At 62.9% G+C, this 56,450-nt stretch carries 55 protein-coding genes and 3 pseudogenes (2 of these 58 cut by a window edge); 33 read left to right on the plus strand and 25 right to left on the minus strand.

All coding sequences use genetic code 11. The features are described from left to right. A protein-coding gene (locus IPK59_10980; protein ID MBK8159251.1) for a MarR family transcriptional regulator crosses the window boundary here: on the plus strand, positions 1–247 show its 3' portion. Its footprint begins 206 nt before the window's first position; the window shows 247 of its 453 coding nt (coding positions 207–453); its start codon lies beyond the left edge, outside the window; the stop codon is at positions 245–247. On the opposite strand, the gene IPK59_10985 is transcribed toward IPK59_10980, so the two are convergent. Beyond that, positions 248–973, minus strand: coding sequence for a response regulator transcription factor (locus tag IPK59_10985; GenBank protein ID MBK8159252.1), 726 nt, complete (start codon positions 971–973; stop codon positions 248–250). Positions 974–1,303: 330 nt separating this feature from the next. Between IPK59_10985 and IPK59_10990 the strand changes: the two genes are divergently transcribed. The 8 genes from IPK59_10990 to IPK59_11025 all read left to right on the plus strand — a co-directional run bounded on the left by IPK59_10990 (position 1,304) and on the right by IPK59_11025 (position 7,833). Beyond that, a complete protein-coding gene (locus IPK59_10990; protein MBK8159253.1) occupies positions 1,304–3,079 on the plus strand; it encodes a SpoIIE family protein phosphatase in 1,776 nt (591 codons plus the stop codon). A gap of 3 nt (positions 3,080–3,082) precedes the next feature. Then, the gene (locus IPK59_10995) at positions 3,083–3,418 is read left to right on the plus strand and encodes an STAS domain-containing protein (protein ID MBK8159254.1); all 336 of its coding nucleotides are present in this window, start codon (positions 3,083–3,085) and stop codon (positions 3,416–3,418) included. A 27-nt stretch (positions 3,419–3,445) separates the two neighbouring features. Further along, positions 3,446–4,243, plus strand: a complete 798-nt coding sequence (locus IPK59_11000; protein MBK8159255.1) for an ABC transporter permease — start codon at positions 3,446–3,448, stop codon at positions 4,241–4,243. A 3-nt stretch (positions 4,244–4,246) separates the two neighbouring features. Next, positions 4,247–5,107 (plus strand): ATP-binding cassette domain-containing protein, encoded by an 861-nt coding sequence (locus tag IPK59_11005; protein MBK8159256.1) that lies wholly within the window; start codon positions 4,247–4,249, stop codon positions 5,105–5,107. Between the two features lie 24 nt (positions 5,108–5,131). Beyond that, the gene (locus tag IPK59_11010; GenBank protein MBK8159257.1) at positions 5,132–6,154 is read left to right on the plus strand and encodes an MCE family protein; all 1,023 of its coding nucleotides are present in this window, start codon (positions 5,132–5,134) and stop codon (positions 6,152–6,154) included. Further along, the gene (locus IPK59_11015) at positions 6,151–6,771 is read left to right on the plus strand and encodes a membrane integrity-associated transporter subunit PqiC (protein MBK8159258.1); all 621 of its coding nucleotides are present in this window, start codon (positions 6,151–6,153) and stop codon (positions 6,769–6,771) included. The genes IPK59_11010 and IPK59_11015 overlap by 4 nt, the downstream gene beginning before the upstream one ends. A gap of 135 nt (positions 6,772–6,906) precedes the next feature. Continuing rightward, positions 6,907–7,386 carry a peptidylprolyl isomerase gene (locus tag IPK59_11020; protein ID MBK8159259.1) on the plus strand — a complete coding sequence of 160 codons (480 nt, stop codon included), beginning with the start codon at positions 6,907–6,909 and terminating at the stop codon, positions 7,384–7,386. A 213-nt stretch (positions 7,387–7,599) separates the two neighbouring features. Beyond that, positions 7,600–7,833: a hypothetical protein gene (locus IPK59_11025; protein MBK8159260.1), complete on the plus strand. Its 234-nt coding sequence runs from the start codon at positions 7,600–7,602 to the stop codon at positions 7,831–7,833. Positions 7,834–7,841: 8 nt separating this feature from the next. Here IPK59_11025 and IPK59_11030 read toward each other — a convergent pair whose 3' ends face one another. Together IPK59_11030 and IPK59_11035 are read right to left on the minus strand one after the other, a co-directional pair. Continuing rightward, positions 7,842–8,720 carry an EamA family transporter gene (locus IPK59_11030; GenBank protein ID MBK8159261.1) on the minus strand — a complete coding sequence of 293 codons (879 nt, stop codon included), beginning with the start codon at positions 8,718–8,720 and terminating at the stop codon, positions 7,842–7,844. A 79-nt stretch (positions 8,721–8,799) separates the two neighbouring features. Further along, a complete protein-coding gene (locus IPK59_11035) occupies positions 8,800–9,372 on the minus strand; it encodes a CreA family protein (GenBank protein MBK8159262.1) in 573 nt (190 codons plus the stop codon). Here IPK59_11035 and IPK59_11040 point away from each other — a divergent pair. Continuing rightward, entirely contained in the window at positions 9,365–9,766 is a 402-nt protein-coding gene (locus IPK59_11040; protein ID MBK8159263.1) for a DUF2177 family protein, read from the plus strand. The two genes, IPK59_11035 and IPK59_11040, sit on opposite strands and share 8 nt — an antisense overlap. Here the strand turns inward: IPK59_11040 and IPK59_11045 are convergent. From IPK59_11045 to IPK59_11060, 4 genes and pseudogenes are all read right to left on the minus strand, one after another. After that, entirely contained in the window at positions 9,759–10,175 is a 417-nt protein-coding gene (locus tag IPK59_11045; GenBank protein MBK8159264.1) for an ACT domain-containing protein, read from the minus strand. The two genes, IPK59_11040 and IPK59_11045, sit on opposite strands and share 8 nt — an antisense overlap. A gap of 12 nt (positions 10,176–10,187) precedes the next feature. Then, on the minus strand, positions 10,188–11,279 hold the full coding sequence (gene ftsY, locus IPK59_11050; GenBank protein ID MBK8159265.1) for a signal recognition particle-docking protein FtsY: 1,092 nt from the start codon (positions 11,277–11,279) through the stop codon (positions 10,188–10,190). Continuing rightward, positions 11,236–12,459 (minus strand): annotated as a pseudogene (mtaB, locus tag IPK59_11055) (tRNA (N(6)-L-threonylcarbamoyladenosine(37)-C(2))-methylthiotransferase MtaB). Before mtaB ends, ftsY begins: the two are co-directional and overlap by 44 nt. Continuing rightward, positions 12,452–13,297: a diaminopimelate epimerase gene (locus tag IPK59_11060; protein MBK8159266.1), complete on the minus strand. Its 846-nt coding sequence runs from the start codon at positions 13,295–13,297 to the stop codon at positions 12,452–12,454. The pseudogene mtaB and the gene IPK59_11060 overlap by 8 nt, the downstream one beginning before the upstream one ends. A gap of 230 nt (positions 13,298–13,527) precedes the next feature. On the opposite strand from IPK59_11060, the gene rpsT reads away from it, so the two are divergent. The 7 genes and pseudogenes from rpsT (at position 13,528) to IPK59_11095 (ending at position 22,230) form a co-directional block, all read left to right on the plus strand. Beyond that, positions 13,528–13,791, plus strand: coding sequence for a 30S ribosomal protein S20 (gene rpsT, locus IPK59_11065; GenBank protein ID MBK8159267.1), 264 nt, complete (start codon positions 13,528–13,530; stop codon positions 13,789–13,791). A 693-nt stretch (positions 13,792–14,484) separates the two neighbouring features. Beyond that, positions 14,485–14,913: a rhodanese-like domain-containing protein gene (locus tag IPK59_11070; protein ID MBK8159268.1), complete on the plus strand. Its 429-nt coding sequence runs from the start codon at positions 14,485–14,487 to the stop codon at positions 14,911–14,913. Positions 14,914–14,969: 56 nt separating this feature from the next. Next, positions 14,970–16,419, plus strand: a pseudogene (dnaA, locus tag IPK59_11075) (chromosomal replication initiator protein DnaA). Between the two features lie 263 nt (positions 16,420–16,682). Then, positions 16,683–17,801, plus strand: a complete 1,119-nt coding sequence (locus IPK59_11080) for a DNA polymerase III subunit beta (GenBank protein MBK8159269.1) — start codon at positions 16,683–16,685, stop codon at positions 17,799–17,801. Between the two features lie 4 nt (positions 17,802–17,805). Then, the gene (gene recF, locus IPK59_11085; protein ID MBK8159270.1) at positions 17,806–19,104 is read left to right on the plus strand and encodes a DNA replication/repair protein RecF; all 1,299 of its coding nucleotides are present in this window, start codon (positions 17,806–17,808) and stop codon (positions 19,102–19,104) included. 50 nt (positions 19,105–19,154) lie between these two features. After that, entirely contained in the window at positions 19,155–21,596 is a 2,442-nt protein-coding gene (gene gyrB / locus IPK59_11090; protein MBK8159271.1) for a DNA topoisomerase (ATP-hydrolyzing) subunit B, read from the plus strand. Between the two features lie 19 nt (positions 21,597–21,615). Further along, entirely contained in the window at positions 21,616–22,230 is a 615-nt protein-coding gene (locus tag IPK59_11095; protein ID MBK8159272.1) for a hypothetical protein, read from the plus strand. Between the two features lie 66 nt (positions 22,231–22,296). Here IPK59_11095 and IPK59_11100 read toward each other — a convergent pair whose 3' ends face one another. The 3 genes from IPK59_11100 to IPK59_11110 all read right to left on the minus strand — a co-directional run bounded on the left by IPK59_11100 (position 22,297) and on the right by IPK59_11110 (position 24,363). After that, positions 22,297–22,830 carry a GNAT family N-acetyltransferase gene (locus IPK59_11100; protein ID MBK8159273.1) on the minus strand — a complete coding sequence of 178 codons (534 nt, stop codon included), beginning with the start codon at positions 22,828–22,830 and terminating at the stop codon, positions 22,297–22,299. 73 nt (positions 22,831–22,903) lie between these two features. After that, positions 22,904–23,542, minus strand: coding sequence for an Asp/Glu racemase (locus IPK59_11105; protein ID MBK8159274.1), 639 nt, complete (start codon positions 23,540–23,542; stop codon positions 22,904–22,906). Continuing rightward, positions 23,539–24,363, minus strand: coding sequence for a GGDEF domain-containing protein (locus tag IPK59_11110; protein MBK8159275.1), 825 nt, complete (start codon positions 24,361–24,363; stop codon positions 23,539–23,541). Before IPK59_11110 ends, IPK59_11105 begins: the two co-directional genes overlap by 4 nt. Positions 24,364–24,636: 273 nt before the next feature. Here IPK59_11110 and purE point away from each other — a divergent pair, with 273 nt between their 5' ends. Further along, positions 24,637–25,170 (plus strand): 5-(carboxyamino)imidazole ribonucleotide mutase, encoded by a 534-nt coding sequence (gene purE / locus IPK59_11115; protein ID MBK8159276.1) that lies wholly within the window; start codon positions 24,637–24,639, stop codon positions 25,168–25,170. Between the two features lie 5 nt (positions 25,171–25,175). Next, positions 25,176–26,264, plus strand: coding sequence for a 5-(carboxyamino)imidazole ribonucleotide synthase (locus IPK59_11120; protein MBK8159277.1), 1,089 nt, complete (start codon positions 25,176–25,178; stop codon positions 26,262–26,264). Between the two features lie 67 nt (positions 26,265–26,331). On the opposite strand, the gene IPK59_11125 is transcribed toward IPK59_11120, so the two are convergent. The 14 genes from IPK59_11125 to IPK59_11190 all read right to left on the minus strand — a co-directional run bounded on the left by IPK59_11125 (position 26,332) and on the right by IPK59_11190 (position 43,366). After that, the gene (locus tag IPK59_11125) at positions 26,332–27,336 is read right to left on the minus strand and encodes an ABC transporter substrate-binding protein (GenBank protein ID MBK8159278.1); all 1,005 of its coding nucleotides are present in this window, start codon (positions 27,334–27,336) and stop codon (positions 26,332–26,334) included. 33 nt (positions 27,337–27,369) lie between these two features. Next, positions 27,370–28,164, minus strand: a complete 795-nt coding sequence (locus tag IPK59_11130) for an ABC transporter permease (GenBank protein MBK8159279.1) — start codon at positions 28,162–28,164, stop codon at positions 27,370–27,372. A 185-nt stretch (positions 28,165–28,349) separates the two neighbouring features. Next, the gene (locus IPK59_11135; protein MBK8159280.1) at positions 28,350–29,249 is read right to left on the minus strand and encodes an ABC transporter permease; all 900 of its coding nucleotides are present in this window, start codon (positions 29,247–29,249) and stop codon (positions 28,350–28,352) included. Beyond that, the gene (locus tag IPK59_11140) at positions 29,246–30,040 is read right to left on the minus strand and encodes an ABC transporter ATP-binding protein (protein ID MBK8159281.1); all 795 of its coding nucleotides are present in this window, start codon (positions 30,038–30,040) and stop codon (positions 29,246–29,248) included. Before IPK59_11140 ends, IPK59_11135 begins: the two co-directional genes overlap by 4 nt. Positions 30,041–30,206: 166 nt before the next feature. Next, positions 30,207–31,445, minus strand: coding sequence for a Zn-dependent hydrolase (locus IPK59_11145; protein ID MBK8159282.1), 1,239 nt, complete (start codon positions 31,443–31,445; stop codon positions 30,207–30,209). A 280-nt stretch (positions 31,446–31,725) separates the two neighbouring features. Continuing rightward, positions 31,726–32,607, minus strand: coding sequence for a GIY-YIG nuclease family protein (locus IPK59_11150; GenBank protein ID MBK8159283.1), 882 nt, complete (start codon positions 32,605–32,607; stop codon positions 31,726–31,728). A 52-nt stretch (positions 32,608–32,659) separates the two neighbouring features. Further along, a complete protein-coding gene (locus IPK59_11155) occupies positions 32,660–33,934 on the minus strand; it encodes an amidohydrolase family protein (protein MBK8159284.1) in 1,275 nt (424 codons plus the stop codon). A 6-nt stretch (positions 33,935–33,940) separates the two neighbouring features. After that, on the minus strand, positions 33,941–34,879 hold the full coding sequence (locus tag IPK59_11160) for an ABC transporter permease (GenBank protein MBK8159285.1): 939 nt from the start codon (positions 34,877–34,879) through the stop codon (positions 33,941–33,943). Between the two features lie 3 nt (positions 34,880–34,882). After that, the gene (locus IPK59_11165; protein MBK8159286.1) at positions 34,883–35,932 is read right to left on the minus strand and encodes an ABC transporter permease; all 1,050 of its coding nucleotides are present in this window, start codon (positions 35,930–35,932) and stop codon (positions 34,883–34,885) included. Continuing rightward, positions 35,922–37,481, minus strand: a complete 1,560-nt coding sequence (locus tag IPK59_11170) for an ABC transporter ATP-binding protein (GenBank protein MBK8159287.1) — start codon at positions 37,479–37,481, stop codon at positions 35,922–35,924. Before IPK59_11170 ends, IPK59_11165 begins: the two co-directional genes overlap by 11 nt. Next, positions 37,481–38,491 (minus strand): BMP family protein, encoded by a 1,011-nt coding sequence (locus IPK59_11175; protein ID MBK8159288.1) that lies wholly within the window; start codon positions 38,489–38,491, stop codon positions 37,481–37,483. The genes IPK59_11170 and IPK59_11175 overlap by 1 nt, the downstream gene beginning before the upstream one ends. A gap of 216 nt (positions 38,492–38,707) precedes the next feature. Further along, complete coding sequence (locus IPK59_11180) at positions 38,708–40,459, minus strand: MASE1 domain-containing protein (GenBank protein MBK8159289.1); 1,752 nt, start codon at positions 40,457–40,459, stop codon at positions 38,708–38,710. Positions 40,460–40,715: 256 nt separating this feature from the next. Beyond that, positions 40,716–41,993, minus strand: coding sequence for an NAD-dependent dihydropyrimidine dehydrogenase subunit PreA (preA, locus tag IPK59_11185; protein ID MBK8159290.1), 1,278 nt, complete (start codon positions 41,991–41,993; stop codon positions 40,716–40,718). 11 nt (positions 41,994–42,004) lie between these two features. Continuing rightward, on the minus strand, positions 42,005–43,366 hold the full coding sequence (locus IPK59_11190) for an NAD(P)-dependent oxidoreductase (GenBank protein MBK8159291.1): 1,362 nt from the start codon (positions 43,364–43,366) through the stop codon (positions 42,005–42,007). A gap of 350 nt (positions 43,367–43,716) precedes the next feature. On the opposite strand from IPK59_11190, the gene IPK59_11195 reads away from it, so the two are divergent. The 10 genes and pseudogenes from IPK59_11195 to IPK59_11240 all read left to right on the plus strand — a co-directional run bounded on the left by IPK59_11195 (position 43,717) and on the right by IPK59_11240 (position 50,469). Further along, complete coding sequence (locus IPK59_11195; protein ID MBK8159292.1) at positions 43,717–44,223, plus strand: hypothetical protein; 507 nt, start codon at positions 43,717–43,719, stop codon at positions 44,221–44,223. Between the two features lie 54 nt (positions 44,224–44,277). After that, positions 44,278–44,763 carry a hypothetical protein gene (locus tag IPK59_11200; GenBank protein ID MBK8159293.1) on the plus strand — a complete coding sequence of 162 codons (486 nt, stop codon included), beginning with the start codon at positions 44,278–44,280 and terminating at the stop codon, positions 44,761–44,763. A gap of 12 nt (positions 44,764–44,775) precedes the next feature. Further along, positions 44,776–45,462, plus strand: a complete 687-nt coding sequence (locus tag IPK59_11205) for a hypothetical protein (protein ID MBK8159294.1) — start codon at positions 44,776–44,778, stop codon at positions 45,460–45,462. Positions 45,463–45,859: 397 nt separating this feature from the next. After that, entirely contained in the window at positions 45,860–46,042 is a 183-nt protein-coding gene (locus tag IPK59_11210; GenBank protein ID MBK8159295.1) for a DUF1127 domain-containing protein, read from the plus strand. 228 nt (positions 46,043–46,270) lie between these two features. Beyond that, positions 46,271–47,419 carry an AGE family epimerase/isomerase gene (locus IPK59_11215; GenBank protein MBK8159296.1) on the plus strand — a complete coding sequence of 383 codons (1,149 nt, stop codon included), beginning with the start codon at positions 46,271–46,273 and terminating at the stop codon, positions 47,417–47,419. Between the two features lie 302 nt (positions 47,420–47,721). Then, a pseudogene (locus IPK59_11220) lies at positions 47,722–48,401 on the plus strand (TetR family transcriptional regulator C-terminal domain-containing protein). Between the two features lie 4 nt (positions 48,402–48,405). Continuing rightward, a complete protein-coding gene (locus IPK59_11225; GenBank protein ID MBK8159297.1) occupies positions 48,406–48,969 on the plus strand; it encodes an NAD(P)H oxidoreductase in 564 nt (187 codons plus the stop codon). Positions 48,970–48,972: 3 nt separating this feature from the next. Further along, positions 48,973–49,347 (plus strand): hypothetical protein, encoded by a 375-nt coding sequence (locus tag IPK59_11230; protein ID MBK8159298.1) that lies wholly within the window; start codon positions 48,973–48,975, stop codon positions 49,345–49,347. A gap of 80 nt (positions 49,348–49,427) precedes the next feature. After that, on the plus strand, positions 49,428–49,859 hold the full coding sequence (locus IPK59_11235; protein ID MBK8159299.1) for a hypothetical protein: 432 nt from the start codon (positions 49,428–49,430) through the stop codon (positions 49,857–49,859). A 109-nt stretch (positions 49,860–49,968) separates the two neighbouring features. Then, on the plus strand, positions 49,969–50,469 hold the full coding sequence (locus tag IPK59_11240; GenBank protein ID MBK8159300.1) for an SRPBCC family protein: 501 nt from the start codon (positions 49,969–49,971) through the stop codon (positions 50,467–50,469). Between the two features lie 174 nt (positions 50,470–50,643). Here IPK59_11240 and hydA read toward each other — a convergent pair whose 3' ends face one another. Next, positions 50,644–52,104: a dihydropyrimidinase gene (gene hydA, locus IPK59_11245; GenBank protein MBK8159301.1), complete on the minus strand. Its 1,461-nt coding sequence runs from the start codon at positions 52,102–52,104 to the stop codon at positions 50,644–50,646. Positions 52,105–52,637: 533 nt separating this feature from the next. Here hydA and IPK59_11250 point away from each other — a divergent pair. The 4 genes from IPK59_11250 to IPK59_11265 all read left to right on the plus strand — a co-directional run. Next, a complete protein-coding gene (locus IPK59_11250; GenBank protein MBK8159302.1) occupies positions 52,638–53,501 on the plus strand; it encodes a trypsin-like peptidase domain-containing protein in 864 nt (287 codons plus the stop codon). A gap of 224 nt (positions 53,502–53,725) precedes the next feature. Continuing rightward, positions 53,726–54,706, plus strand: coding sequence for a hypothetical protein (locus IPK59_11255; protein ID MBK8159303.1), 981 nt, complete (start codon positions 53,726–53,728; stop codon positions 54,704–54,706). 280 nt (positions 54,707–54,986) lie between these two features. Next, positions 54,987–55,883, plus strand: a complete 897-nt coding sequence (locus IPK59_11260; protein ID MBK8159304.1) for a DMT family transporter — start codon at positions 54,987–54,989, stop codon at positions 55,881–55,883. A gap of 145 nt (positions 55,884–56,028) precedes the next feature. Beyond that, positions 56,029–56,450, plus strand: partial view of an ABC transporter permease gene (locus IPK59_11265; GenBank protein ID MBK8159305.1) — the 5' portion only. 415 nt of this gene lie beyond the right edge of the window; 422 of the gene's 837 nt are visible here — the first part of the coding sequence; its start codon is at positions 56,029–56,031; its stop codon lies off the right edge, out of view.

Below are 56,450 nucleotides of genomic sequence, written 5' to 3' on the forward strand. Positions count from 1 at the left end.
TTCCGGAACCCTGACCCCGCTCCTGAAGCGGCTCGATGCCGCCGGCCTCGTCACCCGCATCCGCGATAGCGGCGACGAGCGGCAGGTGCGCGTGCTGCTGACCGAGACGGGCCGCCGCTTGAAAACCAGGGCCGAGGGGATTCCCAAACGTCTCGCCGAGGCGATCGGCGAACCGATCGCCGAGATCATCGCCCTGCGCGATCAGTTGACGGAAATCCGCGACCGCGTCGGAGCTACCGTCGACTGATCATTCCTCCGCCGTGGCCGGCAGCGGCTTTGTGACGGGCTCCAGCGACAGGCGCTGTGCCAGGATCACCGCCTGGGTGCGCGAAGTGACACCCAGCTTGCGCAGAATTTCGGTGACATGCGCTTTCACGGTGGGCTCGCTGATCTGCATTTCATAGGCAATCAGCTTGTTGGCCATGCCCTCGGCCAGCAAGGACAACACGCGATGCTGTTGCGGCGTCAGCTGCGCCGCGCGCTGTGCCAGATCCCGATCGCGCGAATTGAGGGCCCCGTCCCGCGCCTCGTCCGGCAGGTAGAGGGCTCCGCTCAGGATCGCGCGGACCGCGTCGAGGAATTTGTCGGCCGCCGCCAGCTTGGGGATAAACCCCGCCGCCCCCATTTCGATCGCCTGCCGCATGGCCGCCGAATTGGTGCTGGCCGAAACGATGGCGATCGGCAGGGCCGGGTGTGCGGCGCGAAGAGCTGCGAGGCCGGCCAGACCCAGCATGCCCGGCATGTCGAGGTCAAGGACCAGAAGGTCGGTTTCGGGTGCTGACTCGATCGCCGCCTGGGTTTCCGTCAGTGTGCCGGCAAAGGAGATGCGGGCGCCATCGAAGCCACCCTTGAGCGCCGCCGCCAGGGCGTCGCGCACCATCGGGTGGTCATCCGCCACGACAAAGGCCAAGACACCGGCCTGCTGCACCCCTGTTTGCTGGCTTCCTTCCTGGCCGTGGCCCTTGACCGCCATGCCGCCTCCCCCCCCCATGATAACTTTCTTGCCTGGCGCCTTTGGTGGCGCCTTCTTTTGATGATCATACACGGCCCGGGCCGGACCGGGAAAGCGTTTGCCCCGCCCCGGCCCCGCCTGCTGGCTGGGGTCTATCCAGCGGCCCAGCAAGTGTGATCCAGCTCTCTTGACCGCATGTAACCCGGTCCCGGGCCGGCGGCACAGTTGCTGCGGCGGAGATCGACGCGCTAGAGTGCCGGCACGCAAGATCAACGGCACGCGAAGTTCCAGCCTGTCCGGCAATGCAAAGGTACGTGCGATGACCCAGCAGGCGCTCGAGGCTCCATCTGAATGACCATGACCCCATCCGATTCCGGCGCGCTCAACTTCGCCGCCACGCTGGCTCGCTCGTTTGCCGCCTCGCTCAATGTCGACGCCACCGTGGGCCAGGCGCTCGCCAGCATCATCCAGCTCCTGGAAACTGAAGCCGGCTCGCTGTTCCTGCTCGACGACGCCGGCTCCATGCTGGTGTGCCGGGCCAGCGTCGGGCCGGTCAAGATCGATGGCCTCGCCGTCCCCATGGGCCAGGGCATCGTCGGCCGCGCGGTCGCCGAAGATCGCCTGCTGGTGGTCGAGAACGCCTATGAGGACAAGAACTTCTTCAAGGCGGCAGATGCCAAGAGCGGCTTTATCACGCGCTCCATCCTGTGCGCGCCGATGCGTGTCGGCGACAAGCTGATCGGCGCTGTCCAGGTTCTCAACAAGCGCTCCGGCCATCCGTTCGACGGCATCGACGGCAAGGACGCCAACATGCTGCAGGTGATGGCCAATGCCGCGGCACTGGCCATTTCCAATGCGCGCCTTGCCGACCAGTTGCTGGAACAGGAACGCATCAAACGCGAGCTTGAGCTGGCGTCCGAAATCCAGCGCAGCCTGCTCCCCAATGAGGATGACGATCTGCCGATTTGCGGCATCAATCGCCCGATCCGCGAGGTGTCCGGCGATTTTTATGATTACTTCGAACTGCCCGATGGCACGATTGCCTTTGCGCTGGGCGATGTCTCCGGCAAGGGCATGAATGCCGCCTTGCTGATGGCCAAGACCGCCAGCCTCTTCCGCTGCCTCGGCAAGACCATCCGCGATCCAGCGAGGCTGCTGTCGATCCTCAACCGCGAGATCTGCGAAACCACCAGCCGCGGCATGTTCGTCACCATGGTGGCCGGACTCTATGAGCCGGCGACCGGATTGCTGCGCTTTGCCAATGCCGGCCATTTGCCGCCGCTCATCAAGTTTCCAGATCATCTCTATGAGACCGTGGCACCGGACGCGCCACCTCTCGGCATCCTCCGGGACATGCATTTCGTCGATCACGAGATCGATCTCAAGGGTGGCTTGTTCGTGGCCTTCTCCGACGGCCTCACCGAGTTCCGCTATGGCGACGAGGAACTGGGCGTCGACGGCCTCAACCAGCTGCTGGAATATGCCCATGATGGGCCGCTGCGGCAGCGACTTGAGATGGTGTTGGCAGAACTCGACCAGGGTGGCTGGCAGGCCAAGGACGACCTCACGCTGCTGGCCATCGACGACCGCGCCGCCGGCAAGGCCTGGCAGCGGGAACGGGTCCCGGCGGTGGCAGCCCCGGCCGAGGCGGATTTCCTGTTCGGCCTCTCTTTCCCGGCCGATCCCAGCCGCCTCAAGATGATGCGCCCGGCCCTGGAGGCCGCCGCCAAGGCCTGCCAGTTCGGCGAGGACGAGATCCAGGATCTGGTCCTGGCGGCCGGCGAAGCCATCGAAAACATCATGATCCACGCCTATGGCGGCCAGGTGAAAGGCGAAATCACACTGGCGGTGCACCGCCTGCCGGACGGAATCATGCTCCGACTGCGGGATTTTGCTCCCCGCGTGGATGCCGGTAAGATAGAACCAAGGCCGCTCGACGAGGTCAGACCCGGTGGATTGGGGACGCATTTCATCCGGGCCATCATGGACGATGCCAGCTTCATCCCCTTGCCGGATGGCGAAGGGAACCTGCTGGAGCTTGTCAAACGGCGCAAAAACGCGACGGAATCCGCCGAAGCCACGGCTGTTGCCACGGCTGGCGGGGCAGATAGCAAGGGTGGGAATTAGGGGATGTCGGTGGCCAGCATCAAGGAAGAACAGGGCAAGATCGTGATCGCCCTTGAGGGGGATATCGACCTCGAGAATGCCGGCGAGGTCAGGAAGGCCCTGCTCGCCAACCTCAAGCAGAAAAAGGATCTGCTGATCGACCTGTCCGCGGTCAGCTATATCGATTCATCCGGCATCGCCAGCCTGGTCGAAGGCCTGCAGGTCGCGCGCAAGCAGAAGAACGAATTGTCGCTGGTCTCGGTCAGTGCCCGTGCGCTGCGTGTCCTGGAACTGGCCCGCCTCGACAAGGTCTTTGCCATCCATGCCGATGTCGCCGCAGCGCTTGCGGCGCGGCCTTGAGAGCGGCATGAGGCGGGACCGATCCTGATGGCCAATCCAGCAAAGATCTTCGAGACAATTGGAAGGCGCACCATCGCTGGCCTGGATGAGATGGGTTATGCCGCCGCTATTTTCTTCGAAGCGATCTACTGGACCCTGACCGGCTGGCGCTACCGGCAACCGGTGCGCGTTACCGCCACCTTCGCGGCCATGATGCAATTCGGTGTCGCGGCCTTGCCGATCGCGACGCTGCTCGCTGCCACCATCGGCTTGATGCTGGCCATCCAGAGCCTGTACAGCCTGGGCCTGTTCGGCGCCGAGCACTACGCCTATATCGGCATCGCGCTCTCCGTGGTGCGCGAGTTCAGCCCGATGATCATGGGCATCCTCATTGCCGGCCGCTCCGGCTCCGCCATCGCCGCCAAGCTTGCCACCATGAGCATCAACCAGGAGGTGGATGCCCTGCAGGTGATGGGCATCAACCCGGTCCGCTTCCTGGTGTCGCCGGTCCTCATCGCCCTCGTGCTGATGATGCCGTGCCTGGCCATGTGGGCCAATCTGGTGTCGATCCTGGCCGCCGGCCTCTATGTTTCGGCCGAGCTCAACCAGTCCTTCGGCGCCTATCTCAATGACACGATCGAGGTGCTGAAGACCGGCGACGTCTGGCACGGCCTCGGCAAGGCGACGCTGTTCGGCATCATCATAGCACTTGTGGGCGTGGTGAACGGGTCGATGGTCCAAGGCGGCGCCGAGGGTGTCGGCAAGGTCACCACCCGATCGGTCGTCATTTCGATCACGCTCATTGTCGTCGCCGACATGATCTTCGCCTACATGACGACGCAGTAAGCCATGACAACGCAAGCGACATTGTCCGCCGAAGCGGTCAACCAGGCGAACCGCCCCAGCGCTGAAGACATCGCGGCACGCCGCAAGGTGATCGAGGTCGATCATCTCGACTGGTCGTTCGGCGCGCGCCAGGTGCTGTTCGACATCAACCTCGATGTCCGCCAAGGCGAGATCATGGTGATCATGGGCGGGTCCGGCTCCGGCAAGACCACCCTGCTGCGGCACCTCGTCGGCCTGATGCCGCCGCTCCCCGGCAAGATCAAGCTGCTGGGCAAGGACATGGGCGCCTTGTCGCGCATGCAGCTGCTCGACCTCAAGCGGCGCATCGGCGTCGCCTTCCAGTTCGGCGCCCTCTTCTCCTCGATGAGCGTTTCCGAGAACGTGAAGCTGCCCTTGCGCGAGCTGACCGATCTTGAGGAACGCACCATGGACATCATGGCCAACATGAAGCTGGAGGTGTGCAACCTCTCGGGCTTCGGCCATCTGATGCCGTCCGATCTTTCGGGCGGCATGATGAAGCGCGCCTCGATCGCGCGCGCCATCGTCATGGATCCCAAGCTCATCTTCCTCGACGAACCCTCCTCGGGCCTCGATCCGGTCGTGTCTTCCGCGCTCGACGATCTCATCCTGAAATTGCGCGACGCCATGGACATCTCCGTGGTCGTGGTCAGCCACGATGTCGAAAGCGCCTACAAGATCGCCGACCGGATCACCATTCTCGACAAGGGCCAGATCCTCATTTCAGACCGCGTCGACGCGGTCCGCAACTCGACCAATGAACGGGTGCAGAACCTGCTGCATCGCCGGTCCGAGCAGGCCGAAATCGACCCCACCGAATATCTGCGCCGCCTAGCTGGCGATTGAACCATCCCGGGAGACTGAAGACCGATGCGTAATCACTTTCTCAATTATACGGCGGTGGGCATTTTCGTCGCCGCCATGATCGCGGCCCTGGTGGTGTCACTCTCCATGCTGGCCGGCCGCACCGGACCCACCGACACCTATTTCGTCGTGCTTGATGACGTGACCGACGTCAAATACGGCACCGTCGTTCGTTTTGCCGGGTTTCCGATCGGCCAGGTGGAAAAGATCACGCCGGAGAACAGCGAAGGCAAGTATCGCTTCCGCCTGCAGATCGCCGTTCAGGAAGGCTGGAAGTTCCCGCAGGATTCAATCGCCCGGATCGCTGCCTCGAGCTTCCTCGCCGGCAAGACGCTGGAAGTGAATGGCGGCCTCGCCAGCGCCACCATCGCACCTGGCGGCGAGATCGCCGGCGGCACCGCCGCCGACATGTTCTCGCTGATGGCCCAGGTCGCCGGCGAGATCGGCGACCTCTCCAAATCCTCGCTGAAGCCGCTGGTCGCCAAGATCGGCGACATCATCGACCGCATCGGCAACACGACCGAGGTGAACCTCAAGGAACTGATGGGTTCGCTCAACGAAATCGCCCACGAGGTGAACGCCAAGACGCCGGTCATCGTCGGCAATGTCGAGACCTTCTCGAGCCAGCTCAATGTCGAAATGGCCAAGGTCGACCAGCTGCTGTCGGAGAAGAATCTCGGTGCGATCGAGAATTCGCTGGGCAATATCGAGCGCGCCACCGCCAATGCCGAGGTGGCGAGCCAGGATCTGCGCAGCCTGGGCGGTCAGATCACCAAGGTGGCCGACCAGATCAGCGCGCTCGTGGCCGACAACCGCAAGAGCGTCGACAAATCGATCGCCGATCTGGAATATACGCTGCGCGCCGTGGCGCAGAACATCGACTCCATCACCCACAATCTGGACGGAACGACCCGCAACATGAACGAGTTCAGCCGCCTCATCCGCCAGAATCCCGGCCTGCTGCTGTCCGGCAGCAATCCGGAAACCGACAAGGGCCTCAACTCCAACAGCGGGGATGGCGAGCAATGACGATGACATCCTCCCTGCGCCGCGCCCTCCTGGTCGGCCTGAGTTCGGCCCTGCTCCTCGGCCTTGCCGGCTGTTTCGGGTCCGCCCCGCCCGTGCCGAAGGAGCAGTATTTCCGCCTGATCAGCAGCAGCGATCCGGCACCGGTCGGCAATCCGCTGTCGGGCACCGTCGAAGTGCCGCCGTTCAAGGCCGAAGGTGTCATGGGCGAACGCCCGCTCCTGTTCACCCAGGATAACGGCATGAAGCTCGAACAGCGCAACTATGCCTATTGGACCGACCCGCCGCCCGCCATGCTGCGCGACCAGTTGATCGCCTTTCTCGGCGCGGCGAAGCTCGCCGACCAGGTCGTACCCAGCGAGCTCCGGGTCAAGGCCCAATACCGTGTCGAAGGCCGCATCAAGCGGCTGGAACAATTGGCCGGCACCCGGAATGGCGGCGCCATCACCCTTGAACTCGCCCTTATCGACAAGGAAACCGACGATATCGTCGCTTCCGGCATCTATGAGGTGACCAAGGATGCGAGCGGCCCCAACATTGACGATGCCGTTCATGCCCTCAACGCCGGCCTCGACGAGATCTTCGCCCAGTTCGCGGCCGACCTCGCCAAGCGCGGCTGAACCGGGCCGCGCGGCCGGGGCGTTGCCGGGGAATAGCTTGAATTCAGGCACCGATCACCATAGATAGGCGCCCATCGCTCAACATTCGGCCCGCGCCCAGAACAGGTACGGGGTCCAAACGAAAGGAATTCCTTCATGTCCCGCGGCGCCCTCAAGGTTCACGACCTGACGCCTGAGAAGATCAAGAGCCTCAAGCATTGCACCATCTCGACCACCAAGGGCGACATGAAGCTGGAAATGTTCCCGGAAGAGGCCCCCAATTCGGTCGCCAATTTCTATGTCCTGGCCGAGGACAAGTTCTATGACGGGCTCAACTTCCACCGCGTCATCCCCGGTTTCGTCGCCCAGGGCGGCTGCCCGGAAGGGACGGGCACCGGTGGGCCTGGCTGGCGCATCGCCTGCGAGACCAAGGGCAACCCGCACAAGCATGTCGAAGGCGCCCTCTCGATGGCGCATGCCGGGCGCGACACCGGCGGCTCACAATTTTTTCTGGTTCTGGAGAAGCAACCGCACCTTGATGGTGGTCACACGGTCTTCGGCCAGATCGTCGAAGGGCTCGATGTCCTACAATCCCTAGAGATGGGCGACGAGATCAACCACATCCGGTTTGAATAACGGCAAAATCCTAAAATCCCATAGTTCTAAATTAGCTCAATAACTTAGCTGCGCCCCTGAAACCTCTTGTTAAGACATGAGGCCTAAACTGCCATGGTCAGGTGTCTGACAGGTGATCGACATGGGGTCGGTCGCCGGCATGGTTTTAGGGGCGCGACTATGGGGCGGGTTTTACTGAATTGGTTGCCGTGGCACCGGGACGACAAGGTTCTGGTGGATGAGCAAAGCGAGACCCTGGACGTGGGCTCTGTTCTCATTGAAATTTCCGACAAGCTGCCGCAGCACATGTATGCCCATTGGCGCATTGAAAAGCGCTTCAAGGGTCCTGGCGATCAGCCGCATGTCGCCTTGCGCAATGTGAGCGATCCTTATGCCCACAAGCTGCTGTCGGTCTCGTCGCTGATTTCGGCGCGCCGCTTCCAGTTGATGGACGCCGCCGCGCATTGATCGCAGGCTCAATGCAGCAGGACGGCGCCTAGGGCCACCAGGCTCACCGACGCATAGCGCCGTTTGCGGAACCGTTCCTTCAGCAGGAAGGCGCTCATGAGGGCAGCGAAGATCACGCTGGTCTCGCGCAGGGCGCTGACATGGGCGAAGGCCCCCGACTTCATCGCGAAGATGGCGATGGCATAGGCGCCGGCGGAAAGCGCACCGCCGGCAAGGCCGACCTTCCAGGCCTTGGCCCAATAGGCGATTGCGGTGCCGACGCCGCGCCGCCACAGGCAGAACAACACCAGCAACGGCGCATCCAGCGCGAACAGCCAGGCGATATAGCCGAATTGCTGTGCCTCATCCGAGCCGGCATGGCGAATGCCGAGACCGTCGCACAGCGTATAGCTCATGATGCAGATGCCGGTCATCAGGCCGAAGGCGACCGGTTCCCACTTATGCTTGCCGGCAAGCGGCTTCTCGACCGAGAGGCTCAAGATGCCGATGGAGATGGCGGCCACACCGGCCATCTGCCAGCCGGCGAGGATCTCATGGGGCGGCAGGATCCAGGCCGACACCGCCACCAGCAGCGGCGCCGAGCCGCGGGCGATGGGATAGACCTGACTGAGTTCCCCATGGCGATAGGCCAGTACCAGGAACAGGTAATAGCCAAGATGGGTGAGGAGCGAGCCCAGCAGATAGATCCAGCTCTCCGGCGCCGGGATCTCTGTCATCAACAGGAACGGCAAGGCAATGACGCCGGCAAGGCCCATGGTGAGGCCCATATTGAGCAGAGTGTCGTGGCCGATCTTGACCAGAACGTTCCAGCTGGCGTGCATGACGGCGGCCAGCAGGACCAGCAGCGTCATCGAAAGCGAAAGTGTCATCATGATGGGGCGGACCATGACATATGGATGACATCCTGCCCAATCGCTTGTTTCGATGGGGGTATAGGTGAAATCGCATAGGTCGCGGCCGCCGCCCTCAGTCGAGCGGCACCACGGAAATGGAGTTGTAGGGCGAACCGTCGATCAGCTTGGTCGACCAGACCAGATAGACCAGCACGTTCTTCTGCGTATCCATGAAGCGGCTGATGCGCAGCTCCTTGAACAGGATCGAGGCATCCTCGGAAAAGACCACCTCGCCCTTCTTGTCCGTGGGGATCTTCCCGGTCACCCGGGTGGGGCCGACCGCGCGGCAGGCGATGGAAAAGCGGCTGGGATCCTCGGCAAAGCCCATGGCGCCGCTCCAGCCGCCGGTTTCGGCGCGGCTGAGATAGCAGGACACGTTCTCGACCTTGGGATCGTCATAGCGTTCGATGACGACCTTGTCGTTGGGACTCATCATGCGGAAAGTTGTGGACACCTCGCCGATCGCCTCCTGCGCCGGGGCCAGGGGTGCCCTAGCGGCAGCGTGGCGCCATGCGGAATATTTCCCAGAACATATTGAACCCGATTCATGATCATCTCGTATCCCGTCGTGGTGGCAGTTAACCGGAACCTTCGGCCACGGCCTGGGTTCCCTCGCAGCATAGCAAGAGAGAGCAAACGTGCGCAGATATCTCGTGACCTATCTTGCCGTCCTGGTCCTGTTCATTCTCATCGACGGAATCTGGCTGGGCCTGGTCGCCGTCGATTTCTACCGCGAGGGCCTTGGCGAACTGATGGCGCCGACACCGAACTGGGCCGCCGCCGTCGCGTTCTACCTGATTTATCCGGCCGGGCTGGTGTTCATTGCGATTGCCGGCACGGATCGGCCGGCCATGGCAGGCGTGGCGCTGCGCGCCGCCGTGCTCGGATTTATCGCCTACATGACCTATGATCTCACCAACCTTGCCACCTTGAGGGATTGGCCGCTGGGCCTGTCGCTGCTCGATATGGTCTGGGGCGCCCTGCTCTCCGCCGTGTCGGCGTCGCTCGGCTGGCGCATCACCAGCGCCGCGTTCAAGTAGCGGCCGCGCGCTGCTGCAGCGCCTGCAGCAAGCCAAGCGCCTGCGCGGCAAGATCGCGCGGGACAAAGACATGGTCGTGATGGAAAGCCGCCACCATGTTGCAGGGGATATTGTGCTCCGCCAAGGCTGCGGCGACGGCTGCGGTGAGGCCGACGCCGTCCAGCGCCGAATAGACTGAGAGGGTGATCTGCCGCATCGGCGATGCGCAGTCGAACCCAAGCGCCTCGGCATCAAGGAGGGGCAGGATCAGCGATGTGCCCTCCGATTCCTTGAACCAGCCAATGGCCTGGGACTGCGCACGGGCGGCCAAACCGGCATCTTCCGTGCTGCAGAAGACATAATCGCCGTCGATCAGGCTCGGCGACATGCCGGCCAGCATCTCCTTGGCGTCACGGATTGGAATTGCCATTGAGGGTTCTCCTCAGGTCACGTCCATCAGGGAGCGGGCGAATTCCTGGGCGGCGAAGGGTTTGAGATCGTCCTGGCCCTCTCCCACGCCGATCGCCACCACCGGCAGGCCAAAACGTTCGGCGAGCGCCACCAGCACGCCGCCCTTGGCCGACCCATCCAGCTTGGTGATGACGAGGCCGGTCACCTGGCAGATCTGCTTGAAGATATCGACCTGGCTGTGCGCGTTCTGGCCCACGGTCGCATCGAGCACCAGCAGGCAATCATGCGGCGCCGACGGATCGACCTTCTTCACCACGCGCACGATCTTGGCGAGTTCTTCCATGAGGCCCGCCTTGTTCTGCAGGCGGCCCGCCGTGTCGATGAGGAGGAGGTCGATTCCTTCAGCCTTGGCTTCCTGCACCGCGTCGAAAGCGAGCCCGGCGGGATCAGCCCCTTCGCCGCGCGCGATCACCGGCACGCCGGCACGCTCGCCCCAGATCTTCAGCTGTTCGACGGCGGCGGCGCGGAACGTGTCGCCCGCAGCCAGCATGACGCGTCTGCCCTGGCCCTGATAGAGGCGCGCGAGCTTGCCGATGGTCGTCGTCTTGCCGGACCCGTTGACGCCGACCACAAGAACGACATGCGGACGGTGGTCTGCGATGACAAGCGGCTTGGCCACCGGCTCCAGGATCGCCGCGATCTCATCGGCAAAGAGTGCCCGCACTTCCTCAGAGGTCACTTCCTTGTCGAAGCGATCCTTGGCCAAGGTCGCCGTCAATCTCGCCGCTGTCGCCGGGCCCAGATCGGCAGCGATCAAGGCCTCTTCCAACTCGTCAAGCAGGGCCCGGTCGAGCTTCCGCTTGGTGAAGATCCCGGTGATGCTGTCGGTGAGCTTGGCGGAGGAGCGGCTGAGGCCGGATTTCAGGCGCTGGAACCAGCCCTGCTTCTCGCGTGTCGTACTGTCGGTCATGGGCGATCGGGACTGCAAATCTGGATCATGCGGCGATGGCGGTGAGATGCTCGTCCGTCGCCCCATTGATGCGGGTATCGATGATGCTGCCCGGCACGGCGCTGAAGCCCAGCGAGACGGGTGCGAAATGATCGCTGTGGCCGAAGGCGGCATTGCCGTCCGACTTCTCGACCAGCACGCGGGCGGCGGCGCCGAACTGGCGCGCGAAATAGGCACGCTGGGCGACAAGGCCGCGCGCGCGCAGGGCCTGGGCCCGCGCCTTGCGCACCGGCCCCGGCACCTGGGGCATCTTCGCAGCCGGCGTACCGCTGCGTGCCGAATAAGGGAAGACATGAAGGAAGGTGAGATTGCAATCCTCGATGAGGCGCAGCGAATTCTCGAACATCGCATCGGTCTCGGTCGGGAAGCCGGCGATGAGGTCGGCGCCGAACACCAGATCCGGCCGCGCTGCCAGCATCTCGGTCGTGAAGCGGATCGCATCATCGCGGCTGTGGCGACGCTTCATGCGCTTCAGGATCATGTCGTCGCCGGCCTGCAGCGACAGATGCAGGTGCGGCATCAGCCGTTCTTCGGAAATGATCAGCCGGCGCAGCTCGTCATCCACCTCGACCACATCGATCGAAGAGAGACGCAGGCGTGGCAATTCCGGCACCAGCGTCAGGATGCGCCGCGTGAGGGCACCGAGGCCCGTCTTGCCCGGCAGATCGCCGCCATAGGAGGTGATGTCGACGCCGGTCAGCACCACTTCGCGGACACCGTTCGCGACCAATTGGCGGATCTGCTCGACAATGGCGCCGGTCGGCACCGAGCGGCTGTTGCCGCGGCCGAACGGGATGATGCAGAAGGTGCAGCGATGATCGCAGCCCTGCTGGATCTCGACGAAGGCCCGGGCACGCGCGGCGAAACCGGAGATGAGATGCGGCGCCGTTTCCGTCACCGTCATGATATCGGCGACCGCGACATGGGGTTCGCGCGACAAGCTGAGCGCGGTGAAGCTCTCGGCCTTCAGCTTTTCCTCATTGCCGAGGACGGCGTCTACTTCATCCATCGCCGCGAATTTTTCCGGCGCGATCTGCGCGGCACAGCCCGTGACGATGATGCGCGCCGCCGGATTGAGGCGGCGCGCCTTGCGGATGGCCTGGCGCGCCTGGCGCTCGGCTTCCGAGGTAACGGCGCAGGTATTGATGATGATGGCATCGCTGAGACCCGCAGCCGACGCATGATTGCGAATGACTTCGCTCTCGAAAGCATTCAAGCGGCAGCCGAACGTCACCAATTGCGGCTGACCTGGCGTCGCTGCCTCAATGACGGGAACGAGCGTTTCCTCAGCCATGGCTATTCACGAGACTGTCGAGGTCGATCGTTCCCTCATAGGACAAGGTCCAGGGGCCGGTCATGCGCACATGGCCGTTCTCCAGCCATTCGATGGTAAGTGTCCCGCCATCGACGATGACCTCGCCCTTGCGGCCCGTAAGGCCACGGCGTGCCGCCGCCACGAGGGCCGCACAGGCACCCGAGCCGCAGGCCAGCGTAATCCCGGCACCGCGCTCCCACACCCGCATGCGCATGCTGGTGGGCGAGAGGATCTGGACGAATTCGATGTTGGCGCGGTTCGGGAAGAAGGGATGGTTCTCCAACTGCAGGCCGATCACCGGCAGATCGATCGCCGCCACGTCGGGCACGAAGAAGACGGCGTGGCTGGAGCCGACATTGACGCCAACCGGATCCGACACCGGACCGAGCGCCACCGGCATGTGGAGCGTATCGCAGGCGGACGCCACCGGAATATCGGCCCAGTCGAGATTGGCCGGGCCCATATCGACGGCGATCTGGCCGTTGTCGAGGCGCTCCGCCGGCAGCAGGCCGGCGACCGTCTCGATCACCGCGTGGCCATTCGCCTTCTCGTCCATGATGCGCGCGGCGATACAGCGCGTGGCGTTGCCGCAGGCGCGTGCTTCCGATCCGTCGGCGTTGTGGAGGCGCATGAACACATCGGCCCCGGGCGTCAGCGGATTCTCCAGCGTCACCATCTGGTCGAAGCCGACGCCAAAATGCCGGTCGCCCAGGCGCTGCCGCTGCTGCACGGAGAGCGTCAGATCCTGCCGACGCGCATCCAGCACGACAAAATCATTGCCGAGGCCATGCATCTTGAGGAACGGGACAGCGGTCATCCGGGCGGTATCCTGGCTTAAACTCGTGTGGTTATGCCGGTGGCCTTGCCCCAAGTCCAATGATTTCAGTAGGATCGGCCCCTGCGCCGGGTGCAGGGCACACACCATAGTCCAGGGCCGGCTTTAAGATGCCGAAATGCCGCTCCACGGCACCGGTTGACGGGTGGGGCCACCCTCTGTATAACCCGCCGCCAATAGAATTTCTTACGTTTCAAAGCAGGTATTGCCCCATGGCTCATCACAAATCAGCGGAAAAGCGCATCCGTCAGACCGTCGTCAGCACGGCGCGCAACCGCACCAATAACAGCCGTTTGAAGACCGCCGTGAAGAAGGCCGAGATGGCCATCGCCAGCGGCAACAAGGCCGAAGCCGAAGCGGCGCTGAAGGCAGCGCAGCCGGAATTGGCCCGTGGCGTCGTCAAGGGCGTGGTGCACAAGAACACCGCCGCCCGCAAGATGTCCCGCCTGACCAAGCGTCTGCGCGCCCTCGCCTGACCAAGGCGGGGCCGATCTCAGGTCCCATCTGAAACCCGGCCCGTAAGGGTCTGGCAGCTATCGCGGTAAACCGCGGCACCTCCCTGAGGGCCGCGGTTCACGTTTGTGGCTCCATGCCCCCTACGCCACCATCCGTTGTAGTCCTTTGACCAGACCGGGCTGTTGAATCTGTGATGTTTCGGCCACAGCGAGGGTGCCAAGAGTCGATTCCAACCCGTTCTCGATTCGGACTTGTTGCATGCCCAATTGTGCGCGCGTAGAGTCCCTTTCGGCCGCGAGACAGGGCGTTGGCCGGGGCTCGAAAAGAGCTCGATCACGGGAAAATTTGCTATAAAAAACAAAGATCTATGATGCGTGACGACACGTTTCATCAGTTCTCTTGCCGAGGCTGCGGCGGTATCTCCGTCAAGCTCGCCAGTGAACGCCGGAAAGCTACCAGATTCACACGATCTGGACCCTTCTCAGCGTCTGTTTTCCCCCTTCAGCACCTGTGGCAACCAAGTCACGGTTACATTGCGCGCGTTCATGGAATAATCGCGCATTGGTTGCAGCCTTACTCACCCGATCCCAACAGGTTCGGCGGCCGGGCTTAAGTTAACTATTAAGACCGCCGCCGATCCGGGTGCCACGCCGCCTTTAGGCGCGTGACTCCTATGCGGCAGCGGAAATGACGATTGTTGGGGGAAGCACGGCATGAGCAATACTGGAACCTATGCGGGCGACGTGATGCCGCAAGCCGCCTGGGACGCCCTCGTCAGCCACCCGCAGGCGCGCCTGATCGACGTCCGCACCCAGCCGGAATGGAGCTTTGTCGGCATCCCCGACCTTTCCACCATCGGCAAGAAGGTGGTCCTCGCCTCCTGGCAGAACTATCCCACCATGGCGGTCGATGCCGATTTCGTGGGCAAGGTGAAGGCCCAGCTGGGCGAGGTTAAGGGACCGCTTTACTTCCTGTGCCGGTCGGGCGCGCGCTCGCGCGCGGCGGCCATTGCCATGACCGAGGCGGCCCTTGGTCCCTGCTTCAACATCAGCGGCGGGTTCGAGGGCGACAAGGATGCCGGCAGCCATCGTGGCCGCGCCAATGGCTGGAAGGTCGCCGACCTTCCCTGGGTGCAGGACTGATGAGCAGCATCATGAGCCGGAATGACGAGATGAATCTGGGGTTTGGGGGCAAGGGCATGCTCGAAGCTGGCAGCGATTCGCTTCTCAATGCGCAATGGGCCCGTGTGCGTGGTCGCCTGCGTGCCGAATTCGGCGAAGCGACGTTCCGATCCTGGCTGAAGCCGCTGACCCTTGCCGGCCGCCGTGGCCAGGATCTGCGCGTGGCCGTGCCGTCGCGCTTCATGCGCGACTGGGTGGCGACGCATTACGCCGACCGGATCATGGCGCTGTGGTGCAGCGAATGTCCGGAGATCCGCTCGGTCGAGGTGATCGTCGACAGCCGTGACACAAGTGCTGCCGACGATGCGACGGCGGATGATTTCGCAGCCCTTGATGCGCCGGCCCATGCGACCGCCGATGCCCCCGCTGCGAATGACAGCCATCAGATCATGTCGCCGGGCATGTCTGCGGTGAGCCAGGCCGAGGCCGATGGTCTTGCCGAAGTGAGTGCGACACTCGATCCCCGCCTGACCTTCGACAATTTCGTGGTCGGCAAGTCGAACGAGCTTGCCCATGCTGCCGCGCTGCGCGTCGCTGAATCCGATGTCGTGCCGTTCAATCCGCTGTTTCTTTATGGCGGCGTCGGCCTCGGCAAGACGCATCTCATGCATGCGATCGCGCATCACATCAAAAAGAAGCAGCCCCAGAAGCGGGTGATCTATCTCTCCGCCGAGAAGTTCATGTACCAGTTCATCCGCGCTTTGCGGAACAAGAACACCATGGCCTTCAAGGAACTGTTCCGCTCGGTCGACGTGCTGATGGTCGATGACGTGCAGTTCATCATCGGCAAGGAATCGACCCAGGAAGAGTTCTTCCACACCTTCAACGCGCTGTTCGATCAGAACAAGCAGGTGGTGCTCTCCGCCGACAAATCGCCCTCCGACCTCCAGGGGCCTTGAGGAGCGCATGCGCACGCGCTTCGGCTGGGGCTTGGTCGCCGACATCCATCCGACCACCTACGAACTCCGCCTCGGCATCCTGCAGGCCAAGGCCGAGCAGGCGCCCATCCAGATCCCCTCCAAGGTGCTGGAATTCCTCGCCCACCGCATCTCGTCGAATGTGCGCGAGCTGGAAGGTGCGCTCACCCGCATCATCGCCCATGCGACGCTGGTCGGCCGCCCCGTCTCGGTCGAATCCGCCCAGGAACTCCTCAAGGATCTGCTGCGGGCCAACGACCGCTCGGTCACCATCGAGGAAATCCAGCGGCGCGTCGCCGAGCATTACAACATCAAGCTGGCCGATATGAGCTCGCCCCGGCGCGCCCGCCAGGTTTCGCGCCCGCGCCAGATCGCCATGTATCTCGCCAAGCAACTGACCACCAAATCGCTGCCCGATATCGGCCGCTCCTTTGGTGGGCGCGACCATACGACCGTGATGCACGCCGTGAAAAAGGTCGAGGAACTGGCGGCCGGCGATATCTCGTTTTCCGAAGATATCGACTTGCTCAAGCGCATGCTGGAAGGCTGATTTTCACCAAGCTTTCTGGGGGTTTGCCGGGCCCCCGATAGGGTCCTTCCGGGCCATAAAACCCTGTTGCCCGGGGCCTAACCTGCTATAATCCCCCACTTGCTGGAAAACATCGGCCGATTCGGCCTATGCCGCCTTGCGCGGGGGACCTTCAGGCAAGGTTGGAAACGATCGGACCGACGGCGTCGGAACCCGCATGCGAGGCCTCATCGGCCCGGTGTGGCGGGTCCCGCCAGCGGCCAGAAACAGGGTTGAGTTAGGCCATGAAACTGACCATCGAGCGGACCCTCCTGCTGAAGGCGCTGGGCCACGTGCAGAGCGTTGTCGAACGGCGCAACACCATTCCCATCCTCTCCAACGTGCTGGCCGAGGCCAAGGACGGCCAGCTGGCGTTGACCGCCACCGACATGGACCTCGCGGTCGTGGAAAAGGTGCCGGCGGATATCGCCGCCCCGGGTGCGGCCACGGTGCCCGCCCACACGCTCTACGACATCGTCCGCAAGCTGCCCGATGGCGCACAGGTCCAGATCGAATTGGCCGCCGACGGCCAGCAGGTCACGGTAAAGGCCGGGCGATCGCGCTTTGCCTTGGCGACCCTGCCCAAGGAGGATTTCCCGGCCATCCATGCCGGCGACCTGCCGCACAAATTCCCGCTCTCCGCCGCGGACCTCAAAGGCCTCATCGATCGCACCAAATTCGCGATCTCGACGGAAGAGACGCGCTATTACCTCAATGGCATCTACGTCCACGCCTATGCCGCCGGCAAGCAGACCAGTCTGCGCGCGGTGGCGACCGACGGCCATCGCCTGGCCCGGGTCGAAATGCCGTTGCCAGAGGGCGCCGAGAGCATTCCCGGCGTGATCGTGCCCCGGAAGATGGTCAACGAAGTCCGCAAGCTCATCGAGGATTTCGAGGGGTCGGTCGACGTCTCGCTCTCCGACAGCCGCATCCGCTTCGCCTTTGCCGACGTGGTGCTGACCTCGAAGCTGATCGACGGGTCGTTCCCGGACTATCAGCGTGTCATTCCTACCGCCAATGACAAGGTGCTGGAAGTCGACCGCAAGGAGTTCCGCGACGCGGTCGACCGCGTCTCGACCATCTCCAGCGAGAAATCGCGCGCCGTGAAGCTCAGCCTGAAGCCGGGCACGCTCACTCTCTCGGCCACCAGCGCCGAGAATGGCAGCGCCTCGGAAGAGATCGAGGTGAAGTATGACGGCCAGCCGATGGAAATCGGCTTCAACTCGAAATATCTGCTCGATGTCGCCGACGAGATCGAGGGCCAGGGCCTGGAATTGAAACTGGCCGATTCCGTGGCCCCCACTTTGCTGCGCGACATGGCGGATGCCCAGGCACTCTATGTGCTGATGCCGATGCGCGTGTGAGGCAATGTCGGTCGCCGAGCGCGGAACCGACATCACCCAGATCACGCCACACCCGGTAGCGCAGGTGGCGAACGGATTTTTGTACCTCTCGCTGACGTCGTTCCGCAATTACCGCGAGATCGGGATCGAAACCGGGCTCGAACGCGGGCTTGGCGCCGTCGTGCTGACGGGCCGCAACGGTGCCGGCAAGACCAATCTCCTGGAAGCGCTCTCCTATCTCTCGCCCGGTTCCGGCCTGCGCCAGGCGACCATCGCCGAGATCGAGTTCCGCAATGCCGGCAATCACGCAAGCGTGCACAGCAGCGAGACGCAGGACGGCTTCGCGCGCCAGGGCGGCATCGCCTGGGCGGTCCATGCCCGCTATCTGGGCCGTGGCGGCGAGCATGCGCTGGGCACCGGCCGCGATCCCCTGGCCTTGGCCCAGAATGGCCGCGAACGCCGCATCTCGCGCATCAACGGCGCCAATGTCCGCTCACAGGCGAGCTTTGCCGAGATTCTCACCGTGTTGTGGCTCACCCCGCAGATGGACCGGCTGTTTTCGGAAGCAACCTCCTCGCGCCGCCGTTTCCTCGACCGGCTGGTTTATGGCCTTGATCCGACCCATGCCGCCCGGGTGGCTGCTTACGAACAGGCCATGCGCGAACGCGCGCGCCTCCTGCGCGGCGAAGGCCCCTCGGCCCCCGGCGGCGACATGAACGCCTGGCTCGCTGGCCTGGAAAGCGAGATGGCGGCACAAGGCGTTGCCATTGCGGCAGCCAGGCTCGATGCAACCGCCAGCCTCAACTCCGCCATGGCGGAGGCCGTGGGACCGTTCCCGCAGGCTGATCTCGCTGTGGCCGGCTCTGTCGAAGCCTCGCTGGATTCCATGCCGGCGCTGGAAGCCGAGGACCTGTTGAGAGCGCGCCTCGCCGCCGCCCGCGGCACCGACGCCGAAAGCGGCGTGACACAATGGGGCACCCACCGATCCGACCTTGTCGTGACCCTCTCGGGTCGCCATCTCGGGGGAGCCCCTTTACGCGCCGGCGATTGCTCGACCGGCGAGCAGAAGGCCCTGCTGGTGGCGATCATCCTCGCCGAAGCACGGCTCTCGACCAAACGGCGCGGCGAAGCCCCGGTGCTGCTGCTTGACGAAGTGGCGGCCCATCTCGACCGCCAGCGCCGCGATGCCCTCTTTGCCGAGTTGCAGGCGCTCCAGGCGCAATGCTGGCTGACCGGCACGGAACGCGAGACGTTCCAATCCCTGGATGGCTGGGCCCATTTCATGACCGCAGGCGATGGCCGCCTGCTGCCGGATATGAACTAGGCCAAGCCATCTCAACCTGATTTGACCTTTGCAGTAACGAGACCCAGACCATGAGCGACGAGAACAAAGAGAATGGAACCACCGGTGGAAACCACGGCGCCGACGATTACGGCGCCGATTCCATCCGCGTGCTGAAAGGGCTCGACGCCGTCCGCAAGCGCCCCGGCATGTATATCGGTGACACCGATGACGGCTCTGGCCTCCATCACATGGTCTATGAAGTCGTCGATAACGCCATCGACGAAAGCCTCGCCGGCTGGTGCGACCGCATTGATGTGAGCCTCAATGGCGACGGCTCGGTGACGGTGCGCGACAATGGCCGCGGCATTCCGGTCGACATCCACAAGGAAGAAGGCGTCTCGGCGGCCGAGGTCATCATGACCCAGCTCCATGCCGGCGGTAAGTTCGACCAGAACAGCTACAAGGTCTCGGGTGGCCTGCACGGTGTCGGTGTCTCGGTGGTGAACGCGCTCTCTGAACGCCTTGACCTCCGCATCTGGCGCGACGGCAAGGAGCATTTCCTGCGCTTCCGTCATGGCGATCCGGAAGCACCGCTGGTCGTGACCGGTCCCGCCGGCGACAATCGCGGCACCGAGGTTACCTTTCTCGCCTCGAAGGAAACCTTCACCAAGACCGAATACGACTACGCGACGCTGGAGCATCGCCTGCGCGAGCTCGCTTTCTTGAATTCCGGCGTGCGCCTCATCCTCACCGACAACCGCACGGTCGAGCCGAAATCGGTGGAGCTCCATTACGAAGGCGGCCTCGAGGCCTTCATCCGCTATCTCGACCGCGCCAAGAATCCGCTCCATGGCTCGGCCATCACCATGATGCAGGAAAAGGACGGCATGACCGTCGAGGCGGCCCTGGAATGGACCGACAGCTATCACGAGACGATGCTGTGCTTTACCAACAACATCCCGCAGCGGGATGGCGGTACCCACCTCCAGGGCTTCCGCGCAGCGCTCACGCGCCAGATCAACAAATACGCGGAAGAAAGCGGCATCGCCAAGCGCGAGAAGGTAACGCTCACCGGCGACGACGCCCGCGAAGGCCTCACCTGCGTGCTCTCCGTGAAGGTACCGGACCCGAAATTCTCTTCACAGACGAAAGACAAGCTGGTTTCGTCCGAAGTGCGCCCCGTGGTCGAGAACATCGTCAACGAGCGCCTCGCCCAATGGTTCGAGGAACATCCGGCCGATGCCAAGCGCATCGTCGGCAAGGCGGTCGAAGCCGCCGCCGCCCGCGAAGCCGCCCGTAAGGCCCGCGATCTCACGCGGCGCAAGGGTGCGCTCGATATCTCGTCCCTGCCCGGCAAGCTTGCCGATTGCCAGGAACGCGACCCGGCCTTGTCAGAACTCTTCATCGTCGAGGGTGATTCCGCAGGCGGGTCGGCGAAGCAAGGCCGTCACCGCAAGAACCAGGCGATCCTTCCCTTGCGCGGCAAGATCCTCAATGTCGAGCGTGCGCGCTTTGACAAGATGCTCTCCTCGGACCAGATCGGTACGTTGATCGCAGCCCTCGGCACCAGCATCGGGCCCGAGGAATTCGATATTGCCAAGGCGCGCTATCACAAGATCATCATCATGACCGACGCCGATGTCGACGGCTCGCACATCCGCACGCTGCTGCTCACCTTCTTCTATCGGCAGATGCCGGAGTTGATCGAGAAGGGCTATCTCTACATCGCGCAGCCGCCGCTCTACCGCGCCGCCAAGGGCAAGTCCGAGCATTACCTGAAGGATGATCTCGCGCGCGAGGATTATCTCATCTCGCTCGGCCTCGACACGGCGGTTCTGACGCTCGGCAATGGCGAGCAGATCGCCGGCCCGGATCTCCGCCGCGTGGTTGATCTTGCGGCACAGGCCAAGCATCTGATGGAACCTCTCATCCGCAAGGTGGGTTCCGCCGCCGTGGTGAGCCAGACCGCCATCCGTGGTGGCCTCAATCCGCAGGCCGCGACCAACCCGGAACTGGCTGCCGCGATCGCCGCCGAGCTCGACAAGATCTCACCCCCCGCCGAACGCGGCTGGTCCGGCCTGTCCGACCAGCAGGGCGGCCTTGCCTTCAAGCGGCGCCTGCGCGGTGTCACCTCGGGCCATGTGATCGATGCGAGCCTCATCCGCTCGGCCGAGGCCCATCGCCTCGACCAGATGAAGGAGGGCCTGCTTGAGAGCTTCGGCACGGCAGCAAGCCTCGTCGCCAAGGACCGCACGGCCGTCATCAACGGCCCCATCGACCTCATCGACGTGGTGACCGAGATCGGCAGCAAGGGCATCGACATCCAGCGCTACAAGGGCCTCGGCGAAATGAATCCCGAGCAGCTCTGGTCGACGACCCTCGATCCCGCCGTGCGCTCGCTCCTCCAGGTCAAGGTCAACCACGTCGACGAAGCCGAAGAAATCTTCTCGACCCTGATGGGCGACCTGGTCGAACCAAGGCGCGATTTCATCCAGCAGAATGCGCTCAACGTCGCGAATCTGGATGTGTGAGATGGCAATCTGAGGATGTATGGCACCGGTCGCCGAAACAGAGCCTAGGCGGCGCTTCGAGATTCTGCCGGGCTTTCCGCCAACCGGGCCGCTGCCGCTTGCCGTCGGGAACGGCGAAAGCTGGGGCGGGCACAGTGAAGGTTTTGTCATCCGCTTCTATCCAAGATCCGGCGCGCCATGGGTTGGCAATTTTAAGCCTTGGGCCAGCGGGGTTTATCTCTGGCATGGCGTTGCCGAGCATCCAGACGGGCAGCACCTGATCGTGGTTGCTCGCGGCATGGCCTATCTGGTCGATCCGGAGAATCCAGAATCAGCGAAATATGTCGACGCCAACATTCAGCATGTGATCTCTCTACCGGACCTCGATGCGGTTCTCATCAGCGATGGATTGTCCTTCACGGCGATCCGAAAAGACGGCGTATGGTGGGAGAGCGATCGCATCTCGTGGGACGAATTTCGAAACATCCGTATCGAGAATGAAACCCTTCATGGCGATGCCTCTAGTCCTGACAAGACATGGTGGCCATTTTCTCTCGATCTACTGACCGGCCGGTCGGAAGGCGGCAGCTTCGCGGGCCTGCCCTTTCGGCGCGTAAGAAAGTCGGCTCGTGGTGACGAGGGAGCTAACAGCTAGCTGGCTGAGCCCCCCCCGCAGTATCCCCGGTCTTGCGGCCCTTCCACATAATCCACCATGCCGCCATTAACCGCCGTTCCATCCCGCGCGCATCAACTCGTACCAGACTTCGCCGTGTTCGCTGCCCGGAATGGGATCCGGCAAGTCGACGTGAACTGTGCGCGCATAGGTCATGCCGATCTTTTCCATCACCCGGCGTGAGGCGTGGTTCACCGCCATCGTGGTCGCCACGATCTTGTCATAGCCAACGCCTCCGAACCCCCAATCGATGAGGGCCGATGCTCCTTCCGAGGCGAACCCCTGACCCCATGCTGCTCGGCGCAAGCGATAGCCGAGTTCGGCTAGCGAATCACTCTCCGGCCACAAACAGAACCACCCGACGAACGCGCCGTTGCTTGTGCGGCGTGCCGTCCAGACGTGAGGCTCTGTTCCTCTGGGCATGAGGAATGTCGCGTTCGGATCGACCTGGTCATGATCGACGGCATGTCCGCCATTCAAAAAGCGCATGACCTCGGGATCACGCTCAAGCTCAATGAAGTCAGCGCGGTCACTCGGCGCGCAAGGGCTGAGCGTCAGATGCATCGTCTGCAAAATGGCCATTTTCGCAACACCTATCCAGGCTTCAAGATTCCCGAAGGAGTCCGGTATCATGTCAGGATGACAAACGGAAATATCAGTCCGGCCGACCACCCACCGCCTTGAGCAGGCTCGCGCGCGGGCTGGTGAGCGGTGTTCCCTTGACGCAAAGCCCCGCCGCCGGCGCCATCGAGGCCTGGGCGAAGGCGACGCTGGCGGCACCTTCGGCAAAGGCGCGGTCGGCGGCATCGGCGATCATCGCAAAATACCGTTGCTGATCGCCGGCCTTGAATCTGTCCCAGGCGCCCGCCACGAGCTGCAGATCGATCTTGGCCTCTGTTCCCGCCGCGACCTCCCGAAACAGATCGCCGCTCGCCTGCGCGGTGCCTGGGAAGGTGTAGAGCACCGCCACCCTGCCGCCCGTCTTCACCGCGGCCTCGGCCAAGGCGCGGTCGATGCGCAGGGTCGGCACTTTGGTGCGCAGCCCATCCGCGATTGGTCCGAGCGTCGAACACGCCAGCAGCACGAAGTCGGCATCACCGGCCGCCACGCGCAAGGCCGCTTCGGTGGCTTCAACGATCGATGGGGTAAGGCCGCCTGCCTGTTCGGCGTCCGCCAGCAGGTCGGCGCGGACAAGATGTCTGAGATCGAGGGCGAGGTCCGCGGCGGCCGCATCAAACAGGGGAATGTTGCTGGCGGCAGTGTGCAGGCAGGCCACGCGTTTGCGCGCGGTCACAAGTCGGAATCGCTTTCCGCCTCATCCCCATCCGCTTCAACCAGCGTAGCACCGTTCTTACCGGCGTAATGCTGGCGTTTGGCCTGGTACATCGAGGCATCGGCCTGGGAGAGCGCATCGTCGGCCGTCTGCTGGCCGTGGAATTCATGCATGCCGACGGCACAGGAGAGCTGGATGTCGACGCCCTCCCAGATAAGCGGCGAGCGCGCGATGACCGAGAGCAGCTGGTTGGCCTTGTCCTGCGCCTGCGCCATGTCGGCCTGGGCCAGGATGACGCCGAACTCGTCGCCGCCCAAACGCCCGACCACATCGGAATCGCGCACATTGTTAAGCAGCATGGTCGCAAAATGGCGCAAGGCCGCATCGCCCGCCGGGTGGCCGAAGCGGTCGTTGATCTGCTTCATGCCGTTGAGATCGAAATAAAGCACCGAGCCAGGCGAGCCATAGCGTTCGGAAAATGAGATGAGCCGCGTCAGCTCGCGGACAAAGGCGCGGCGGTTGGCAATGGGCAGCATCGCGTCTTCGTCCGCCACACGTTCGAGATGCGTGATGCGCTTTCTGGTGCGGTCCAATTCGTCGCGCAGATGCCGCACTTCATCGAGAAGGGCGGTGAGGGCGGCCCGCACATTGGGCGAAAGCTCGGCTTCGCTGAGGCCCAGGAACGTCGCCTGGTCGACGGGGGCTGCATGGGTGGCCGAGGCCGTCGCATCAACGCTCGCGGCGGCCGCACCCTTGGCGACCTTGCCGACCTTGGAAACCGGCCGGGCGCCACCTGCGGGACCAACGCCCGCCGGACCGCCAGCTCGATCTCTGATCTTCATCCTGCCGCCTTTCGCGCCTAGCGCCGAACCGCTCAAGTTCGGTGGAAGGAATCGCCGAATCTCCTGGCCCCGGATGTTGGCGATCCGGGGGTACGCCCGCAACCACTTTCTGGCGCCTTGGCATGGCCTTGGCCGAGTGACAAAAAATAACGCCGAATCATGACGCTAACTCGGTTAAGGTGACGTTAATGCGGCGCCCGGCAGAGCTTGCCAAAGGGTCGCCAGGACCTATAATCGCGGCCTTTCCCGGGGGCTTCAGGAAGGCGTAAGGCCATGGCAACAAAAGAGAAACGCGGTTCCGCCCCGGCTTCACGCAAGGCCGCGCCAAAAGTCGGCATCATCATGGGCAGCCAATCCGACTGGGCGACCATGCGCCATGCCGCCGAAACCCTCGAGGCCTTGAAGGTCGTTGCCGAAACGCGAATCGTCTCCGCCCATCGCACGCCCAAGCGCATGTTCGACTATGCGCAGAAGGCCAAGGGCCGCGGCCTGCAGGTGATCATCGCCGGCGCCGGCGGGGCGGCGCACCTCCCCGGCATGACGGCAAGCCTCACCGAATTGCCGGTCTTCGGCGTGCCGGTCGAAAGCCAGGCCCTGAAGGGGCAGGACTCGCTCCTCTCCATCGTGCAGATGCCGGCCGGTATTCCGGTGGGGACACTCGCCATCGGCAAGGCCGGCGCCATCAACGCAGCGCTCCTTGCCGCCGCCGTGCTGGCCTTGAATGATGCAGCACTGGCCAAACGCCTCGCCGCCTTCCGCCAGAAGCAGACCGATGCGGTCGCCGTCAAACCGGCGCGCGAGGCTTGATCACCATGAACGCTGAAGACGGTCAGATCCTGCCGCCCGGTTCCGTGATCGGCATTCTGGGCGGCGGCCAGTTGGGCCGCATGTCGGCGCTGGCCGCCGGCCGCCTCGGCTACAAGGTGCATATCTTCTCCCCCGAGAAGGACGGTCCTGCGGCGCAGGTCTCCTGGCGCAACACGGTCGCTGCCTATGACGATCTCGCCGCCCTTGAAGCCTTCGCGCAATCCGTCGATGTCGTCACTTTCGAATTCGAGAACATCCCGGCGGCGGCGGCCGAGATATTGGCCAGGGTGAAGCCAACCCGGCCCAGCCCGCGCGTCCTCCACATTTCCCAGGAACGGCTGCGCGAGAAGCGTTTCCTCGAAAGCATCGGCGTGCCCGTGACCGCCTTTCGCGAGGTGACCGGTGCCGCAGGGCTGCCGGAAGCAGTCGAGGCGCTGGGGACGCCGTCGATCCTCAAATCCGCCAGCTTCGGCTATGACGGCAAGGGCCAGGTGCGCATCGAAGCCGGCATGGATTTGAACGAAGCCTGGACGCGGATGGGCGGCACGATCGCGATCCTCGAAGGCTTCATCGATTTCGACTGCGAGATTTCCGTCATCGTCGCCCGGAACCCGTCGGGCGAGATCGCACTCTATGAACCGGCGCGCAACAGCCACAAGCATCATATCCTCGACACAAGCACGGTGCCGGCCGGCATCTCGGCGAAGGTCGCCCATGCGGCGGAAGCGATCGCGCGCCGCATCGCCGGCGAGATCGACCTCATCGGCCTGCTCGCGGTCGAGATGTTCGTGACCAAGGACGGCCGCGTGCTGGTCAACGAATTGGCCCCGCGTCCGCACAATTCCGGCCACTGGTCCCAGGACGGTGCCATCACCTCCCAGTTCGAACAGCATATCCGCGCGGTCTGCGGCCTCGATCTCGGCAACCCGGCCAGGCATTCCGACACGGTGATGACCAACCTCATCGGCGACGAGGTCGAAAGCTGGCCGCAGCTTTTGGCCGACCCCGATGTGAAGCTCCATCTCTACGGCAAGGCGGAAGCGCGGCCGGGGCGCAAGATGGGGCACTGGAACAGACTCTCACCGAAGAGTTGACCCAAACAAAAACCCCGCCGATCGCTCGGCGGGGTTCAGTCTTTTCGGAGGAACGATCAGCCGGCGATCACATCGCCTTTTCGATCACCGCATGGGTCCACGCACCTTCCGGCTTGTTGGTGATGACCGGATCGGAACCGCCCGACATCAGGGTTTCCACGGTCCGCTCGGCAGCGGCATCATCCAGCCAGCCGGTGCCCTTCGGGTTGGCGCCGACCAGCTTGGCGATTTCTTCCATCATGGTCTTCTGATGCGCTTCGGTCTGGGCACCGGTCTCGTCATTGTCGAGCACGATCTTCACCGCCTCGTCCTGGTTGGCGACGGCATATTCCCAGCCCTTCATCGAAGCCTTCAGGAACCGCGCCAGCTTGTCGACCATGGCGGGGTCGGCAAGGCTCTTGTCGAGCGTGTAGAGACCGTCTTCCAGGGTTGCCACACCTTCATCTTCATATTTGAAGGTGATGAGTTCGTCCGGCTTCACGCCGGCCTCGATCACCTGCCAGTATTCGTTATAGGTCATGGTCGAGATGCAGGCCGCCTGCTTCTGCAGCAGCGGGTCCACGTTGAAACCCTGCTTCAGCACATTGACGCCGGCCTCGGATCCATCGGTCTTGTAGCCGAGCTTGTTCATCCAGTTGAGGAACGGATACTCATTGCCGCCGAACCAGACGCCCAGCGTCTTGCCGGGGAAATCCTTCGGCGTCGTAACGCCGGAATCCTTGCGGCAGGTCAGCATCATGCCGGACTTCTGGAACACCTGGGCGATGTTGACCAGCGGCACGCCCTTCTCGCGCGTCGCCAGTGCCGAGGGCATCCAGTCGACCACCACATCGGCACCGCCGCCGGCGATCACCTGGGAGGGGTTGATGTCCGGGCCACCGGCCTTGATGGTGACGTCGAGGCCTTCTTCCTTGTAGAAGCCCTTCTCGGCCGCCACGTAGTAACCGGCGAACTGCGCCTGCGTCACCCATTTCAGCTGCAGCGTGAGCGCGTCCTCGGCCGATGCGGTCGCCGCACCACCGGCGATGAGCCCCGCGAGGATCGCGGAACCGAACAATGACTTCAATACCATTTTAGCCTCCATGTTTGGTTGTCGGTTTCTGTTTTACGAACGGGTGCGGAACGAGGCATGCCACGAGGTCAGGCGCCGTTCCAGGAAGGCGATGAGTCCATAGGACAACGAACCGGCCAAGGCCGCAACGGCGATCGTGGCCCAGACCACGTCGACATTCATGCGGGCGACCTCGACGCTGATGCGGAACCCCATGCCCGAAATGGGCGAGCCGAAGAATTCCGCCACGATGGCGCCGATCAGCGCCAGGGTCGAGTTGATCTTGAGCGCGTTGAACAGGAACGGCAAGGCCGCCGGCAGGCGCAGCTTGAACAAAGTCGCCCAATAGCCCGCAGCATAGGAGCGCATGAGGTCGCGCTGCATGGTGTCGGCGGCATTGAGGCCGGCCAGGGCATTCACCAGCATCGGGAAAAAGATCATGAAGACGATCACCGCCGTCTTCGATTCCCAGCCGAAGCCGAACCACATCACCATGATGGGCGCGATACCGATGACCGGGACGGCGCTCACCATATTGCCGAGCGGCAGGAGCCCGCGCTGCAGGAAGGGCACGCGGTCGACGATGAGCGCCGTGGCAAGGCCCAGCACATTGCCCAGCACAAAGCCGGCGATCACCGCCTTCAGGAAAGTCTGGCGGAAATCGCCGATCAGGGTCGGTAATTCGCGGAAGAACGCATCCCACACCTGGCTGGGTGCGGGCAGCAGCACGCGGGGCACGCCATAACCGCGGCAGATAATTTCCCAACCGAACAAAATTCCTGCACCAAAGATAACTGGGATGATCCAGCGCGCGAAGCGACCTGTGTCGCCACGCACCAGTAGTGCCATGAGCCACCAGGCCAAGACTGTTGTCGAAACCAATATTAAAGTGATGCCCCCTGTTTCCGGTAGAATGCCTACGGCCTCACCTTTGCCAATCCAGTCGAGGCCACCTTTCGTCAAAACGTAAAGCGAGAACGCCGCCAAGAAAATCGACAGCCCTTGTCTACGCGGAGATGGCTTGCTTGCATTGCTCATCGGGCACCCGCCGCTTGTCCGGCATTCTTGAGCACCAGCCGCTCGATGCCGCCGATGCCATAGACGAGCGTCGCCCCCAGGATGGCCGCCATGAACAAGGCCGACCAGATCTGCACGGTCTGGCCGTAATAGCTGCCCGAGAGCAGCCGCGCGCCCAGGCCCGCCGAGGCGCCGGTCGGCAATTCGCCGACGATGGCACCGGTCAGGCTGATGGCGACCGCCACCTTGAGGCTTGCGAACAGGAACGGCACCGAGGCCGGCAGGCGCAGCTTCCAGAAAACCTGGGCCTGGCTCGCATTGTAGGAGCGCATGAGGTCGAGCTGCATCGGATCCGGTGAGCGCAAGCCCTTCACCATGCCGATGGTGACCGGGAAGAAGCAGAGATACATCGAGATGATCGATTTCGGCACCAGCCCGGTGATGCCGATATTGCCCAGCACGACGATGATCATGGGGGCGATGGCCAGGATCGGCACGGTCTGCGAGGCGATGACCCAGGGCATCAGGCTGCGATCCAGTGTCTGGACATGGACGATACCGATGGCAAGCAGGATACCCAGCAAGGCGCCCAAAGCGAAACCGACCAATGTCGCCGAGGCCGTCACGCTTGCGTGATAGACCAGCGACTTCTTGGCCGTGACCTTCACGCCGAAGGTGGTCTTGGCAAATTCGACCGCGACCTGGTCGGGGCTGGGCAGCACCGGGCGTTCCATCGACCAGGTGCCCTTGACGATCTCGGTGACACTTGGCGCGCCGCCATCCTTCACCAGTCGCTCCGAGACCTGCGCCCAGTTGAGCGCCACCGCCAGCCCGTACCAGCCGAGGATGATGAGGGCCACCACCGCCAGCACCGGCAGCGCCTTGTCCGTCACCCCCTGAAGGATGGTGCCGTTCATTTGACCTCGTCATAGGAATGGCCGGCCTTTAGCCCCAAGCGGATTCGATGTGCCAGCTCCTGCGCCGCCGGGCTTTCGCGCGTCTCGAGATTGCGTTCGGCCGGCAGATTGCTGTCGATCACATCGATGATGCGGCCGGGCCTGGCACTCATGATGACGATGCGGGTCGAGAGCAGCACTGCTTCGTCGATCGAATGGGTGACGAAGATGACGGTCTTCCGCGTCTTCGCCCAGATCGAGAGCAGTTCCTCGTTCATGCGGTCGCGGGTGATCTCGTCGAGCGCGCCGAAGGGCTCGTCCATCAGCAGGAGATCGGGATCGAAGCTGAGCGCCCGCGCGATCGAGGCGCGCTGCTGCATGCCGCCCGAGAGCTGGAACGGAAACTTCTTCTCGAACCCCTTGAGGCCCACGAGGTCGAGATAGCGCAACGCCTTCTCGGCCCGCTCCGCTTTCGAGATACCCATGATCTCATGCGGCAGCTCGACATTCTTCTGGATGTTGCGCCAGGGATAGAGCGCGGCGGCCTGGAAGATATAGCCATAGGCGCGCTTCAGGCGCGCCTCTCTGGGCGAGACGCCATTGACGGTCACTGAACCGGATGTCGGCTGTTCCAGGTCGGCGATGATCCGCATCAGGGTCGTCTTGCCGCAGCCGGACGGACCGATGAAGGTCACGAACTCGCCGCGCCGGATGTTGAGGTTGATATCCTGGAGCGCATGGACCGGCGCGTCCGGCGTCTCGAATGTCAGCCCCAGATTGCGGACGTCAATGACGACGTCGGAAATGCTCATAAACGGCCCCGGGGGCTTCCTGCATCCTCTGGAGAGTCCCCCTCACCCCGACCCTCTCCCCGCAAGCGGGGCGAGGGAGTTCCGAGCGAGTTCGATCTAAAGCCCCTCGCCCCTTTGGGGAGAGGGGTTGGGGTGAGGGGAATTTTGACAAGACCTGATTACCCTCTCACGCCGCATTCGCGCGTTCGACCATGGCGCGCAGCAGGACGTCGCAGCCGTCGCGGCAATCCTCCTTGGTCGCGTTCTCGATCTCGTTATGGCTGATGCCGCCTTCGCAGGGGATGAATACCATGGCGGTGGGGGCGACGCGGTTCATGTAGCAGGAATCATGGCCGGCGCCGGAGATGATGTTGAGGTTGGACAGGCCCAGTTCCTCGGCCCCCTTCTTCACGGCGGCCACACAGGATTCGTCGAACTTCACCGGCGGCGAATACCAGATCTCCTTGAAATCCATCTCGAGATGGTTCTTCGCCACCGCCTCGTCGCAGGCGGCTTTGGCTTCCGCCGCCATCTTGGACAGGATCTTGTCGTCGGGGTGCCTGAGATCGATGGTGAAGAACACCTTCCCCGGTATGACGTTGCGTGAGTTCGGGCTGCTGTTGATCATGCCGACCGTGGCGCAAGCGAAGGGCTGGTTCTCAAGGCCGATCTTGTTGATGGCACCCACCACATGGGCGGCGCCAACGAGGGCATCCTTGCGCACCTTCATCGGTGTCGGTCCCGCATGGGCTTCCTGGCCGGTCATCACGACTTCGAACCAGCGCTGGCCCTGGGCGCCCTGCACGATGCCGATGGTCTTCTTTTCGGCTTCCAGGATCGGGCCCTGCTCGATATGCGCTTCGAAGAAGGCATGGACGGGACGGCCGCCCACCTCGTCATCGCCGTAATAGCCGATGCGCTTCAACTCCTCGCCCATGGTCTTGCCGTCCTGGTCGGCGCGACCCAGGCCATAATCGAGGTCGAACACACCGGCAAAGACGCCCGACGCCACCATGGCCGGGGCAAAGCGCGAGCCTTCCTCATTGGTCCAGATCGCGGCTTCGATCGGCCGCAGGGTCTCGTATTTCATGTCATTCAAGGAGCGGATGACCTCGAGCCCGCACAGCACGCCGTAGACGCCGTCGAAACGGCCGCCGGTCGGCTGGCTGTCGATATGGCTGCCGGTCATGACGGGCGCCAATGAATTGTCCTTGCCGGGGCGCCGCGCGAACACATTGCCCATCTTGTCGATGCGGATCGAGCAGCCGGCCTCGCGGCACCATTCGACGAAGAGATCGCGCGCCTGGCGGTCGAGATCGGTGAGGGCCAGGCGGCACACGCCGCCCTTTTCCGTGGCGCCGATCTTCGCCATTTCCATCAGGCTGTCCCACAGCCGCTCGCCATTGATCTTGAGATTGGTCGCCATGATCTCCCTCCGGGTATCGCCGGGCGTCCCAGGATTTTCCCAGGGGGCGCCGGTTATGCCTATAGAACAGGGAGCATAGATGCGATTCGCGCAGCCCCCATCCCGCGCAGGCGAGATTTAGCATGAGGCGACAGCGATCGCAGCCCAAACCAGCCCTGTTTTGCCAGCCCATTCCTTGCAGGCGGACGTCTTTAGATGGCCTTTGCGGCCTTAAGGGAAATCCTGCCCAATCCTGACTGCTTGGTCAAGCTTGCTGTTGGAAGGCTGAAAGTGCACGACCTCAATTGGCATTCAAGCCATAGTCTTTGGTATGCAGACGGACCTTCCAGCTTGTTTCAATGGCCACGACGGCGTCGGGTTCAAGATCGGGCGAAACGCGCTGGAGAATCGAGAACTTGAAGGACTTTGGATTGCGGCCTTCGAGGCGCACGTTGCCGCCGCCCCTGGTCTGGAGATAGTTTAACCATCGACCAAGTATGTTTTCAGCGCCATATGCAGATCCGACATATCCCTGCTGATCTGATGTATCGAAAATATAGTAGACGCCTCGCCACTGCTGCAATGCGGCCCTCCAACTTGATGGCAGCGCATGCAACTCTTCCCATCGTAGAGTTAGTTGATCCCAAGGGGGCATTGATTTAACGAGCTTGCTTTCTTCTGCTATTGCTCGGACAAGAATTCGATTCCTGTCGGCCCATCGATACCATGCTCTAGGCGTCGTCCAATCAACGATCAGACGGCCTTTCAGGTCGCTCATAGGAATCAGCGATTCCAAATCGAAGAACTGCACGGCCTGGCCTTCGTCCATCATTCGCCTCAGCCCAGTCGAGTATTGCTTCAATTCGATGGGAAGCGAATCGTAACGCTCTTTAGAAAGTTCGGTCGAACTAACGCGCCTGTAGAGGCCCACAAACAGTGCCCTGTCCGACTGATGGGCGATAAAAGATGCTAGGTAGTCCGCTCTCAAAAGAGCACTTTCTGCCATGGGGTTTTGTGTTGATTGATATGCATTGAATGCTTGCGGTTGCTCTTCGGCCCACCACGGCAATATTCGTTGCAGCTCAGGCTCCGTCGGACGATGTCGCATCACAAGAACCTTGGAATGCGATACGTCGATGCCACTTCGTTGAAGCAGAAGATTGAGATCTAAGGGCTCGACCATACAAAGTCCTCCACACGTCTATATCAACGCATATGAGGTCTTTATACCAACGCTAGTTTTGATGGAAGTTCACGTCTAGCGGCCGGCCTGGAAGGTGAACCGCCATGGCGCCGCCCGGCCCCTCCGCCACGACCTTGCCCCGGCGCAAGACCTTGAGCCGTGCCGCTTTGAGGCGGATGGCCTCGATCGGGTCGCCGGCGTCGAGCACCACCAGATCGGCGTAGCAGCCGGGCGCGATGCCATAACCGTCGAGATGGAGGATCCTGGCCGGCGTCTCGGTGACCGACTGGAAGCAGGCGCGCATTGCCTCCACGCCCGTCATCTGCCCGACATGGAGTGCCATGGTGGCCACGTCCAGCATGTCGCCCGAGCCCATCGAATACCAGGGGTCCATCACACAATCATGGCCGAAGGCGACGGGAATCCCAGCCGCCATCAGTTCCGGGACCCGCGTCATGCCGCGGCGCTTCGGATAGGTATCGTGGCGTCCCTGGATGGTGATGTTGATGAGCGGATTGGCGATCGCCGCCAAACCGCTTTCGGCGATCAGCGGAATGAGCTTGCTGACATAATAATTGTCCATCGAATGCATCGAGGTGAGATGCGAGCCGGTGACGCGGCCCTGCAGCCCCAAGCGCTGCGTCTCCGCAGCCAGCGTCTCGATATGGCGCGACATCGGATCGTCGGTCTCGTCACAATGCATGTCGACGAGCAGGCCGCGATCGACAGCCAGTTCGCACAGCATACGGACGGAGGTCGTTCCATCCGCCATCGTGCGTTCGAAATGCGGGATACCGCCCACCACGTCGACACCACGATCAAGCGCCATCTTCAGCAGCTTGACCGCCCCATCGCTGCGCAGGTAGCCATCCTGCGGAAACGCCACCAATTGCAGATCGAGATAGGGCTTCACGCGCTTCTTGACTTCCAACAGCGCATCCACCGCCAGCAGCCGAGGATCGCAGATATCGACATGGCTGCGGATCGCAAGCAGCCCGCGCGCCACCGCCCAGTCACAGTACTGCAGCGCCCGCTCCATGATCGCTTCCTGGGTGAGATGTGGCTTCAACTCGCCCCAGAGCTGAATGCCCTCCAGCAAGGTCCCTGACCGGTTGAGCCGCGGCAAGCCCAAGCTCAAGGTCGCATCCATGTGGAAATGCGCGTCCACAAAGGGCGGGCTGACCAGCAGGCCGCGTGCCTGGATGGTGGCTTCCCCGGCCTCGGGCAGGCCCGGCTCGACGGCGACGATCTTCTCGCCGCTGATGCCGATATCGATACCTGTGCGTCCATCGGGCAGGGTCGCGTAGCGGATGACGAGATCGAACATGGGTCTTTACCTTTCCCCCTTGCGATAGGGGATCATCAAGGCGCGCGGATAACCCGCACGCCGCGCCATGGTGATGAGGGCGAGAATGGAGAGGACATAGGGCAACATCAGGAAGAACTGATAAGGCACACCGGCCACGATCTGCTGCAGCCGCAGCTGATAGGCATCAAAGGCCGCGAACAGGATGGCGCCGAGCAACGCCTTGCCCGGCCGCCAGGATCCGAACACGACCAGCGCGATGGCAATCCAGCCGCGGCCGTTGACCATGTCGAAATAGAAGGAGTTGAACGCCGACATGGTGAGGAAGGCCCCACCCAGCGCCATGAAGGCGCTGCCCACCATGACGGCGCCGATGCGCAGTAACGTCACGTCAATGCCCTGCGCCTCGACCGCCGCCGGGTTCTCGCCCACCATGCGCACCGCCAGGCCCACCGGCGTCCGGTAGAGAATGTAGGCGACCACCGCCACCGAGACAAAGGCGAGATAGGTGAGCGGCGTCTGGTTGAACAAGGCCTCGCCCAGGAACGGAATCTCCGAGAGGCCCGGAATAGCCAAGGGCTGGAACGGCTCGATCTTGGGCGGGCTGGTCACTTCCGGCAGCGCGACGCGGTAGACATAGGAGGTAAGCGAAGTCGCGAGCAAGGTGATGCCGATGCCGGTCACATGCTGCGACAATCCCAAGGGCACGACGAGCAGCGCATGCAACAGCCCGAACGCAGCCCCCGAGGCGGCCGCGACCGCCACACCCGTCCAGAGATCGCCACCCATATAGACCGTGAACCAGCCGGTGAAGGCGCCCACCGTCATGATGCCTTCAATGCCAAGATTGAGCACGCCGGCACGTTCGCAGATAAGCTCGCCCAATGTCGCAAAGATGAGCGGCGAGGCGATGCGCAAGGCAGCTGCCCAGAGGCTCGCGGTGAAGATGATCTCAAGCGCTGCCATGGCTCACTTCCACCGCAGGCGGAAACGCGTGAACAGCATGCCGACCACCATGGTGAGCAAGGCTGTGGCCACCATGACCTGGGCAATATAGCTGGGGACACCCGCCTGCCGGCTCATGGCATCCGCGCCGACGAACATGGCCGCGACAAAGATCGCGGCCGCGACCACGCCCAGGGGATGCAGCATCGCCAGCATGGCAACCACGATCCCCGCATAGCCGAAGCCGGGCGACAGATCGAGGGTGAGGTTGCCCTTGAGGCCGATCACTTCCGACACACCGGCCATGGCCGCAAGCCCGCCGGAGAGCAGCGCCACCTTCACCATGACGAGGTCGACCTTCATGCCGGCAAAGCGGGCCGCGCGCGGATTGAAGCCGACCGCGCGCATTTCATAGCCATGGATCGTGCGCGTGTTGATGAACCAGACCAGGGCCGCCATGGCAAGGGCCAGGGCAAAGCCCAGATGCAGGCGCTTCCCCGCAATGATCTTGGGCAGTTGCGCCGCCTCGATGACTTTGCGTGATTGCGGCCAGCCCATGCCCATCGGGTCCTTGAGCGGCCCTTCCAGCAGGAAAGAGACGAACAGCAGGATGATGAAGTTGATGAGCAGGGTGGTCACCACCTCGTCGACGCCGAAGCGCGTCTTCATGAGGGTCGGCCCCAACAGCAGCACGGCACCGGCCAGGGCGCCGGCAATAAGCAGGACCGGAATGAGGATGGGACTAGGCAGCGGCAGCAAGCCAGTGCCGAGCAAGGCCGCCATGATGGCACCGCCATAGAATTGCGCCTCGCCGCCGATGTTCCACAGCCGCGCGCGGAACGCCACGGCGGCGGCAAGGCTGGTGAAGATGAGGGGCGTCGCCCGGGTCAGTGTCTCGAAGATCGCGAATTGCGATCCCAGCGCGCCCTTGATGACGAGGCCGAAGACGCCGAACGGATCGGCCCCGCTCCATAGCACGAGGAGGGCTGCGACGACCAGGCTGGCGGCGATGGAAGCGGCCGGCGCCGCCAGCCACAGGACCCAGGGCGTTTCCAGGCGTGGTTCAAGCCGCATGATCTGCCTCATGATGGGCAAACCCATGTCCCGCCATCATCAAGCCGATCTGCTGCACCGAAAGATCGGCGCGCGCCATCGGTGCCGAGATCTGCCCGCGATAGATGATGGCGATGCGGTCGCTCAAGGTCAGCAACTCGTCGAGATCCTCCGAGATCAGCAGGATGCCGGCGCCCCGCTTGCGGGCATTCAGCAATTGTTCATGCACATAGCCGACCGCGCCGATATCGAGACCGCGCGTCGGCTGCGCCGCCAGGATGAGCTTCGGATTCCCCGCCATCTCGCGGCCCAGGATCAGCTTCTGCATGTTGCCGCCCGAGAGCAGCCTTGCCGTCGCCTGAGGCCCCGGGCAGCGCACGTCGAAACCGGCGATGATGCTTTCCGCGAAGTTGCGCGCCGCCTGCCAGTCGATGAGCTGATGCTTCGAGAAGGGCCGTTCGCGATAGCGTTCACTGATCATGTTCTCGGTGATCGACATGTCGCCGATGAGGCCCACCGCATGGCGGTCTTCCGGGATGCGGCCCACACCGCGCCCGACCATGGCCGACGCGTCGGCATCCCCGATCCTTTCGCCAAACAGCGTGAAGGTCCCGGCACTGGCCGAAACCAGGCCGCTCAGCAATTCGGCAAGGGCCGCCTGGCCGTTGCCGCTCACCCCGGCGATGCCGAGGATCTCGCCTTCATGGAGGGAGAGATCGACGGATTGCAGCTCGTTGCGGCCATGGCTGCCGGCAATCGTCACCCCGGCGAGATTGAGGAGTTCTGGCCCCGCCGATTGCGGCTCGACCTTGGGGACCGGAATCGGCCGACCCACCATCAATTCGGCAAGATCCTGGCGCGTGGCGCCCTCCGTCTCGCGGCCACCGACCAGGCGCCCCTGGCGCAGCACCAGCACCCGGTCGCTCACCGCCAGCACTTCATGGAGCTTGTGGGAAATGAAGATGATGGCAAGCCCGCGCGCCACCAGTTTTTCCAGCGTCGCGAACAGGCCCTCGCTTTCCTGCGGTGTCAGCACCGCCGTCGGTTCGTCGAGGATGAGAATGCGGGCATTGCGATAGAGCGCCTTCAGGATCTCGACCCGCTGCCGCTCGCCGACCGACAGATCCGCGATGCGCGCCTCCGGGTTCACGCCAAGCCCAAAATCAGCAGCGAGCTGTGCGATGCGCTGCCGTGCCGCCGCCGCTTGCGACCGCCAGGACCAGAGCGATTCCGTGCCGAGCACGATGTTGTCGAGCACGGTGAGATTGTCGGCGAGCGTGAAGTGCTGATGCACCATGCCGATCCCGGCCTCGAGCGCGGCACGCGGACTGCCGGGCGGCAGCGCCTGGCCAAAGGCCGTGATCTCTCCCGCATCGGCCACGTAATGGCCGAACAGGATGTTCATGAGCGTCGTCTTGCCGGCGCCGTTTTCGCCCAGCAAAGCCAGCACTTCCCCGCGATGGAGCTCGAAGCTGATCCCGTCATTGGCCTTGAGCGGTCCGAAGCTCTTGGAAATGCCGGCCAGCCGGAGGACCACATCCTCCGGCTGGCCATTCACCATCTCTGGCATCAGCTTGATTTCGGCTCGTTATCGTCGATCGTGACGGTAAAGGCGCCGCTCTTGATCTCGGCCTCGCGCGCCTGGACCTTGGCGACGATCTCCGCCGGCACCTTGCCCTCGAAGGTGCCCAAGGGCGCCAGGCTGCAGCCACCCGCCTTCATGAACGACAGGGCGCCGTAATCGTCGGCGGCGAAGCTCTTGTCTTTCACCTTGGCGATGGCCTGGTCCAGCGTCGGCTCGAAATGCCACAAGGCGGAAGCCACGACGGTATCGGGATATTCGGCCTGGGTGTCGATCACATTGCCGACCGCCAACACGCCCTTTTCCTTGGCGGCATCCGACACGCCGAAGCGTTCGGCATAAAGGAGGTCAGCCCCCGCATCGATCTGTGCCAGCGCCGTTTCCTTGGCCTTGGGCGGGTCGAACCAGGAGCCGATGAAAGCCACCTGGAACTTGGTGTCGGCCCGCACTTCCTTTACACCCGCCATGAAGGCGTTCATCAGCCGGTTCACTTCCGGAATGGGATAGCCACCGACCATGCCGATATTGCCGCTCTTGGTCATGGCGCCGGCGATCATGCCGCTCAGATAGGAGGCATCCTGGATGTAATTGTCGAAGGTGGCAAAATTGGACAAGGCCCTGTCCGGCTTGAACGATGAGCCGATCAGGAATGCGACGTTCGGATAATCCTTGGCGACGGCGCGCGCGGCATCCTCGACCGCGAAGGCTTCGCCGACGATCAACTGATGGCCGGCCTCGCAATATTCGCGCATGACGCGTTCGTAATCCGTGTTGGAGACCTTCTCCGAGAACACATACTCGATATCGCCGCGGTCCTTGGCGGTCGTGGCGGCCTTGTGGATGCGGCTCACCCATTGCTGTTCGATGGGCACGGTATAGATCGCCGCCACCTTGATGGCACCTTCCGCGCGCGCAAGGCGCGGCAATACGGTGGTGGCGGAAAGGGCCGACAGTGCGGCCGAAGCATGCAGAAATGCACGTCGCGTTACCCGGATCATAGCCTTCTCCTGCTATAGAATTATGTCGCGTTTTTTGGCAGTTACCCCGTGGAGGCGAGCCCACCCGACGGCCAGGGGGTAAAAGCGGCCGAAATCTGGTCGGGTGCAAGTGCGGCGCGAGAGCGTTTTAAACTCCGGCCGCCTATCAAACTCGCGTCATGATAGTTTCATAATCGCAAGTGACCGGCAACGGTTTTTCGCAGATGCGAATGCCCTTCAGGCGGCCTTCGGCGCGGGTGGGAAACTGATCCGAACCGTGGTGCCCTTGGCGGGCGCGCTGGTGATCGAGAATTTGCCGCCATGCAATTCCGCAAGGCGCACGACGATGGAAAGGCCGAGGCCCGTGCTGCCCTGCTGCTTGCGCCCGGTACCGGTCTGCTCAAAGGGCAGCAGCACGCGGGCCAGCTCCTCCTCGCTCATGCCGACGCCGTCATCGACCACTTCCAGCACGCCGGCCCCATCGGCCAGCGACATCAGGCGAATGTCGATCTGCCCGCCCGCCTCGGTGAACTTGACCGCGTTGGAGAGGAGGTTGAGGAGGATCTGCCGCAAGGCCAGTTCATCGGCATGAAGCGTCACCTCGGCCGGGGCGACCACGCCGAGCTGCAGGTTCTTTTCCGCGGCGCGCGGCGCCAGCATGGCCAGGCAGGCCTCGACAACAGCGCGGGCATCCAGCATCTGCGGCTCGATCCGCCGCTTGCCGGCCTCGATCTTGGCATGGTCCAGGATCTCGTCGATCATGCCAAGGAGCAGCGAACCGCTGGCATGGATGTGATTGGCATAGTCACGGCTGCGATCCTCGCTCAGTGCCACCCGGCCGCTGCCGCGCAGCAGATCGGCAAAGCCGATGATGGCGTTGAGCGGCGTCCGCAAGTCATGGCTGGCGGTGGCGAGCAGCATGCTTTTCGCCCGCGTAGCCGCCTCCGCCGCACGCCGCTCGCGGAACAAGGCGACGATGGTGAGCGTCGTCATGGTGAGGAGCACGATGAGCTCGCCGGCCATCTGCAGCGGGTTGATGCTGGCCGGCGCATGAAACGGTCCCATGCCGGCGGCGGTCCCCGCCATGGCGATGACAGAGGCCAGCGAGACCAGCGTATAGGCCGCGCGCAGCGAGGTGTTGAGCGCGATCCAGGAGAGCGGCACTACCAGCAGGAAAGGCAGGGTCGCAAACAGCGCGATGGGTGCCGGCGGCAGGGCGAACAGGGAAACGACGATGATGGCGACGCCGAGCCACACGATCCGGTCCTGGCGGGTGAGCGCCCGCGAACTCTCCTCCGGCACCCGCTCCCCGCCCAGCCACATGAGCAGGCAAGGCGCAAAGGAGAGCGTCCCGCCGCTGTCGCACAGCCACCAGCTCACCCAGGTCCGCGTGATGGCGGTGATGTCGGATGGGCCGGTCAGGTTCAGGGCCAGGGTGCCGCCCGTCGCGGTGAAGACCGGATGCAGCAGCACCGCGCAGAAGATGAACGCGACCACGCCGGCGAAACTGCTGAACAATGCCGTGCTGCGGTTCAGCCGACGCAGCAGGACGACGGCCAGAATCGGCCCCAGCGCATTGCTGAGGGAGATGATGCTGGCCACCAGCAGGCTCGAGTCGAAGAAGCCATAATTGATCAGGAACGATCCCAGGAACAGGCCGGGGAAAAAGCGCCAGCCGCCCAGCATGGCGGCCACGATGGCGATGCTCGCCGGCAGCCAGATCGGCGCTGGGAAGAGGCCATAGGCCGCGAAATATTTGCCGACGGCGAGGCCGAGCAGGAAATAGAGCAGGGCCGCCGCGAGATTGCCCCCGAGGCGCGGCAGGAACCCGCCATCGGCGCGCAGCATTTCGGTCCAGGCCGGCAGGACAGGCTGGGGCGGGACCCGATCCGCCCCCGTACCGATCATGGCCGTCCCGATCATGGCGGTCCCCATCATCGCTGCCGTATCGCCCGAAACCGTCACTCCCGAGACCGTCACCATCGACATCACAACCCGTCACTCCACGTCCCATACCGCGCTGACTGGCTGAATAATCCCATTCTTACAGTGAGATAACCGAGTACCGGCGCCGTATGACGATATTGACCTCAAAGCCATTAAATAGGAATGAAGAGGCTGGTGAAATAGGCTTTTCGCTGCGGGGAAACGCCCCTGGCTCACACCCTGCCGAGGAAGCCTCCGCAACAAATAAGGCCGGCGCTTGCGCACCGGCCTTTGGCCTTGATGACATGGTTTTCAGCGGCTATTCCGCCGCCTTCTTGCGCATCGGGTTCCGGGGGTCCTGGGTCCAGTTGAGATAAGGCTTGCCGGTATTCTGCGGCACCATGGTGATGACATTGGGCACCGGGCAGGCGTGGTAGCAGAGGTTGCAGCCCACGCATTCCTCATCGATCACCTCGTAGCGGCGCTTGCCGTCCACGCGCTTGGCACTGATCGACTGATGCGAGGTGTCCTCGCAGGCGACATAGCAGAGCCCGCACTGGATGCATGTTGCCTGGTCGATATGGGCGATGGTCTTGAAATTGATATTGAGCTGCTGCCAGTCGGTGACGTTGGGCACGGCCTTGCCCCGGAAATCCTCGATCGTCCGATAACCCTTCTCGTCCATCCAGTTCGAGAGGCCACTCGCCATCTCCTCGACGATGCGGAAGCCGTAATGCATGGCCGCCGTGCAGACCTGGACATTCCCGGCCGACATCGACATGAACTCGGCGGCGTCCCGCCAAGTACCGATGCCGCCGATGGCCGAGATCGGCAAGCCATGGGTCGCCGGATCGCGCGCGATCTCCGCCACCATGTTGAGGGCGATGGGCTTCACCGCCGGGCCGCAATAGCCGCCATGGGTGCCTTTGCCGTCGACCACGGGGGTGGGCGCCATCGCATCCAGATCGACCGAGCAGATCGAATTGATGGTATTGATGAGCGAGACGGCATCCGCCCCGCCTTGTCTCGCCGCCTGCGCAGGCTTCCTGACATCGGTCACATTGGGCGTCAGCTTGACGATGACCGGCATGCGCGTGTGCTGCTTGCACCAGCGCGCGACCATCTCGACATATTCCGGCACCTGGCCCACGGCGGCCCCCATACCGCGTTCCGACATGCCGTGCGGGCAGCCGAAATTGAGCTCGATCCCGTCGGCTTCAGTGTCCTCGACCCGCGCCAGGATGGCCTTCCAGGCGGCCTCCTCGCAGGGCACCATCAGCGACACCAGCATCGCGCGGTCTTTCCAGTCGCGCTTTACCCGCTTGATCTCCTGCAGGTTGATGTCCAGCGGCCGGTCGGAGATGAGCTCGATATTGTTGAAGCCGATCATCCGGTCGGGCCCGAGATGCATGGCGCCGTAGCGCGAACTCACATTCACCACGGGCGGATCTTCGCCCAGCGTCTTCCACACGACGCCACCCCAGCCGGCCTGGAAGGCGCGCACGACATTGTATTCCTTGTCCGTCGGCGGCGCGGAAGCGAGCCAGAACGGGTTGGGTGATTTGATACCGATGAAATTCGAGCGGAGATCAGCCATCATTCCCTCCCTTACGCTTCGCCGCGCAGATACGCGTCGATCGCAATCGCCGCGTCGCGACCGTCGGCGACAGACTGCACCGTGAGATCAACCCCCGAATTCACGCAATCGCCACCGGCGAACACGCCTTTGATCGAGGTCGCGAAATCCTCATTCACGGCGATCTTGCCGCCGGCCATGTCGAGCACATCCTTGGCCTTGCCGTTGAGCGGGTCGGCCACCAGGGTCTGCCCGATCGCCTTGAACACCGTGTCGCACAGGATCGAGTACGTCTCGCCGGTCCCCATCAGGCGGCCCCTGTCATCAAGCTGGGTGTATTCGAACGCGATCTCGCGCACGGCACCCTTGGCGCCAAACAGCTTCACCGGCCGCGCCCAATGCTTGATCCTGACCCCGTTCACCTGGGCAAATTCCTGCTCGTGATGGGTGGCACTCATATTGTCCGGCCCGCGGCGATAGACCAGCGTCACATCCTCGGCGCCGAGGCGCTTAGTCTGGATAGCGATGTCGATCGCCGTGTTGCCGCCGCCGATCACCACGACCTTGCGGCCGACCGGCAGGCTGGTCTTGTCCTTGGCCTGGCGCAGCCGCGAGATATAGGCCACCGCATCCTCGACGCCCGCCAACGCCTCGCCCTCGGCGCCCAGCGCATTGACGCCGCCAAGCCCCATGGCCAGGAACACGGCATCGTGAGACTTGCGCAAGGATTCCAGTGTCACGTCGCGGCCCAGGGCCTGGCCGGTCTTCACCGTGATGCCGCCAAGCGCCAGGATGAAGGAGACTTCCGTCTGCGCGAAATCATGCACCGTCTTGTAGGCGGCGATGCCATATTCGTTGAGTCCGCCCAGCTTTTCGCGCGCTTCGAACACGGTGACCTCATGACCAAGGCGCGAGAGGCGATGCGCGGCCGAGAGGCCGGCCGGTCCGCCGCCGACCACGGCAACTTTTTTCCCGCTCGAAGGGGCGCGCGTGAAAGGCTGCTTGCCGGTGGCCACCAACGCATCGGTCGCAAAGCGCTGCAGCGCGCCGATGGCGACCGGCTTGTCTTCCGAATGATTCCGCACGCAGGCGTCTTCGCACAGGATCTCGACCGGGCAGACACGGGAGCACATGCCGCCCATGATATTGGCTTCCAGGATCGTCTCGGCAGCGCCGATCGGATCACCCACCGAGATCGAGCGGATGAAGCTCGGCACATCGATGCTGGTCGGACAGGCCTCGATGCAGGGCGCGTCATAACAATAGAAACAGCGGCTGCTTTCGACGAGCGCGCGCTTATGGTCCAGCGGTGGCTTCACATCATCGAAATTGGCCGCCACTTCGGCGGCGGTGAGGCGACCCGCACGGATATCTGGCGCGGCATGCTCGCTCATGGGCGTTCCTCCCGGTTGGCAAAAGCTCAATCCCTGGCCGGATCGCCCTTGCATCCTCAGTTCAACAGCGGGATGCGGCTTATAGGATGGCGATCGGCTACCTATGCGCATCATCAAAACACATTCTTTCCAGACGGTCAATTAAAGTTGACCGATTGGTTAGATTGCAGATCGGCATGCCACCCTCGGTTGAAGTGCGGAAATTTCTCCGATTGTGATTCCCTCGACACGTTGGTATACTCAGGGTTGTGTGACCGTTAATATTAACTATTATTAAATCGACAATCCTTGCGACGGCGAGGCGTCATGCAATCTCAGGTGAGTGCTGGTAGCGGCTGTTGGGGCGACGGATGACGGGCCGGCATGTGACGGGTGTGGGCATCCCTTCCAGCATCCGCGCGGCACTGCTGCTTGGTGCCAGCCTGGTCAGCAGCGGATGCGCGGTCGACCAGATGGGGGCCATTGCCAGCAGCGTGCATCGCGCCGACGGTGCCTGGGTGGTCGATGTCTATTCGCTGGGCGGCTATGTCCGCAGCCGCGCCGATGATCCGGGCCTGCAGCTTGGCTTCGGCCGCCGCAGCTATGTGTTCGATCTGCGGGATGACCAGGAGTTGACGCCGGGCTGGCATTTTTTCGCGGTCGACCTGCTCGACCGGCCGGCCGTGGCGACCGATAGCTGGACGGTGGGGTTGGAAATGGGATTGGCACGCGACGACCTGTCGGCGAATGCGGGCCTGATCGCGACCACGCGAATGGCGCGCCTCGATGCGTCGGAAAGTGTCGCCTACGCTCTCAGTTACCGGCCGTCACAGCCGCAGGCGACACGCTTTGCCTATCTCAGTTATCTCGCGAATTAGGACGTGCAACCGATTTGATCATTTGACGCTTAACATCGGCAGGGGGAGTTCAGCATGCTTGCAATCGGCATGACGTCCATCCGGGGAACGGTGGCAGCAGGCGCCGCCCTGCTCATTCTCGCCCCGCTCCTCGCCGCCTGCGACGCCACCAACCTCTATCTCGGCCACCGCACTGTCGTCGGCGTCAACGCCGCGGTCAATCAGGACCAGACCACCGGCCATGTCATCATCGGCTATGACCGCAAATTCGGCGCCATCGTGCCCGTCTCGGCCCCGCCCACTGCAAACAAGAACGTCACCCCGAACACGGATGCCCGCGAAGCGATGTCGGTGCTGTCCTGCTCTGAGCTTGAAATCGACGGCATCTTCCTGACCGGCTTCAAGGAATATCTGGCAACCGGTGCTGCGGCGACGGGGTTTGCACAGGCAATCAAGACCAAAGAGCAGCGGGCGGCCATGAAGGAGATCTTCGATTGCTATGACGACGAAGTGGCCAAGAACGCCGATACCGCCGGGTCCACGCCGGCACCCCAGCCATAAGGAACTGATGCCATGGCGCTCGCTCCTTTTCATCGCCTTTCCATCCCGCTCATCATCGTCGCGGCGGCGATCCTGCTCAGCGGCTGTCACAAGACCCTGGTCTATGGCGAACAGACCGGATTCAATCTCGCCATCCAGGTGAACGACGACCCCAAGACGCCGGTCCAGGTCAATGCCGGATTGAAGCGGACCGTCGGGCAATTGACGCCGCCGACCTCGCTGGAGGCCGACGCCAATGGCAACAAGACCAACAACGATGCCGTCAGCACCTTCTCCGGCTTCCGCCTGAACTACGCGAAGGATGGCTGGTTCATGGGCGACCTGACCATCAAGACGCAGTTTGCGACGGGCGCTGCCGCCAACGCATTGTCCGATGATCCGGAGGCGGTCGCGGCCTTCCTGTCCGCCGACTATGAGCGGACCGAAGAGCATGTCGACGAAGCGCGGATCGCGCGCGTCAAGGCGATCGCACAGGTCATCAAGGACAGTGCGCTTCTGCCGGACGACAAGGCAAAGCTGCTTGCCTGCAATCCACCCCTCGTCAACATCGAGGCAAGGAACGCCACCGAATTCGACGCGGAATGCCAGCGCACGGCGGATGCCGAGGTGGCGCGGAAATATCTGCTGTTCCAGGCCGGCATGGGCGACCGTACCGACGCACAGCTCGAAGCCTGGGAGAAAGCACTGGCAATGGAATAGCGGTCATCCACGATCGGGCCGCAATCGAAGAGGGAGGTCGTCATGCCAGCCAAATTCAAGCGCACCGAGAACTACCCAAAATCAACCCGTCGGGAGGACCTTGAAAGGAATTGCGAATTGCTGAAGGAGATGGGGGCCGCCAGTTGTGTAATCAGGAAACGGGAAGACGGCTGGACGGTCACGACGGAGTGGACCAAGACACCCCCCGGCAACCCCGCGTTCAACTAGCTTCAGGCGATTTTTGCCCGTTTTGTTGGTTGGTTCGACCAATCTGTGAACGCCGTCACAGCCAGATTTCCAGAAACTGCTATCTCCAGACTCTGCGGGGCGCGGCACTGTTGCCGGCCCCGGTTTGGTCCAGGAGATAAAGATGACGAGTACGGTTCTCCCACGCCATATGCGGCGCACCTGGTTGATTGGCTTGGGCACATGGCTGCGCCGGCTGATCGAGGCCCATCGTCGGCGTCGGGACGTGGCCAGGCTGGAATCCCTGCCCGATCACATGCTGCGCGATATCGGCATCAGCCGGTCCGAGATCGACCGCTCGGTACGCGAAGGCCGCGATAATCGCGCCGCCTGAGGCTGCCCTGTCCGAGGCATAAGCTGCCCTGCAGGGGCCACGAACGGTTTTTTGCATCGACAAGGGGGCGGTGGGCCGCAATGCTGTCGGCCCGCCCTTCCCTGACGGGGATGGGCGTTGAACCACCCGCCCGTCCGATGATGCGAGGAATCCGATTTGACCCTGCCCGTGCCGCCCGTCAGGAGTTTTCGCGACCGCGCTTTCCTGCTGGGCCATATCGCCAAGACCATGGCCTTCTATCATCCCCGCGCGATCGACAAATCCGGCGGATTCTTCCATTTCCTGAAGGATGACGGCAGCATCTATGATGCCACCACGCGGCATCTGGTGAGTTCGACGCGCCTCGTCTTCACCTATGCCATGGCCTATCGGCAGTTCGGCGACAGCGCGTATCAGAACGGGCTGCGCCATGCGCTGTCCTTCCTGCGCGATGCCCACCGCGACCCAGGGACCGGTGGCTATGCCTGGACGCTCACATGGCAGGACGGCCGCAGTCACGTGCTCGACGGCACCAATCATTGCTACGGCCTGGCCTTTGTCGTGCTGGCCTATGCCCATGCGATCATGGCCGGCGAAGACTCGGCACGCCCCCATCTCGCCGAAACCTTCGACCTCATGGAGAGGCGCTTCTGGGAGCCGCGACACGGCCTCTATGCCGACGAGGCCAGCGCCGATTGGTCCATCACCTATCCCTATCGTGGGCAGAACGCCAACATGCATGCCTGCGAGGCGATGCTGGCGGCGTTCGAGGCAACGGGTGACACGCGCTATCTGCACCGTGCCGAAACGCTGGCCCACAACATCACGGAACGCCAGGCAGCCTTGGCGGGCGGCATGATGTGGGAGCATTACCACGCCGATTGGTCGGTCGATTGGGATTACAACAGGAACGACAAGAGCAACATCTTCCGCCCCTGGGGCTATCAACCCGGCCACCTCACCGAATGGGGAAAGCTCCTCCTCATCATGGAACGCCACAAGGCGCATCTCGCCGGGCCCGCCGATTGGTTGGCACCGCGCGCGAAGCAGCTCTTCGACACGGCACTCGCCAAGGCCTGGGACCAGGAGAATGGCGGCATCTTCTACGGCTTCGGCCCGGAAGACGAGATCTGCGACAGCGACAAGTATTTCTGGGTCCAGGCCGAGACACTGGCCACCGCCGCCCTCCTCGCGACGCGGACTGGCGACGATGCCTATTGGCACTGGTATGACCGGATCTGGGATTATAGCTGGCGCCATTTCGTCGACCATGAACACGGCGCCTGGTACCGCATCCTCACCCGCGACAACCGCAAATACTCCGACGAGAAAAGCCCGGCCGGCAAAGTCGACTACCACACGATGGGCGCCTGCCATGAGATCCTGAATGTGGTTTGAGACCCCTCACCCCAACCCTCTCCCCGCAAGCGGGGCGAGGGAGTTTCGATCGAGTTTGCTACAAAGCCCCTCGCCCCTCTGGGGAGAGGGGTTGGGGTGAGGGGTTTTTTCAGAACGCCCTCACCTCTAAGCCGTTCCAAATCCATCATTTATAAAAATCTGACCGATGAATTGTCCGGCCGGTAAAACAATCCGGTTGAGACATCGCCCCGATCCGGTTTTACTGACCCCAAGCTTGGCCCAGAAATCCCGCAAAGGACGAGATGCCGGGCAGCAGGGGCATTTGGGTGGGGGAAGCTGTGATGACCGAATCGTCGGGCGACGAATCCAATCTCGATACCGAAGACGGCGCTGTCGGCATCCGCGCCCGCAGCCGCGCCCGCATCGAAGCCAGCATCCGCAAGGCCGCCGAGGAAGTCTTCGCCGAAATGGGCTTCGAGGGGCCTCGACCAGCCTCATCGCCAAGCGCGCCGGGCTGCCCAAGGCCAACCTTCATTACTATTTCAAAACCAAGAACGACCTTTACCAATTCGTGCTGCGCGACATCATCGAGCTGTGGCTGAACACGGCGCAGGAGATCCAGCCGGAGGCCGACCCCGCGACGGCGCTTGCCCACTATATCGGGCAGAAGATCGACCTCGCCCGCGACCGGCCCATTGCCAGCCGCGTCTTTGCCAACGAGGTGCTGCATGGCGCCCCCCGCTTCGATCGCTTCATGCGGCAGGATCTGAAGGATTGGGTCGAGCGCAAATCGGCCATCATCGAGACCTGGATCAGCGCCGGGCGCATCGACAAGATCGATCCCAAGCACCTCTTCTTCATGATCTGGTCGACGACCCAGACCTATGCCGATTTCGCGACCCAGATCGCCGCCGTGCTCGGCCGCCGCGAACTTATCGACGCCGATTTCCGATTGGCGGCCCAGCAGATCACGACGATCATCCTCAAGGGCTGCGGCCTCACCGAGCCGCAGAACATCTGAGCCGATGAAGATTCTCGTCATCTTCGATCATCCCAGGCGAGATTCCTTCGCCGGTGCAGTCCTCGATCGCTTCGTGGCCGGGCTCGTCGCCGCCGGCCACCAGGCCGAAATCGCCGATCTGCACCGCGAAGGCTTCGACCCCGTTCTCCCGGTGGCGGATGAACCGGATTGGGACGATGGCAACAAGGTCTACAGCCAGGCCGTCCTCCAGGAACAGGCGCGGATCAGCCGCAACGACGCGCTCGCCTTCGTCTTTCCGGTCTGGTGGTGGTCCTTCCCCGCCATGACCAAGGGCTGGATCGACCGCGTCTGGAACAATGGCTGGGCCTATGGCGACCGCAAGCTGCCGCATAGCAAGGCGCTCCTCATCGGCACGGCGTCGGGCGACGAGGCCGGCTATAAGAAACGCGGCTATGACACCGCCATGCGCACCCAGCTCCTCACCGGCATCATGCATTACTGCGGCATCCCGCAGGCGGAGCTGCACCTCCTCTATGACGTAATGGCCAGTGCCGACATGCGCGACGGTTATCTCGCCGAAGCGGAAAAACTCGGGAAGAGCTTCTGACCCATGACCGGTCTCGTCCGCATGTGGCGCCGGACCTGGTCGCTGGCGATCTGCGGCCTCGCCTGCTTAAGCGCGCCCGCCTTCGCCGAGACCGGACAGACCTGCATGGCGACCGACGCCGAGAACCACGCGGCCTGCCTCTCGATGATCGGCGCGGTGCGCGAGCTGGCGCAGGGTGACGGCATGGCGGATCCGGCCTGCGTCGCCGACGATCTTGCCACCACCGAGGCGGTCATCGACTGGATCAGGTTGCATCCCGAGCGTGCGGGCAACGATCTCGCCGTCCTCATTCGCGAGGCGCTCATCACCGTCGACCCTTGCGCCCGCGGCGCCCTTATCCCCGCCCTGCCGACACCGGACCCGCTCGATGCCGATTGACAAAGCGCCAGAAAATTGACGCTTTCCCATACCCGCCTTGCTAAACTCCGGCACCCTCTTCAGCACCGAGCCTCATCTTCATGACCCCCAGCGACATCCGCGCCTTCTTCGACGGCTATGCCCGCGCTTTCACCGCGCAGAACGCCGTTGCCATCTGCGACCATTATGCCTTTCCGGTGCAGATCCTGTCCGAGGACACGGGCTATGTCTTCCGCACCAAGGAAGAGATGCTGGCCGACATGACCGGCTTCGTCGCCTTCTACGACAAGGTCGATTTCGCCGAGGCGCGCATCGCCAAATTCGCCTTCCAGCCCCTGTCGCCGACCTTCGGCCAGGCCCATCTCGACTGGGCGCTCATCAACAAGTCGGGCGGGCCGATCATCGACTTCCACACTACCTACACTTTGCGCCTCGACGGCAAGGGCAGCGCCACGGCTCCCGCCATCATCGGCATCCTCGCCCATTCCGAGGACAGCGCCTGGAAGCAGCGCGGCGTGCCGGTCGACTGGTAGGCTAGCGATTGTTGCGCCGACATCACTGGCGGGATCAAACCGCCATGCTGCTGACAGAATCTGACACTCCCCCCGGCTAGGCTGCCCTTCCAGATATGAGGAGGATGCCATGCGCCGCTATTCCTACGAAACTCACAGCCAACTGCCCGCGGAACAGCTTTTCCGCGCCTTCAGCGATGTCGCGGCCTGGCCGCAATGGGATGACGAGATCGAGGGCATCGAGCTTGACGGCCCGGCCGAACCCGGCAGCGTCTTTGCGCTGAAGCCGCGCGGCCGCGATGCGGTGAAGCTGCGGGTCGAGGCCATGATCGAGCCCTATCGTTTCCGGGACGTGGCCTATCTGCCGCTGGCCCGCCTGCGCACGGAACACGCCTTCATCCCGACGAAGGCGGGCACCCTGATCAGGAGCACGGTCGAGATCCGCGGACCGCTCGCCCGTTTCTGGGACCGGCCGCTGGCGCGGAGCTATGCCGAGGGGGCGGCAAGGCAAACCAGGAGCTTCCTCGCCTTCGCCGCGAACTGGAATCCGCCCATCGCCAACGAGAATTCAGCGCAACGGGAAACGGCCGCGCTGGAGGCACGGCCGTTTCCCTTCTATACTGCTTGCTAGAGCGACCCCCTCACCCCAACCCCTCTCCCCGCTGTCGGCGAAGGCCGACATTCGTCGGCTGCGGGGCGAGGGGCTAACAGTCACGCTCGGTCGGAACTCCCTCGCCCCTCCCGTCGGCGAAGGCCGACATTCGTCGGCTGGGCGGGGAGAGGGTCGGGGTGAGGGGCGCTTGTCTTACTCCGCCGCCTTCTCCTGTTTGCGCGCGACGGGCTTGGGTGCCCGCAGCGCGTTGACCTTGGCGACGGCGTCGAACATGGCCGGGAAGGTCGGGCGGTCGATATAGCGGCCGGCGCCCCGCTCGACCTTCAACTCGCCTTTCTCATAGACGACTTTGCCCTGGGAGATCGTCACGGACGCATTGCCGGTGACGCTCATCCCTTCGAAGATGTTGTAATCGACCTTCTGGTGATGGGTCTTGGCCGAAATGGTGCGCGTGGCCTTCGGGTCCCAGACCACAATGTCGGCATCGGCCCCCACGGCAATCGCACCCTTGCGCGGATAGATGTTGAAGATCTGCGCGGCGGCCGTCGAGGTCACGCGCACGAATTCCGAGGGCGTCAACCGCCCGGTGCCGACCCCGTGATGCCACAGCACGGACATGCGGTCCTCGACACCGCCGGTACCGTTGGGGATCTTGGTGAAGTCGTTCTTGCCCGCCGCCTTCTGGTCGGCGCAGAAGCAGCAATGATCGGTCGCCGTGGTGTGGAGATTGCCCGATTGCAGCGCCCGCCACAGGATTTCCTGGTTCTCCTTCGGCCGGAAGGGCGGGCTCATGACATGGGCGGCCGCCACCGCGAAATCGGGATGGCGATAGACGCTGTCATCGATGAGGAGATGACCCGCCAGCACCTCGCCATAGACGCGCTGGCCTTCATTGCGCGCGCGCGTGATCGCCTCGACCGCTTCCTTGCAGGAATTGTGGACGATATAGAGCGGATTGCCGATCACCTGCGCCACACGGATGGCGCGGTTGGCAGCTTCGCCCTCGACCTCGGGCGGCCGCGACATCGGATGGCCTTCCGGACCGGTGATGCCCTTCTTCAAGACCTCCGCCTGCAGGTGATAGACCAGCTCGCCATTCTCCGCATGCACGGTCGGAATGGCGCCCAGCTCCAGGCAACGCGCGAAGCTCAGCACCAGGTTTTCATCCGGCACCATGATCGCGTTCTTATAGGCCATGAAATGCTTGAACGAGTTGACGCCCTTCTCGCGCGTGAGCACGCCCATCTCCTCGCGGACCTTGTCGGACCACCAGGTGACGGCGACATGGAAGGAGTAATCGGCACAGGATTTCTCGGCCCATTCGCGCCACTGGTCATAGGCGGAGAGCAGCGAGGTCTGCGGCGCCGGGATGACGAAATCGATGATCATGGTGGTGCCGCCAGCCAGCCCCGCCGCGGTGCCGCTGAAGAAATCCTCGGACGCCACGGTGCCCATGAAAGGCAGCTGCATATGCGTGTGGGGATCGATGCCGCCCGGCATCACATACTGCCCGCCGGCATCGACAATGCGCGCTCCCGATGGCGCTTCGAGGTTCGCACCGACGGCCTTGATCTTGCCGCCCTCGCAATAGACATCGGCACGGGTTTCGCCCTCGGCATTGACGACGGTCCCACCACGAATCAGCAACGACATCGCGCACTCCCTTGGCTTGTCTGACCCCTTCGCGCGCGCCATTCGCGACCGCGTCCCTCGGGGTCCTGGCTGTCCTTGCGGCTGAGTATGTCAGCTCGCGCCCGCGGGCCAAAGCCACGCGGCCGTTTCTTGATCATTCGGTCGAGTATGGTAACGGAAAATGGCGATGCTGGAAAGGGTTGGATGCGCCGGCGGTTGCATTAGGCGCCGTAATTAATAATTGTGCATCTGTGTATGCCCAGCCATTGTTCAAGCGCCTGCCCGTCGCAAGAGAAAATCTGGTCGAACCAGCCTGAAGGTGTATGGCGTTGCCGGACGGACAAGGATAGCCAGCCGACGCCACATTGTAATTGCTCCGTCGTCATCCTCCGCGAAGGCGGAGGACCCACGAGTTACTTTCTTCAAGTCGCTGGCAATTTCGTGGATGGTCGGCCTTTGCCGACGATCGCGGATAGTAAAGATAGGGACAGAACGTGTGATGGTCTTGGCCGGGTTGTGAACCGGCAATCCATTTTTTCTGAGGTACCTGCAAAATGCCGAAGCTGCCATCAGAAGTACTCAGTTCAGTATTTTACCTTTACGGAACTCGCGAAGCTGCGGAAAAGGGCGAGTCCTTCGGCGGAACCGGGTTCCTGGTATCCTACCCAACTGGGTTACCAGATGGCTCATCCTTCGTGTACGGCGTTACCAATTGGCATGTTGCCGTCCAGTCAGGAGCCTCAGTCGTCCGACTAAATAAGATCGGTGGGGGCGTAGATGGCATTGAACTCGATCCAGCGGACTGGGACTTCAAGCCTCAGTGGCACGATCTAGCAGTTGCAAGTATTCCTCTAAGTCAAGAAGTTCATCAAATCAAATCGCTCGGCCTAGCAATGCTGCTAAGCGACACCGATATCTTAAAATATGGCATCGGTCCGGGTGATGATGTCTTTATGGTTGGCCGGTTTGTTGACCATGACGGCTCAGAGAGTAACGTTACAGCAGTACGCTTTGGCAATATTAGCACTATGCCACAATCGATCCGCCAAAACACCGGATCCACGGAGAAGAGCTTCATTATCGATATGCATTCCCGAACTGGCTACTCTGGTTCACCGCTGTTCGTCTATCGAACTATCGGCACCGATCTAACGGCGAAGCCCCTTGAGATCGGACCAGACAAGATGTTTCTAAAAGTGCTCGGGATACATTGGGGCCAATTTCCGGAGCTGTGGGAGATAAGGACCGGAGCTGAGCCGCTTCCGCATGGCGCTGAGATCTCGGCAGATTCGAAATATGTAACTGGGATGAGCGGAATGACGCTGGCCATTCCAGCTTGGGAGATTAGAAACCTGCTCGAAATGCCGAGCTTGAGGCAGCAAAGGGCGAGAACGCTTGCCACAATAGCCAAATCATAACATTGCGATGCCTAAACATTTCAAAGATCGCAGCAGCGAAAAAGAGGTGGATACACGGCACCTTTCTTTGCAGCGATTCATCACGCCTCGTTCAAGAAAGCTGACAACTTGAGCGGCGCTATACGAGCCAGAACCAAGCCCTCTTCATCGAAACATACTTGGCGATCAGAAAATAGGACTCTGACTCTGAATCTCTTATGTCCATGCGGGAAACTAGATCCACTATGACCGCCCGGCAAGTCTGCCACGTTCGCGGCTTTGATCTCGGTTGCGTCATGTCGCATCGGGATATGCTGCGTGCGCTGGACGGGCTGAAGGAGGCGTATCCGGAATTGCTCTTCTTCGCACCGGCGGATTTCCGTGCGACATGGCGGCGGACGGGTTATCCAAAAGCCTGGTTGTCGGAAGATCGACCGTCGAATGACCTGACGACCTTCTACTACGATGCCGCGAGTTGCTTCACAGCACTCAAAGAAGAGCAGGTCGCGTTCCAGCGGGCGCCCGCGATCAGGATGGCGATGCGGGCGCCGTGGCCGGAAGAGATCGCTTCCGGCGACGCGATGCGGATGCGCGGCGGCAACACCAGCGGTCACGTGACATACAACGACGATGATCCAACACTTTGGCGCCAAAAAGGCCGGCTCGTCGACATGACGGTACCTGCCATCGAACCGAAGACGGTTCTATCGGTCGAGTCCAATTCGAACAGGTGGTTGTTGCAGCCGCCGCCCATACCATCGCGTCTGAAATTCACGCCTGAGAGCTTCGGCGCAGCGCAGGAGATAGATTCCCTCTCCCAATTTGCCCAGGCCTTCACCTGGTACAATGTTGACGATCCGGAGATTGCCGCTTTCATGGCGACCTTCAAGCGTCTTTTCAACAAACAGGTGACGACGCGCGTTGCCATGTACGATCCGGCGACCGGTCGCTTTCTCGATCGACACCGCGGCCACTATAGGCAACATGTCGGCCGGGATTTGCTGCGCTGGCTTTGCCATCATCCGGACGTGTTTGAGGGGATCACGCATCTCGGTGCCGACAATCCCGGTTTCGAGGGGCGGCTGGCCGCGTATGGCCCGGCGCCGGATTTCAAGGCAGAGGTGTTTCTGGAGGAAGGATTGCCGATCGACGATATCGACGGGCTGACGGTTGAGGAGCGTGACCGGTTGTTGCGGCGGCATGAAAAGAAGATGAAGGGGCGCTGAACGCAAGAGACGCGGCGTCAGCCATCACTGGAGCCCCCCACCCAACCCTCCCCCCCAAAACTTGCACTATTCCGCCATTGCCGCCGCCCGCGCCGCTGTGCAGACTGCGCGCTCTGGCGCCCGGATCTAGGGCGTAACGGGGACGGCGTCCAATCCGCCCGCCCCATCATCCTGAGCGTGTATTTTGGCGACATCGGAACATTCGGGGCTGGTCGGGGCGAAGGGACATACCCCCATTCCCGGCATCCTGTGCCTCTGCGCGGGCGCTTCGATCTTTTCCATGCAGGACGTCGTCATCAAGCTGATGAGCGGCGGCTATCCACTGTCCGAAGTGCTGACCGTGCGCTGCCTGGTGGCCTGCGTGCCGCTGGCGATCCTGCTCCATTTCGGCGGCGGCGGCCTGCGCGCGCTGAAATCCGGGAAACTGGGCCTGCTGCTCATCCGCTCCGCCATGCTGCTCGTCTCCTACACCACCTACTATCTCGCCATGGCGAGCCTGCCTTTGGCGGTGGTGGTGGCCCTGTTCTTCGCAGCCCCCTTGTTCATCGTCCTCCTCTCCGGCCCGTTCCTGGGTGAGGTGGTGCGGCCCAGCCAGTTCGTGGCGGTCCTCATAGGGTTCCTGGGCGTGCTGGTGATCTGCCTCGGCCCCTATTTTGCCGACGCCGCCCCCGGCGCCGAGGCCGCTGCCCTGTTCGAGCCGGCAGCGCTCCTCGCACTTGGCTCCGCCCTCTTCTACGGCGCCTCCGCCCTGATGGCGCGGAAGCTCGCCGATACCGAGAGCGGCGCCGTCATGGCGAGTTTCCAGAATATCGTCTTCCTCACCGGTGCCAGCCTCATTGCGCTCACCACCAATATAGGCGCCGATCTTTCGACCGGCATTGCCGATGAGAGCCTGCAGTTCCTGCTGCGCCCCTGGGTGATGCCGGGTACGCACGACCTGCTGCTCATCGCCTCCACGGGCCTCGTTGGCGCCTGCGGCTCGTTCCTCCTCACCCAGGCCTATCGCCTCGCTGAAGCCAATGTGGTGGCGCCGTTCGAATATGTCTCGATCCTGCTTGCGGCATTGCTCGGCTGGTGGATCTGGGACGAGGTGCCGAGCCTTGCCACCTATGCCGGCATCATCCTCATCATCGGCGCCGGCCTCTATGTGCTGCGCGGGAAGCCGGATGCGATCTGACGCAGCCCGATGCAGGCAACTGGGCACAGCGTATCGATACAATTCCGCGCCCGCCCGACCTTGGCCGCCGCCGAGACCGCTTGATCGCCCATCGCCCCCGCTCTATGTTCCAGCGAAATTCTGAACCAACTTCAAGAAAATACCCATGGTCATCGGCGCGATCCTGAAGCGCAAGCTGGCGCTGCTCGGTCTCATCATCATCGCCGTGTTCGCCACGGCGGCGATCCTGGCGCCGTGGCTCGCCCCCTATGATCCGACCGTGACACCGGACATCACCCTCCTCCATCCACTGCCGCCCAGCACCCAATACTGGCTGGGCACCGATCTCCTGGGGCGCGATTTCCTCTCGCGCCTCATCCACGGCGCCCGCGCCACCCTCATCATCGGCGTGGTGGCCAACGGCATCGCGGTCGCGATCGGCGCGCTCATCGGCGTCACCGCGGGCTATCTGCGTGGCCGGGTCGGCTCTGCGCTCATGCGCTTTACCGACCTCATGATGGCCTTTCCGGCCCTGCTGCTCGCCATCCTGCTCGCCGCCATGTTCAAGCCCAGCATCTGGATCGTGGT

This window comes from Rhodospirillaceae bacterium (genome assembly GCA_016712715.1).
Taxonomy (GTDB): domain Bacteria; phylum Pseudomonadota; class Alphaproteobacteria; order Dongiales; family Dongiaceae; genus Dongia.

What these genes read in the sequence shown, in the direction of transcription:
- IPK59_10985 (MBK8159252.1), bottom strand. Translation starts at nt 973, where the DNA reads ATGGCGGTCAAGGGCCACGGCCAGGAAGGAAGCCAGCAAACAGGGGTG.
- IPK59_10990 (MBK8159253.1), top strand. Translation starts at nt 1,304, where the DNA reads ATGACCATGACCCCATCCGATTCCGGCGCGCTCAACTTCGCCGCCACG.
- IPK59_10995 (MBK8159254.1), top strand. Translation starts at nt 3,083, where the DNA reads ATGTCGGTGGCCAGCATCAAGGAAGAACAGGGCAAGATCGTGATCGCC.
- IPK59_11000 (MBK8159255.1), top strand. Translation starts at nt 3,446, where the DNA reads ATGGCCAATCCAGCAAAGATCTTCGAGACAATTGGAAGGCGCACCATC.
- IPK59_11005 (MBK8159256.1), top strand. Translation starts at nt 4,247, where the DNA reads ATGACAACGCAAGCGACATTGTCCGCCGAAGCGGTCAACCAGGCGAAC.
- IPK59_11010 (MBK8159257.1), top strand. Translation starts at nt 5,132, where the DNA reads ATGCGTAATCACTTTCTCAATTATACGGCGGTGGGCATTTTCGTCGCC.
- IPK59_11015 (MBK8159258.1), top strand. Translation starts at nt 6,151, where the DNA reads ATGACGATGACATCCTCCCTGCGCCGCGCCCTCCTGGTCGGCCTGAGT.
- IPK59_11020 (MBK8159259.1), top strand. Translation starts at nt 6,907, where the DNA reads ATGTCCCGCGGCGCCCTCAAGGTTCACGACCTGACGCCTGAGAAGATC.
- IPK59_11030 (MBK8159261.1), bottom strand. Translation starts at nt 8,720, where the DNA reads ATGGTCCGCCCCATCATGATGACACTTTCGCTTTCGATGACGCTGCTG.
- IPK59_11045 (MBK8159264.1), bottom strand. Translation starts at nt 10,175, where the DNA reads ATGGCAATTCCAATCCGTGACGCCAAGGAGATGCTGGCCGGCATGTCG.
- ftsY (MBK8159265.1), bottom strand. Translation starts at nt 11,279, where the DNA reads ATGCCGCCTTCGGCCACAGCGATCATTTCGCACCCGTCTCGCTGGGCT.
- IPK59_11060 (MBK8159266.1), bottom strand. Translation starts at nt 13,297, where the DNA reads ATGACCGCTGTCCCGTTCCTCAAGATGCATGGCCTCGGCAATGATTTT.
- rpsT (MBK8159267.1), top strand. Translation starts at nt 13,528, where the DNA reads ATGGCTCATCACAAATCAGCGGAAAAGCGCATCCGTCAGACCGTCGTC.
- IPK59_11070 (MBK8159268.1), top strand. Translation starts at nt 14,485, where the DNA reads ATGAGCAATACTGGAACCTATGCGGGCGACGTGATGCCGCAAGCCGCC.
- IPK59_11080 (MBK8159269.1), top strand. Translation starts at nt 16,683, where the DNA reads ATGAAACTGACCATCGAGCGGACCCTCCTGCTGAAGGCGCTGGGCCAC.
- recF (MBK8159270.1), top strand. Translation starts at nt 17,806, where the DNA reads ATGTCGGTCGCCGAGCGCGGAACCGACATCACCCAGATCACGCCACAC.
- gyrB (MBK8159271.1), top strand. Translation starts at nt 19,155, where the DNA reads ATGAGCGACGAGAACAAAGAGAATGGAACCACCGGTGGAAACCACGGC.
- IPK59_11095 (MBK8159272.1), top strand. Translation starts at nt 21,616, where the DNA reads ATGGCACCGGTCGCCGAAACAGAGCCTAGGCGGCGCTTCGAGATTCTG.
- IPK59_11100 (MBK8159273.1), bottom strand. Translation starts at nt 22,830, where the DNA reads ATGGCCATTTTGCAGACGATGCATCTGACGCTCAGCCCTTGCGCGCCG.
- IPK59_11110 (MBK8159275.1), bottom strand. Translation starts at nt 24,363, where the DNA reads ATGAAGATCAGAGATCGAGCTGGCGGTCCGGCGGGCGTTGGTCCCGCA.
- purE (MBK8159276.1), top strand. Translation starts at nt 24,637, where the DNA reads ATGGCAACAAAAGAGAAACGCGGTTCCGCCCCGGCTTCACGCAAGGCC.
- IPK59_11120 (MBK8159277.1), top strand. Translation starts at nt 25,176, where the DNA reads ATGAACGCTGAAGACGGTCAGATCCTGCCGCCCGGTTCCGTGATCGGC.
- IPK59_11125 (MBK8159278.1), bottom strand. Translation starts at nt 27,336, where the DNA reads ATGGTATTGAAGTCATTGTTCGGTTCCGCGATCCTCGCGGGGCTCATC.
- IPK59_11130 (MBK8159279.1), bottom strand. Translation starts at nt 28,164, where the DNA reads ATGGCACTACTGGTGCGTGGCGACACAGGTCGCTTCGCGCGCTGGATC.
- IPK59_11135 (MBK8159280.1), bottom strand. Translation starts at nt 29,249, where the DNA reads ATGAACGGCACCATCCTTCAGGGGGTGACGGACAAGGCGCTGCCGGTG.
- IPK59_11140 (MBK8159281.1), bottom strand. Translation starts at nt 30,040, where the DNA reads ATGAGCATTTCCGACGTCGTCATTGACGTCCGCAATCTGGGGCTGACA.
- IPK59_11145 (MBK8159282.1), bottom strand. Translation starts at nt 31,445, where the DNA reads ATGGCGACCAATCTCAAGATCAATGGCGAGCGGCTGTGGGACAGCCTG.
- IPK59_11150 (MBK8159283.1), bottom strand. Translation starts at nt 32,607, where the DNA reads ATGGTCGAGCCCTTAGATCTCAATCTTCTGCTTCAACGAAGTGGCATC.
- IPK59_11155 (MBK8159284.1), bottom strand. Translation starts at nt 33,934, where the DNA reads ATGTTCGATCTCGTCATCCGCTACGCGACCCTGCCCGATGGACGCACA.
- IPK59_11160 (MBK8159285.1), bottom strand. Translation starts at nt 34,879, where the DNA reads ATGGCAGCGCTTGAGATCATCTTCACCGCGAGCCTCTGGGCAGCTGCC.
- IPK59_11165 (MBK8159286.1), bottom strand. Translation starts at nt 35,932, where the DNA reads ATGCGGCTTGAACCACGCCTGGAAACGCCCTGGGTCCTGTGGCTGGCG.
- IPK59_11170 (MBK8159287.1), bottom strand. Translation starts at nt 37,481, where the DNA reads ATGCCAGAGATGGTGAATGGCCAGCCGGAGGATGTGGTCCTCCGGCTG.
- IPK59_11175 (MBK8159288.1), bottom strand. Translation starts at nt 38,491, where the DNA reads ATGATCCGGGTAACGCGACGTGCATTTCTGCATGCTTCGGCCGCACTG.
- IPK59_11180 (MBK8159289.1), bottom strand. Translation starts at nt 40,459, where the DNA reads ATGTCGATGGTGACGGTCTCGGGAGTGACGGTTTCGGGCGATACGGCA.
- preA (MBK8159290.1), bottom strand. Translation starts at nt 41,993, where the DNA reads ATGGCTGATCTCCGCTCGAATTTCATCGGTATCAAATCACCCAACCCG.
- IPK59_11190 (MBK8159291.1), bottom strand. Translation starts at nt 43,366, where the DNA reads ATGAGCGAGCATGCCGCGCCAGATATCCGTGCGGGTCGCCTCACCGCC.
- IPK59_11195 (MBK8159292.1), top strand. Translation starts at nt 43,717, where the DNA reads ATGACGGGCCGGCATGTGACGGGTGTGGGCATCCCTTCCAGCATCCGC.
- IPK59_11200 (MBK8159293.1), top strand. Translation starts at nt 44,278, where the DNA reads ATGCTTGCAATCGGCATGACGTCCATCCGGGGAACGGTGGCAGCAGGC.
- IPK59_11205 (MBK8159294.1), top strand. Translation starts at nt 44,776, where the DNA reads ATGGCGCTCGCTCCTTTTCATCGCCTTTCCATCCCGCTCATCATCGTC.
- IPK59_11210 (MBK8159295.1), top strand. Translation starts at nt 45,860, where the DNA reads ATGCGGCGCACCTGGTTGATTGGCTTGGGCACATGGCTGCGCCGGCTG.
- IPK59_11215 (MBK8159296.1), top strand. Translation starts at nt 46,271, where the DNA reads ATGGCCTTCTATCATCCCCGCGCGATCGACAAATCCGGCGGATTCTTC.
- IPK59_11225 (MBK8159297.1), top strand. Translation starts at nt 48,406, where the DNA reads ATGAAGATTCTCGTCATCTTCGATCATCCCAGGCGAGATTCCTTCGCC.
- IPK59_11230 (MBK8159298.1), top strand. Translation starts at nt 48,973, where the DNA reads ATGACCGGTCTCGTCCGCATGTGGCGCCGGACCTGGTCGCTGGCGATC.
- IPK59_11235 (MBK8159299.1), top strand. Translation starts at nt 49,428, where the DNA reads ATGACCCCCAGCGACATCCGCGCCTTCTTCGACGGCTATGCCCGCGCT.
- IPK59_11240 (MBK8159300.1), top strand. Translation starts at nt 49,969, where the DNA reads ATGCGCCGCTATTCCTACGAAACTCACAGCCAACTGCCCGCGGAACAG.
- hydA (MBK8159301.1), bottom strand. Translation starts at nt 52,104, where the DNA reads ATGTCGTTGCTGATTCGTGGTGGGACCGTCGTCAATGCCGAGGGCGAA.
- IPK59_11250 (MBK8159302.1), top strand. Translation starts at nt 52,638, where the DNA reads ATGCCGAAGCTGCCATCAGAAGTACTCAGTTCAGTATTTTACCTTTAC.
- IPK59_11255 (MBK8159303.1), top strand. Translation starts at nt 53,726, where the DNA reads ATGACCGCCCGGCAAGTCTGCCACGTTCGCGGCTTTGATCTCGGTTGC.
- IPK59_11260 (MBK8159304.1), top strand. Translation starts at nt 54,987, where the DNA reads ATGCAGGACGTCGTCATCAAGCTGATGAGCGGCGGCTATCCACTGTCC.